This is a genomic window from Streptosporangium becharense (assembly GCF_014204985.1).
Classification (GTDB): domain Bacteria; phylum Actinomycetota; class Actinomycetes; order Streptosporangiales; family Streptosporangiaceae; genus Streptosporangium; species Streptosporangium becharense.
This window is the reverse complement of record NZ_JACHMP010000001.1, coordinates 1,605,081-1,662,751: the sequence shown is the minus strand read 5'-3', so window position 1 is coordinate 1,662,751 and position 57,671 is coordinate 1,605,081. Positions and strand designations below refer to the sequence as shown.

49 protein-coding genes, 1 pseudogene and 1 riboswitch (1 of these 51 only partly in view) are annotated in these 57,671 nt (G+C 72.6%); of the genes and pseudogenes, 40 read left to right on the top strand and 10 right to left on the bottom strand.

Annotated features, from left to right (window positions below):
* The 13 genes from F4562_RS07085 to F4562_RS07025 form a co-directional block, all read left to right on the top strand.
* Positions 1-1,232, top strand: the 3' portion of a protein-coding gene (locus F4562_RS07085; protein WP_184543636.1) for a dihydroorotase. It extends 106 nt beyond the left edge of the window; the window shows 1,232 of its 1,338 coding nt (coding positions 107-1,338); the start codon falls outside the window, past its left edge; the stop codon is at positions 1,230-1,232.
* Between the two features lie 160 nt (positions 1,233-1,392).
* Positions 1,393-2,589, top strand: a complete 1,197-nt coding sequence (gene carA, locus F4562_RS07080; RefSeq protein ID WP_184543645.1) for a glutamine-hydrolyzing carbamoyl-phosphate synthase small subunit — start codon at positions 1,393-1,395, stop codon at positions 2,587-2,589.
* Positions 2,582-5,878 (top strand): carbamoyl-phosphate synthase large subunit, encoded by a 3,297-nt coding sequence (gene carB / locus F4562_RS07075; protein WP_184543652.1) that lies wholly within the window; start codon positions 2,582-2,584, stop codon positions 5,876-5,878. Before carA ends, carB begins: the two co-directional genes overlap by 8 nt.
* Positions 5,879-5,913: 35 nt before the next feature.
* A complete protein-coding gene (locus tag F4562_RS07070; protein WP_311734091.1) occupies positions 5,914-6,759 on the top strand; it encodes a dihydroorotate dehydrogenase electron transfer subunit in 846 nt (281 codons plus the stop codon).
* Positions 6,749-7,723 carry a dihydroorotate dehydrogenase gene (locus F4562_RS07065; RefSeq protein WP_184543656.1) on the top strand — a complete coding sequence of 325 codons (975 nt, stop codon included), beginning with the start codon at positions 6,749-6,751 and terminating at the stop codon, positions 7,721-7,723. Before F4562_RS07070 ends, F4562_RS07065 begins: the two co-directional genes overlap by 11 nt.
* Entirely contained in the window at positions 7,720-8,433 is a 714-nt protein-coding gene (pyrF, locus tag F4562_RS07060) for an orotidine-5'-phosphate decarboxylase (protein WP_184543658.1), read from the top strand. Before F4562_RS07065 ends, pyrF begins: the two co-directional genes overlap by 4 nt.
* 185 nt (positions 8,434-8,618) lie before the next feature.
* Complete coding sequence (gene mihF / locus F4562_RS07055; protein ID WP_184543660.1) at positions 8,619-8,942, top strand: integration host factor, actinobacterial type; 324 nt, start codon at positions 8,619-8,621, stop codon at positions 8,940-8,942.
* A gap of 213 nt (positions 8,943-9,155) precedes the next feature.
* Positions 9,156-9,728, top strand: a complete 573-nt coding sequence (gene gmk, locus F4562_RS07050; protein WP_221207393.1) for a guanylate kinase — start codon at positions 9,156-9,158, stop codon at positions 9,726-9,728.
* Between the two features lie 12 nt (positions 9,729-9,740).
* On the top strand, positions 9,741-10,004 hold the full coding sequence (rpoZ, locus tag F4562_RS07045) for a DNA-directed RNA polymerase subunit omega (RefSeq protein ID WP_184543662.1): 264 nt from the start codon (positions 9,741-9,743) through the stop codon (positions 10,002-10,004).
* Positions 10,005-10,112: 108 nt separating this feature from the next.
* A complete protein-coding gene (gene coaBC, locus F4562_RS07040) occupies positions 10,113-11,303 on the top strand; it encodes a bifunctional phosphopantothenoylcysteine decarboxylase/phosphopantothenate--cysteine ligase CoaBC (RefSeq protein WP_184544093.1) in 1,191 nt (396 codons plus the stop codon).
* 78 nt (positions 11,304-11,381) lie between these two features.
* The gene (locus F4562_RS07035; RefSeq protein ID WP_184543664.1) at positions 11,382-11,750 is read left to right on the top strand and encodes a hypothetical protein; all 369 of its coding nucleotides are present in this window, start codon (positions 11,382-11,384) and stop codon (positions 11,748-11,750) included.
* A 161-nt stretch (positions 11,751-11,911) separates the two neighbouring features.
* Entirely contained in the window at positions 11,912-13,099 is a 1,188-nt protein-coding gene (gene metK, locus F4562_RS07030; protein ID WP_184543666.1) for a methionine adenosyltransferase, read from the top strand.
* Between the two features lie 201 nt (positions 13,100-13,300).
* The gene (locus F4562_RS07025) at positions 13,301-13,912 is read left to right on the top strand and encodes an FMN-binding negative transcriptional regulator (protein ID WP_184543668.1); all 612 of its coding nucleotides are present in this window, start codon (positions 13,301-13,303) and stop codon (positions 13,910-13,912) included.
* A gap of 114 nt (positions 13,913-14,026) precedes the next feature.
* Here F4562_RS07025 and F4562_RS07020 read toward each other — a convergent pair whose 3' ends face one another.
* Positions 14,027-15,376: a M14 family zinc carboxypeptidase gene (locus tag F4562_RS07020; RefSeq protein WP_184543670.1), complete on the bottom strand. Its 1,350-nt coding sequence runs from the start codon at positions 15,374-15,376 to the stop codon at positions 14,027-14,029.
* A gap of 229 nt (positions 15,377-15,605) precedes the next feature.
* On the opposite strand from F4562_RS07020, the gene F4562_RS07015 reads away from it, so the two are divergent.
* The 14 genes from F4562_RS07015 (at position 15,606) to rpe (ending at position 34,236) form a co-directional block, all read left to right on the top strand.
* On the top strand, positions 15,606-17,240 hold the full coding sequence (locus F4562_RS07015; RefSeq protein ID WP_184543672.1) for a helix-turn-helix domain-containing protein: 1,635 nt from the start codon (positions 15,606-15,608) through the stop codon (positions 17,238-17,240).
* A 114-nt stretch (positions 17,241-17,354) separates the two neighbouring features.
* Complete coding sequence (locus F4562_RS07010; protein ID WP_184543674.1) at positions 17,355-18,812, top strand: amidohydrolase; 1,458 nt, start codon at positions 17,355-17,357, stop codon at positions 18,810-18,812.
* 342 nt (positions 18,813-19,154) lie between these two features.
* A complete protein-coding gene (locus tag F4562_RS07005; protein ID WP_184543676.1) occupies positions 19,155-20,777 on the top strand; it encodes a peptide ABC transporter substrate-binding protein in 1,623 nt (540 codons plus the stop codon).
* A 13-nt stretch (positions 20,778-20,790) separates the two neighbouring features.
* Positions 20,791-21,720 (top strand): ABC transporter permease, encoded by a 930-nt coding sequence (locus F4562_RS36225; protein WP_184543679.1) that lies wholly within the window; start codon positions 20,791-20,793, stop codon positions 21,718-21,720.
* Entirely contained in the window at positions 21,686-22,612 is a 927-nt protein-coding gene (locus tag F4562_RS06995; RefSeq protein WP_184543681.1) for an ABC transporter permease, read from the top strand. The genes F4562_RS36225 and F4562_RS06995 overlap by 35 nt, the downstream gene beginning before the upstream one ends.
* A gap of 45 nt (positions 22,613-22,657) precedes the next feature.
* Positions 22,658-23,668, top strand: coding sequence for an ABC transporter ATP-binding protein (locus tag F4562_RS06990; RefSeq protein WP_184543683.1), 1,011 nt, complete (start codon positions 22,658-22,660; stop codon positions 23,666-23,668).
* Complete coding sequence (locus F4562_RS06985; protein WP_184543685.1) at positions 23,665-24,651, top strand: ABC transporter ATP-binding protein; 987 nt, start codon at positions 23,665-23,667, stop codon at positions 24,649-24,651. Before F4562_RS06990 ends, F4562_RS06985 begins: the two co-directional genes overlap by 4 nt.
* Before the next feature lie 74 nt (positions 24,652-24,725).
* Complete coding sequence (locus F4562_RS06980) at positions 24,726-27,038, top strand: primosomal protein N' (protein ID WP_311734092.1); 2,313 nt, start codon at positions 24,726-24,728, stop codon at positions 27,036-27,038.
* A 49-nt stretch (positions 27,039-27,087) separates the two neighbouring features.
* The gene (locus F4562_RS06975; RefSeq protein WP_311734093.1) at positions 27,088-28,752 is read left to right on the top strand and encodes a hypothetical protein; all 1,665 of its coding nucleotides are present in this window, start codon (positions 27,088-27,090) and stop codon (positions 28,750-28,752) included.
* A gap of 40 nt (positions 28,753-28,792) precedes the next feature.
* Positions 28,793-30,175, top strand: a complete 1,383-nt coding sequence (locus F4562_RS06970; protein WP_184543687.1) for a hypothetical protein — start codon at positions 28,793-28,795, stop codon at positions 30,173-30,175.
* A gap of 85 nt (positions 30,176-30,260) precedes the next feature.
* Complete coding sequence (gene def / locus F4562_RS06965) at positions 30,261-30,809, top strand: peptide deformylase (RefSeq protein ID WP_184543689.1); 549 nt, start codon at positions 30,261-30,263, stop codon at positions 30,807-30,809.
* 5 nt (positions 30,810-30,814) lie between these two features.
* On the top strand, positions 30,815-31,744 hold the full coding sequence (gene fmt, locus F4562_RS06960; protein ID WP_184543691.1) for a methionyl-tRNA formyltransferase: 930 nt from the start codon (positions 30,815-30,817) through the stop codon (positions 31,742-31,744).
* Positions 31,745-31,749: 5 nt separating this feature from the next.
* Positions 31,750-33,447, top strand: a complete 1,698-nt coding sequence (locus tag F4562_RS06955; RefSeq protein ID WP_246473376.1) for an RsmB/NOP family class I SAM-dependent RNA methyltransferase — start codon at positions 31,750-31,752, stop codon at positions 33,445-33,447.
* Between the two features lie 135 nt (positions 33,448-33,582).
* The gene (gene rpe / locus F4562_RS06950; RefSeq protein WP_184543693.1) at positions 33,583-34,236 is read left to right on the top strand and encodes a ribulose-phosphate 3-epimerase; all 654 of its coding nucleotides are present in this window, start codon (positions 33,583-33,585) and stop codon (positions 34,234-34,236) included.
* 208 nt (positions 34,237-34,444) lie between these two features.
* On the opposite strand, the gene F4562_RS06945 is transcribed toward rpe, so the two are convergent.
* The 5 genes from F4562_RS06945 to F4562_RS06925 all read right to left on the bottom strand — a co-directional run bounded on the left by F4562_RS06945 (position 34,445) and on the right by F4562_RS06925 (position 40,511).
* Positions 34,445-35,503 carry an ABC transporter ATP-binding protein gene (locus tag F4562_RS06945; protein ID WP_246473818.1) on the bottom strand — a complete coding sequence of 353 codons (1,059 nt, stop codon included), beginning with the start codon at positions 35,501-35,503 and terminating at the stop codon, positions 34,445-34,447.
* 71 nt (positions 35,504-35,574) lie between these two features.
* Positions 35,575-36,576, bottom strand: a complete 1,002-nt coding sequence (locus F4562_RS06940) for an ABC transporter ATP-binding protein (RefSeq protein ID WP_311734094.1) — start codon at positions 36,574-36,576, stop codon at positions 35,575-35,577.
* Between the two features lie 13 nt (positions 36,577-36,589).
* On the bottom strand, positions 36,590-37,570 hold the full coding sequence (locus tag F4562_RS06935; RefSeq protein ID WP_184543699.1) for an ABC transporter permease: 981 nt from the start codon (positions 37,568-37,570) through the stop codon (positions 36,590-36,592).
* Positions 37,571-37,698: 128 nt separating this feature from the next.
* On the bottom strand, positions 37,699-39,492 hold the full coding sequence (locus F4562_RS06930) for an ABC transporter substrate-binding protein (RefSeq protein WP_184543701.1): 1,794 nt from the start codon (positions 39,490-39,492) through the stop codon (positions 37,699-37,701).
* A gap of 17 nt (positions 39,493-39,509) precedes the next feature.
* Positions 39,510-40,511 carry an ABC transporter permease gene (locus F4562_RS06925; protein WP_184543703.1) on the bottom strand — a complete coding sequence of 334 codons (1,002 nt, stop codon included), beginning with the start codon at positions 40,509-40,511 and terminating at the stop codon, positions 39,510-39,512.
* Positions 40,512-40,837: 326 nt separating this feature from the next.
* On the opposite strand from F4562_RS06925, the gene F4562_RS06920 reads away from it, so the two are divergent.
* From F4562_RS06920 to F4562_RS06895, 6 genes and pseudogenes are all read left to right on the top strand, one after another.
* Positions 40,838-41,653 carry an oxygenase MpaB family protein gene (locus F4562_RS06920; protein ID WP_184543705.1) on the top strand — a complete coding sequence of 272 codons (816 nt, stop codon included), beginning with the start codon at positions 40,838-40,840 and terminating at the stop codon, positions 41,651-41,653.
* A 118-nt stretch (positions 41,654-41,771) separates the two neighbouring features.
* Positions 41,772-41,902, top strand: a riboswitch (FMN riboswitch).
* 277 nt (positions 41,903-42,179) lie between these two features.
* Positions 42,180-42,785 (top strand): annotated as a pseudogene (locus tag F4562_RS06915) (riboflavin synthase); the annotation flags it as partial.
* Positions 42,786-42,937: 152 nt separating this feature from the next.
* The gene (locus F4562_RS06910; protein WP_184543709.1) at positions 42,938-43,600 is read left to right on the top strand and encodes a nicotinamide mononucleotide transporter family protein; all 663 of its coding nucleotides are present in this window, start codon (positions 42,938-42,940) and stop codon (positions 43,598-43,600) included.
* Positions 43,597-44,826: a bifunctional 3,4-dihydroxy-2-butanone-4-phosphate synthase/GTP cyclohydrolase II gene (locus F4562_RS06905; protein ID WP_311734095.1), complete on the top strand. Its 1,230-nt coding sequence runs from the start codon at positions 43,597-43,599 to the stop codon at positions 44,824-44,826. The genes F4562_RS06910 and F4562_RS06905 overlap by 4 nt, the downstream gene beginning before the upstream one ends.
* 31 nt (positions 44,827-44,857) lie before the next feature.
* Positions 44,858-45,328, top strand: coding sequence for a 6,7-dimethyl-8-ribityllumazine synthase (gene ribH, locus F4562_RS06900; RefSeq protein WP_184543711.1), 471 nt, complete (start codon positions 44,858-44,860; stop codon positions 45,326-45,328).
* 195 nt (positions 45,329-45,523) lie between these two features.
* A complete protein-coding gene (locus F4562_RS06895) occupies positions 45,524-45,982 on the top strand; it encodes a PH domain-containing protein (RefSeq protein ID WP_184543713.1) in 459 nt (152 codons plus the stop codon).
* 63 nt (positions 45,983-46,045) lie between these two features.
* On the opposite strand, the gene F4562_RS06890 is transcribed toward F4562_RS06895, so the two are convergent.
* Positions 46,046-46,714: a potassium channel family protein gene (locus tag F4562_RS06890; RefSeq protein ID WP_184543715.1), complete on the bottom strand. Its 669-nt coding sequence runs from the start codon at positions 46,712-46,714 to the stop codon at positions 46,046-46,048.
* A complete protein-coding gene (locus F4562_RS06885) occupies positions 46,707-48,044 on the bottom strand; it encodes a TrkH family potassium uptake protein (protein ID WP_184543717.1) in 1,338 nt (445 codons plus the stop codon). Before F4562_RS06885 ends, F4562_RS06890 begins: the two co-directional genes overlap by 8 nt.
* A 209-nt stretch (positions 48,045-48,253) precedes the next feature.
* On the opposite strand from F4562_RS06885, the gene F4562_RS06880 reads away from it, so the two are divergent.
* The 4 genes from F4562_RS06880 to F4562_RS06865 are packed head-to-tail and all read left to right on the top strand — an operon-like array spanning position 48,254 to position 52,124.
* Positions 48,254-49,150 (top strand): AAA family ATPase, encoded by an 897-nt coding sequence (locus tag F4562_RS06880; protein ID WP_312872083.1) that lies wholly within the window; start codon positions 48,254-48,256, stop codon positions 49,148-49,150.
* Positions 49,134-50,372: a vWA domain-containing protein gene (locus F4562_RS06875; protein ID WP_311734096.1), complete on the top strand. Its 1,239-nt coding sequence runs from the start codon at positions 49,134-49,136 to the stop codon at positions 50,370-50,372. The genes F4562_RS06880 and F4562_RS06875 overlap by 17 nt, the downstream gene beginning before the upstream one ends.
* Complete coding sequence (locus F4562_RS06870; protein WP_184543721.1) at positions 50,365-51,471, top strand: XdhC family protein; 1,107 nt, start codon at positions 50,365-50,367, stop codon at positions 51,469-51,471. Before F4562_RS06875 ends, F4562_RS06870 begins: the two co-directional genes overlap by 8 nt.
* Entirely contained in the window at positions 51,468-52,124 is a 657-nt protein-coding gene (locus tag F4562_RS06865; RefSeq protein ID WP_184543722.1) for a nucleotidyltransferase family protein, read from the top strand. The genes F4562_RS06870 and F4562_RS06865 overlap by 4 nt, the downstream gene beginning before the upstream one ends.
* 107 nt (positions 52,125-52,231) lie before the next feature.
* Here the strand turns inward: F4562_RS06865 and F4562_RS06860 are convergent, their stop codons facing one another.
* Entirely contained in the window at positions 52,232-53,086 is an 855-nt protein-coding gene (locus F4562_RS06860) for an endonuclease/exonuclease/phosphatase family protein (protein ID WP_184544105.1), read from the bottom strand.
* Positions 53,087-53,287: 201 nt separating this feature from the next.
* On the opposite strand from F4562_RS06860, the gene F4562_RS06855 reads away from it, so the two are divergent.
* Complete coding sequence (locus F4562_RS06855; protein ID WP_184543723.1) at positions 53,288-54,328, top strand: LLM class F420-dependent oxidoreductase; 1,041 nt, start codon at positions 53,288-53,290, stop codon at positions 54,326-54,328.
* Between the two features lie 55 nt (positions 54,329-54,383).
* On the opposite strand, the gene F4562_RS06850 is transcribed toward F4562_RS06855, so the two are convergent.
* A complete protein-coding gene (locus tag F4562_RS06850) occupies positions 54,384-56,222 on the bottom strand; it encodes a glycoside hydrolase family 9 protein (protein ID WP_246473375.1) in 1,839 nt (612 codons plus the stop codon).
* A gap of 461 nt (positions 56,223-56,683) precedes the next feature.
* Between F4562_RS06850 and efp the strand changes: the two genes are divergently transcribed.
* Entirely contained in the window at positions 56,684-57,244 is a 561-nt protein-coding gene (efp, locus tag F4562_RS06845; RefSeq protein ID WP_184543725.1) for an elongation factor P, read from the top strand.
* Entirely contained in the window at positions 57,244-57,654 is a 411-nt protein-coding gene (gene nusB, locus F4562_RS06840) for a transcription antitermination factor NusB (RefSeq protein WP_184543726.1), read from the top strand. The genes efp and nusB overlap by 1 nt, the downstream gene beginning before the upstream one ends.
* Positions 57,655-57,671: the final 17 nt, after the last annotated feature.

Below are 57,671 nucleotides of genomic sequence, written 5' to 3'. Positions count from 1 at the left end.
TCGTCGCCGCGATCGGGCGGGGGCTCCAGGCCCCCGGGGACGCCGAGGTCGTCGAGGCGGCGGGCCTGGTGGCCCTGCCCGGCCTGGTCGACCTCCACACCCACCTGCGCGAGCCCGGCCGGGAGGACGCCGAGACCGTCGCCACCGGCACCCGCGCCGCCGCCCTCGGCGGCTACACCGCCGTGCACGCCATGGCCAACACCGAGCCGGTCGCCGACACCGCCGGCGTCGTCGAGCAGGTCTGGCGCCTGGGCCAGGAGGCCGGTCACTGCGACGTGCAGCCCGTCGGCGCCGTCACCGTGGGCCTCGCGGGCGAGAGCCTGGCCGAGCTCGGCGCGATGGCCGACTCCGCCGCCCGGGTCCGGGTCTTCTCCGACGACGGCAAGTGCGTCTCCGACGCGGTGCTCATGCGCCGGGCGCTGGAGTACGTCAAGGCGTTCGACGGTGTCATCGCCCAGCACGCCCAGGAGCCCCGCCTGACCGTGGGTGCGCAGATGAACGAGGGGGCGGTCTCCGGCAGGCTGGGCCTGACCGGCTGGCCCGCGGTCGCCGAGGAGGCGGTCATCGCCCGCGACTGCCTGCTCGCCGCGCACGTCGGCTCGCGCCTGCACGTCTGCCACGTCTCCACGGCGGGCTCGGTCGAGATCATCCGCTGGGCCAAGTCCAAGGGCTGGGACGTCACCGCCGAGGTGACCCCGCACCACCTGCTCCTGACCGATGACCTGGTGGAGGACTCCCCGGTCGGCTCCTACAACCCGATCTACAAGGTCAACCCGCCGCTGCGCACCCACGCCGACGTTCAGGCGTTGCGCGAGGCCCTGGCCGACGGCACGATCGACTGCGTGGCCACCGACCACGCCCCGCACCCGGTCGAGGACAAGGAGACCGAGTGGGCCGCCGCGGCCATGGGCATGATCGGCCTGGAGACCGCGCTGCCGGTCGTGCAGGAGGCGATGGTCGACACCGGACTGCTCGACTGGGCGGGTGTCGCCGAGCGCATGTCGTACGCCCCGGCCAGGATCGGCAGGCTCACCGGGCACGGGCGGCCGATCGAGGTGGGCGAACCGGCCAACATCACCCTGTACGACCCGGCCGTGCGGGCCGCGGTCGACCCGGCGGGCTACGCCTCCAAGAGCCGCAACACGCCGTACGAGGGCCGGACCCTGCCGGGCCGCGTGGTGGCGACCTTCCTGCGCGGCAGGCCGACCGTCCTCGACGGGAAGCTCGCGTGACGGCGTCCGCCCGCCGCGCGTCCGCGACCGGCCGCGCGCGGCGTTCCCGCCGCCTCCCTTCCGTCCGCGGGTGCGCGGGCGCCTCGCGGGAGAGGACCGGGCACTATGTCGGATATTTCATACTTTGCGGAGCGATGACCGGGATGATCGGGGTGTGCGAGTGACCGCAGTGCTAGTGCTGGAAGACGGCCGCGTCTTCCACGGGACCCCTTACGGCGCCGAGGGCGAGACCTTCGGCGAGATGGTCTTCAACACGGGGATGACCGGCTACCAGGAGACGCTGACCGACCCCTCCTACCACCGGCAGATCGTCGCGATGACCGCGCCGCACATCGGCAACACCGGGGTCAACGACGAGGACCCCGAGTCCTCGCGCGTCTGGGTCGCCGGCTACGTGGTGCGCGAGCCCGCCCGGGTCGCCTCCAGCTGGCGGGCCAGGCGCTCCCTGGACGAATACCTCAGGGACCAGGGCGTGGTCGGCATCGCCATCCCCGGCACCCGGGCCCTCACCCGCCACCTGCGCGAGCGCGGCGCCATGCGGGCCGGCGTCTTCTCCGGCGGGGCGCTCGCCCCCGTCGAGGAACTGCTGGAGCGCGTCCGGCGCAGCCCCGCGATGGAGGGCGCCGACCTGGCCGGCGAGGTCTCCACCCCGCAGCCGTACGTCGTGCCCGCCATCGGGGAGAAGAAGTACACCGTGGCGGCCGTCGACCTCGGCATCAAGGCCATGACCCCGCACCGGATGGCCGAGCGCGGTTGCGAGGTGCACGTCCTGCCGGCGTCGAGCACCGCCGCCGACATCCTGGCGCTCGACCCGGACGGCGTCTTCTTCTCCAACGGCCCCGGCGACCCCGCCGCCTCCTCCGGACCGGTCGAGGCGCTGCGCGGGGTCCTCGACGCCGGTGTGCCGTTCTTCGGCATCTGCTTCGGCAACCAGATCTTCGGCCGGGCCCTCGGCCTGGGCACCTACAAGCTCCGTTACGGCCACCGCGGCGTCAACCAGCCCGTCCAGGACCGCGGCACCGGCCGGGTCGAGATCTCCGCGCACAACCACGGCTTCGCCGTCCAGGCGCCGCTGGAGGGGGCGTTCGACACCCCGTACGGGCCGGCCGAGGTCAGCCACGTCAACCTCAACGACGGCTGCGTCGAGGGTCTGCGGCTGCTCGACCGCCCTGCCTTCAGCGTCCAGTACCACCCCGAGGCCGCAGCCGGCCCGCACGACTCCGCCGGGCTGTTCGACCACTTCTGCGCGCTGATGGAGCGGACGCGGGCGACGGCCGGCGCAGTGAGCACGACCGACAGCGGAGCCGGCGACGAGCCGGGCACGACCGCGAGCACGGAGGGAAGCAAGGGTGCCTAAGCGCACGGACATACAGTCGATCATGGTGATCGGCTCCGGGCCGATCGTGATCGGCCAGGCCTGTGAGTTCGACTACTCCGGCACCCAGGCCTGCCGCGTGCTGCGCGCCGAGGGCTTCCGCGTGATCCTCGTCAACAGCAACCCGGCGACCATCATGACCGACCCGGAGTTCGCCGACGCCACCTACGTCGAGCCGATCACCCCGGAGATCGTCGAGAAGATCATCGCCAAGGAGCGGCCCGACGCGCTGCTGCCCACCCTCGGCGGGCAGACCGCGCTCAACACCGCGATCGCCCTGTACGAGGCCGGCGTCCTGGCCAGGTACGACGTCGAGCTGATCGGCGCCGACGTCGAGGCCATCCAGGCCGGCGAGAACCGCGAGCTGTTCAAGGGCATCGTGGCCAAGGTCGCCGCCGAGCGCGGCCTCAACGCCGAGTCGGCCCGCTCGTTCGTCTGCCACACCATGGACGAGTGCCTGGCCGCCGCGGCCGAGCTGGGCTACCCGCTGGTGGTGCGTCCCTCCTTCACCATGGGCGGCGTCGGCTCCGGCTTCGCCCACGACGAGGAGGGCCTGCGCCGCATCGCCGGGGCGGGCCTGGACGCCTCCCCGACCACCGAGGTCCTCCTGGAGGAGTCGATCACCGGCTGGAAGGAGTACGAGCTGGAGGTGATGCGCGACCGGGCCGACAACGTCGTCATCGTCTGCTCCATCGAGAACATCGACCCGATGGGCGTGCACACCGGCGACAGCGTCACCGTGGCCCCGGCGCTGACCCTCACCGACCGCGAGTACCAGAACATGCGCGACGTCGCCATCGCGGTCATCCGCGAGGTCGGCGTCGACACCGGCGGCTGCAACATCCAGTTCGCGGTCGACCCGCGCACCGGCCGCATGGTCGTCATCGAGATGAACCCGCGCGTGTCGCGCTCGTCGGCGCTGGCGTCGAAGGCCACCGGCTTCCCGATCGCCAAGATCGCCGCCAAGCTCGCCGTCGGCTACACCCTCGACGAGATCCCCAACGACATCACCAAGGAGACCCCGGCGTCGTTCGAGCCCACGCTCGACTACATCGTGGTCAAGGTGCCCCGCTTCGCCTTCGAGAAGTTCGCCGGCGCCGATGCGACCCTCACCACCCACATGAAGTCGGTCGGCGAGGCCATGGCCATCGGCCGGTCCTTCCCCGAGGCGCTGCAGAAGGCACTGCGCTCCCTGGAGAAGAAGGGGGCCGCCTTCACCTGGGCCGGCGAGCCCGGCGACAAGGACGAGCTGCTGGCCGCCTGCCGCACCCCGCACGACGGGCGCCTGGTCACCATGCAGCAGGCCATCCGCGCCGGGGCCACCGTCGAGGAGCTCGCCGCGGCCACCTGTGTCGACCCGTGGTTCCTCGACCAGCTCCAGGGCATCGACGAGGTCGCCGGCCGGTTGCGCGAGGCGTCCCAGCTCACCGCCGAGGTGCTGACGGAGGCCAAGCGGAACGGCTTCAGCGACGCGCAGATCGCCGAGCTGCGCGACATGACCGAGGAGCGGGTGCGCGACCTGCGCCACGCCCTGGGCGTGCGGCCCGTCTACAACACCGTCGACACCTGCGCCGCCGAGTTCGCCGCGCGCACGCCCTACCTCTACTCCACCTACGACGAGGAGACCGAGGTCCCCCACGGGGACCGCCCCAAGGTCCTCATCCTCGGCTCCGGGCCCAACCGGATCGGTCAGGGCATCGAGTTCGACTACGCGTGCGTGCACGCCTCGTTCGAGCTGTCGGCCGCGGGTTACGAGACCGTCATGGTCAACTGCAACCCCGAGACGGTCTCCACCGACTACGACACCTCCGACCGGCTCTACTTCGAGCCGCTCACCCTGGAGGACGTCCTGGAGGTCGTCCACGCCGAGCAGCAGACCGGCCCGGTCGCGGGCGTCATCGTCCAGCTCGGTGGCCAGACGCCACTGGGCCTGGCCCAGGCGCTCAAGGACGCCGGGGTCCCGATCGTCGGCACCTCGCCGGAGTCGATCCACCTCGCCGAGGAACGCGGCGCCTTCGGCCGGGTCCTCGCCGAGGCCGGCCTGCCCGCACCCAAGCACGGCACCGCGGTGACCGAGGCCGAGGCGCTGGCCATCGCCGCGGAGATCGGCTACCCGGTCCTGGTCCGCCCCTCCTACGTGCTGGGCGGCGCCGGCATGGCCATCGTCTACGACGACGAGACCCTGTCGGCCTACATGGCCAAGGCCGGTGCGGCCAGCGACCACCCGGTGCTGGTGGACAAGTTCCTCGACGAGGCCGTCGAGATCGACGTCGACGCCCTGTTCGACGGCGAGGAGCTCTACCTCGGCGGCGTGATGGAGCACATCGAGGAGGCCGGCATCCACTCCGGCGACTCGGCGTGCTCACTGCCGCCGATGACGCTGGGCGGCTTCGACATCAAGCGGATCCGCGTCGCCACCGAGGCCATCGCCCGGGGCGTCGGCGTGCGGGGCCTGCTGAACGTCCAGTACGCCATGTCGGCCAACATCCTGTACGTGCTGGAGGCCAACCCGCGGGCCAGCCGTACCGTCCCGTTCGTCTCCAAGGCCACGGCGGTGCCGCTGGCCAAGGCGGCGGCCCGGGTGATGATGGGCGCCACCGTGGCCGAGCTGCGCGCCGAGGGCATGCTCCCCGCCGAGGGCGACGGCGGCACCCTGCCGCTGGACGCGCCGATCGCGGTCAAGGAGGCCGTGCTGCCGTTCAACCGGTTCCGGGGCGTCGACATCGTGCTGAGCCCGGAGATGCGCTCCACGGGCGAGGTCATGGGCATCGACGAGTTCTTCGGCACGGCCTACGCCAAGTCGCAGGCCGCCGCCTACGGCTCGCTGCCGACCAAGGGACGGGCCTTCGTCTCGGTCGCGAACCGCGACAAACGGGCCATGATCTTCCCGGTCAAGGCGCTCGCCGACCTCGGGTTCGAGATCCTGGCCACCGAGGGAACCGCCGAGGTGCTGCGCCGCAACGGCGTCCGTGCCAAGATCGTGCGAAAGCAGAGCGAGGGAACCGGTCCCGACGGGGAGCCGACGATCGTGCGGCGAATCCTGGAGGGGGAGGTGGATCTCATCGTGAACACGCCCTTCGGCAGCCCCGGCCAGTCCGGGCCGCGGCTGGACGGCTACGAGATCCGCACCGCCGCCGTGCTCCGGGGCATCCCCTGCATCACGACCGTCCAGGGCCTGGCAGCGGCGGTGCAAGGCATCCAGGCGATCGTCCGCGGCGACATCGGCGTACGGTCGCTCCAGGAGCACGCGAAGCGGTTGCGGATGCCCTAGCGGAGGTGAGGGAGACGCCTGTTACTCCGGTACAGGTGACGGGCACGGTGCTGACGACGCGCCGCGTCGACGCCTACCATGCGTTGACCGTGGTGGCACCCGGCATCGCCGAGCGGTTCCGCCCCGGCCACTTCGTCGGGGTGGCCGTCGGCGGGCCGAACACGTCGATGCTCACCCGCCGTGCCTTCTCCGTCCACGACGTCAAGCCCGACTACGGCGGCACGGTCGAGTTCGTCCTGTCGCCCCGCGGGCCGGGGACGGCCTGGCTGGCCGAGCGCCGTGCCCGTGACACCCTCGACCTGGTCGGCCCGCTGGGCCGCCCGTTCCCGCTGCCCCGTGATCCGGTGACGTGCGTCCTGGTGGGCGCCGAGTACGGCTCGGCGACGCTGTTCACGGTCGCCGACGCGCTCCAGCGGCGTGGCTGCCGCGTCGACTTCGTGCTCGGCGCGGCCTCCGCCGACCGGGTGTTCGGCGCCCTGCGCGCCAGGAGGATGGGGGAGACCACCACGCTCACCACCGAGGACGGCTCCCTGGGCCTGCGCGGCCGGGTGACCGACGTGCTGCCCGCGGTGATCGCCGACGTCCGCGCCGACGCGGTCTACGCCTGCGGCCCGATGCCCGTGCTGCGCGGTGTGACCGCGGTGGCCGTCGAGCTCGGCATCCCGGTCCAGGTGGCCGTGGAGGAGCGGATGGCGTGCGGGATCGGCGTGTGCATGACGTGTGTGCTGCCGGTCATCGGGGAGGACGGGGTCACCCGCATGGTGCGCTCGTGCGTCGAAGGACCGGTCTTCCGCGGCGAGCGCGTCCGTTTCGACGACGTGGGGACGATCCCGTTCGACGCGCTGGGGGCACCCGGCGGAGGAACACGGCATGTCGGTTGACATGCGGACGTACCTCGGGCACGTGGAGCTGGCCAACCCCGTCACCACGGCCGCGGGGTGCGCGGCGTCCGGCTCCGAGCTCGCCCAGTTCTTCGACCTGGGCAGGATCGGCGCGCTGACCACCCGGTCGATCACGATGGCCCCCAGGGCGGGCCGTCCGACCCCCAGGATGGCGGAGACCCCCTCGGGCCTGCTCAACGCCGTCGGCCTCCAGGGGCCGGGCGTGGACGCCTTCCTGGAGCGCGAGCTGCCCTGGCTGGCGCAGCGGGGCGTCAAGACCGTGGTGTCCATCGGCGGCGGCACCGTCGCCGAGTACACCGCGCTGGCCCGCAGGCTCACCGACGCCCCCGGCGTCACCGCCGTCGAGGTGAACCTGTCGTGTCCCAACATCGAGGACCGCGGCCGGGTGTTCGCCCGCGACGGCGCCGCCTCGGCCGAGGTGATCGCCTCGGTGCGCTCGGTGATGCGCTACGAGGTGCCCGTGGTGGCCAAGCTCTCGCCGGACGTGCTGGACATCGTGAGCGTCGCCCGGGCGTGCGTCGACGGCGGCGCCGACGCGCTCTCAATGATCAACAACCCGCTCGGCATGAGCATCGACACCGAGGCCATGCGTCCCACACTCGCGGCCGTCACCGGCGGCCTGTCCGGTCCGGCCATCCGCCCGCTGGCCGTACGCTGCGTGTGGCAGGTGCACGCGGCCCTGCCCAGCGTGCCCATCATCGGCATGGGCGGCGTGCTGACCGGCAGGGACGCCTTCGAGTTCATCCTCGCCGGGGCCTGCGTCGTCGCGGTGGGGACCGCGTTGTTCCACGACCCCTACGCCTGCCTGCGCGTCCTGCGCGAGCTGGAGGAGCTCCTGGCGGCCCGGGGGTTCCACCGGCTGGCCGACGCGGTCGGGCTGGCCCACCGCCCGCCGGGGGCGTCCACCCGGCACCGCATCGATCTGGAGGAGAGTTCCCTATGACGCCCGCACCCATCGCCGTCGCCCTGGACGCGCCCGACCTAGAGACCGCGGCGCACTGGGCGAGCCTGGTCACCCCCCACGTGAGCACGGTCAAGGTCGGCCTCGAACTCTACCTCCGTTACGGCCCCGACGTGATCGCCTCGGTCCGCGGCGCGAGCGGCGTCCAGGTCTTTTTGGACCTGAAGCTCCACGACATCCCCAACACCGTCGCGGGCGCCGCCAGGGCCGTCGCGCGGCTCAAGCCCGCGATCCTGACCGTACACGCCGCCGGGGGGCCCTCGATGATCAGGGCGGCCGTGGACGCCCTGCCGGGCACCCGGATCGCGGCCGTGACGCTCCTCACCTCGCTCTCCGAGGCGGATCTGGAGCGGGTCGGGGTCAACGGCCCCTCCGAGGACGCCGTGCGCCGCCTGGCGGCCGTGGCCGTCGGAGCGGGAGCCCAGGCCCTCGTCTGCTCGCCGCGCGAGCTCGCCGCCGTGCGCGCGGAGGTCGGGCCCGGCATCGTCCTGATCACTCCCGGTGTCCGCCCCGCCGGCTCCGCGGTCCAGGACCAGGCGAGGGTGGCGACCCCCGAGCAGGCGTTCGCCGACGGAGCCGACCTCCTCGTGATCGGCCGGCCGATCACCGGTTCCCCCGACCCCGGCGCGACCGCCGCGGGCATCGCCGCCGCGCTGCGGCGCGCCTCCGCCGCCGCCGGAAGGCCCCTGTGATCCAACCCCGGAAAACTCGGCCATGAGCGTAGTTTCATCGACGCAGCGCGTTTTGCCGCGCACGTAAAGTCACGAAGTAGATTTTCTAAGGGGATAAAGTGGTCTTGACGTTGCTTGAAACGCCATGACCAGCTAGTTTCCCTTCCCGTCCGAGTACATCGACAGGAAATTCGAGGTGACCCGGCGTGGCTCTTCCTCCCCTTACCCCTGAGCAGCGCGCCGCAGCCCTAGAGAAGGCTGCCAAGGCCCGCCGAGAGCGTGCCGAGGTGAAGAACCGTCTCAAGCACGGTGCCGTATCTCTGGCTGAGGTGCTCAAAGACGGGCAGACCGACGACGTCATCGGCAAGATGAAGGTCTCGGCTCTTCTCGAGTCGCTGCCCGGAGTGGGCAAGGTCCGCGCCAAGCAGCTCATGGAGCGGCTTGGCATCGCAGAGTCCCGCCGCGTGCGGGGTCTCGGCACCAACCAGCGGGCTTCGCTCGAGCGTGAGTTCGGCGGGGCCGAGAGCTAGTCTCGGTTCAGGCACGGGCTCGGCTCAGTAAGGAAACACGCTCCCCGCACGGGGAAACTGCATCACGGGGGGTTTGGAGTGACCGGAACGTCGTGGTCCGACGGCAGTCGGACCTCGCAGGTGGCCGCCGATGGCGGATCCGGTCGCTCCTCATCCTCGGCCGGAGGTCCGCAGGAGGCGTCAGCCTCGGCGGGGCTCACGGCCGGCAAGCGCCTGACGGTCCTGTCCGGGCCGTCCGGCGTCGGCAAGTCCACGGTCGTCGCCGAGCTTCGGCGGGCACACCCCGAGGTGTGGCTGTCGGTCTCGGTGACCACCAGGAAACCCCGCCCGGGCGAGACCCACGGGGTGGAGTACTTCTTCGCCGACGACGACGAGTTCGACCGCCTCGCCGCCTCCGGCGAGCTGCTGGAATGGGCCGAGTTCGCCGGCAACCGGTACGGCACGCCGCGCGGCCCGGTGCTCGCCAAGCTCGCGGCCGGGGTTCCCACCGTGCTGGAGATCGACCTCCAGGGGGCCCGGCAGGTGCGCGCGACCATGCCCGAGGCACTGCTCGTCTTCCTGGCGCCCCCGACCTGGCAGGAGCTGGAGAAGCGCCTGCGCGGGCGCGGCACCGAGCCCGAGGACGTCATCGCCCGGCGCCTGGCGGCCGGCCGGATCGAGATGGCGGCCGAGCAGGAATTCGACGTGACCCTGGTCAACACGTCCGTCCAGGACGTATGTCATCGGCTGATAGCCTTGATGGCTGATGCTCCCGAGGCTCCACGCCCCGGACGTTCACCTAGCTAGGGGAAAACACACGTGGCAACCAGCGCCGCCTACTCCGAAGGCATCACCAACCCGTCGATCGACGCTCTGCTGGAGGTCGTCGACAGCAAGTACAGTCTCGTGATCTTCGGCTCCAAGCGGGCGCGTCAGATCAACGCCTACTACTCCCAGCTCGGCGAGGGCCTGCTGGAGTACGTCGGCCCGCTCGTCGAGACGCACGCCCAGGAGAAGCCGCTGTCCATCGCGCTGCGCGAGGTCAGCGAGGGCCTGCTCACCGCCGAGCCGATCGAGGGCTGACCTCCTTCGATGCGGACCCCTGACGAGGGCGCGGCCACCGCCGGGCCCGCGGAGCCGGGCGCCGGGGAAGGCCGCCCCGGATCTGCCGGGGCCCGCCGCAGGCCCCGGGTGGTGCTCGGCGTGAGTGCCGGCATCGCCGCCTACAAGGCCTGCGAGCTGCTGCGCCTGTTCACCGAGTCCGGCCACGACGTGCGCGTCGTGCCCACCCGGGAGGCGCTCCGCTTCGTCGGCGAGCCGACCTGGGCCGCGCTGTCCGGCAACCCGGTCACCGCCGACGTGTGGGAGTCGGTGCACGAGGTGCCGCACGTCCGCATCGGGCAGAACGCCGACCTGGTGGTCGTCGCCCCCGCCACCGCCGACGTGCTGGCCAAGGCCGCCCACGGGCTGGCCGGCGACCTGCTCACCAACACCCTGCTCACCGCGCGCTGCCCGGTGGTGTTCGCCCCCGCGATGCACACCGAGATGTGGGAGCACCCCGCGACCCGCGCCAACGTGGCCACGCTCCGCGAGCGCGGCTCGATCGTCGTCGACCCCGCGGTGGGCCGCCTGACCGGCGCCGACACGGGCCCCGGCCGGCTGCCCGACCCGAAGGAGATCTTCGAGGTCTGCCGCCGGGTCCTCGCCGGGCGCCCGGCCGACCTGGCGGGACGCCGGGTGGTCGTCTCGGCCGGCGGTACCCGCGAGGCGATCGACCCGGTCCGTTTCATCGGCAACCGCTCCTCCGGCCTGCAGGGGTACGCGCTGGCCCGCACCGCGGTCGCCCGGGGCGCGGAGGTGACCCTGGTGGCCGCCAACGTCGCGCTGCCCGACCCCGCGGGGGTCCGGGTGGTCCGGGTCGAGTCGGCCCTGCAGATGCGCGCCGCCGTGCTCGACGCCCTGGAAGGCGCCGACGCCGTGGTCATGGCCGCCGCGGTCGCCGACTTCAGGCCCGCGGCGCGCAACGAGTCGAAGATCAAGAAAACCGGGGCCGAGCCCGATCCGGTGCACCTGACGAAGAACCCCGACATCCTGGCCGAGCTGGGGGAGCGGCGTCGCGACGGCCTCAAGCCGTACCCGCGGGTGATCGCCGGGTTCGCGGCCGAGACCGACGACGTCCTCGCCAACGGCCGGGCGAAACTCGCCCGCAAGGGCTGCGACCTCCTCGTGGTCAACCAGGTGGGCGACGGCCTCGCCTTCGGCACCCCCGACAACGCGGCGACGATCCTGGTGGCCGGCGGCGAGCCGGTCGAGGTGCCCCGGGGGCCCAAGGAGGAGCTCGCCGACGTGGTCTGGGACCTCGTCGCCGCGCGTCTCGCCTGACCACTTGCCCGGCTCACTCCCGCGGCGGATACTGCGTCCGAGGTGACCCAGGCCGTTGGGACAGGGAGGGGTCCGATCATGCCGGTTGCCGCCGTCGTCCGAGCCCGCTGCCGCGCGCTGCTTCCCCCGGGCGAGGAGATCTGCTATGTCCTTCCCGCGCTGTCGGTGGGTTCCCCGGGGATGGCGACCTTCCTCATCGTCGTCACCGACCTGTCCGTCCTGGTGCTGTCCACCAAGTTCTTCGACCGCGACGCGCCCACCTCGGTGTACGCCGCCCATCCCCGCCGCACCCGCCTCGGTCCCGTCGAGTTCTCCGAAGGTGCGTGCATCGAGCTGGGCGGGATGGCGTTCGAGATCGAGGAGGAGTACGTCGCGGTGGTCTGCGCCGCCGACGCCGAGGTCTTCGCCCCGGAGACCCTTCCCTGCGACCCGCTCCCGGACCTGTGACCGGGCCTCCGCCTCGTCCTGTCCCCGGTCTTTCCGACACGATGCGAGGCGGTTTCGCGGCGCCGCCGTCCGTGCGGCTAGACTTCGGCGGAGCGCTACTGGTGTCCCGCCGACGCCAGAGCCCCCAGACGCCAGCAGCCGCTGCATGAGGAGCCACTGACTTGTCCCGTCGCCTGTTCACCTCCGAGTCGGTCACCGAGGGCCACCCGGACAAGATCGCCGACCAGATCAGTGACGCGATTCTCGACGCCATGCTCAAGGGTGACCCCAAGAGCCGTGTCGCGGTCGAGACGCTGATCACCACCGGTCAGGTCCACGTCGCCGGAGAGGTGACGACGGAGACCTACGTCGACATCCCCGGCCTGATCCGGGAGAAGATCCTGGAGATCGGCTACGACGCCTCGCACAAGGGCTTCGACGGCGCCTCCTGCGGCGTGTCGGTGTCCATCGGCGCGCAGTCGCCCGACATCGCCCAGGGCGTCGACGACGCCTATGAGGCCCGCGAGGGCGAGGCCGGCGACGAGCTCGACCGCCAGGGCGCCGGCGACCAGGGCCTCATGTTCGGCTACGCCTGCCGCGAGACCCCCGAGCTGATGCCGCTGCCGATCCAGCTCGCGCACCGCCTCGCCGAGCGCCTGTCGCAGGTCCGCAAGGACGGCACCGTGCCCTACCTGCGTCCCGACGGCAAGACCCAGGTCACCATCGAGTACGACGGCGACCGCCCGGTCAGGCTCGACACCGTGGTCGTCTCCACCCAGCACGCCGCCGAGATCGACCTCAAGGAGATGCTCGCTCCCGACATCAAGGAGCACGTGGTCGACCCGGTCCTCGCCGGTGTGGAGCTCGAGACCGAGGGCTACCGCCTCCTGGTCAACCCGACCGGCCGTTTCGAGATCGGCGGCCCGATGGGCGACGCCGGCCTGACCGGCCGTAAGATCATCGTCGACACCTACGGCGGCATGGCCCGTCACGGCGGCGGCGCCTTCTCCGGCAAGGACCCGTCCAAGGTCGACCGCTCGGCCGCCTACGCCATGCGCTGGGTCGCCAAGAACATCGTCGCCGCCGGTCTCGCCGACCGCGCCGAGGTCCAGGTCGCCTACGCCATCGGCAAGGCCCACCCGGTCGGCGTGTTCGTCGAGACCTTCGGCACCGAGAAGGTGGAGATCGACAAGATCCAGGAGGCCGTGCTCAAGGTCTTCGACCTGCGTCCGGCCGCGATCATCCGCGACCTCGACCTGCTCCGCCCGATCTACTCGGCGACCTCGGCCTACGGTCACTTCGGCCGGCCCGAGTTCTCCTGGGAGGCCACCGACCGCGCCGACGCCCTGCGCGCCGCCGCCGGTCTCTGACCCGACCTCCGAACGGCCTCCGTGAGACTCCTCACGGGGGCCGTTTCCTGTCACGGGGCCGCACCGGGCGGAGCGCGGGAGGCATCGGAGCCGGACGGCACGGGCGCGGCGCCGGGTTTGTCGGGGGCGTCAAGGCGGCCGGGAAACGCTTGTCCCGCTCCACGCTGACAGCGGGCCCGCGGTGGCTGTTTCATCGGGCACATGCTGGAACAACCGATGTACGCGATCGACGATCCGCGGGTGTTGCGGGAACTGGTCGCGGCCCACGGGTGGGCGATCCTGGTGAGCGTGTCCGACGGCGGGAAGCCCGTGGTCTCGCACCTGCCGGTCATCCCCGACCCGGCCAGTCCCGGGCCCGCCGTGCTGGGGCACCTGGCCCGTGAGGACGCGGAGGAGCACGGGCTCGGGCGGCGCCCCGTGGTGATCGTCGTCGAGGGGCCGGAGGGGTATGTCTCGCCGACCCTCTACCGGGCGGGCCCGTACGTGCCGACGTGGAACTTCGTCGTCCTCCACCTGCACGGCACGCCGCAGGTGCTGAGCCCCGAGGAGACCTACCGGGTGCTCTCGGACACCGTGGACCACTTCGAGGCGGGGCGTCCCGAGCCGTTCCGGCTGGGGTCGGTCGAGGAGTACGCCCACCGGATCGCCCCGGCGGTGACGGGGTTCCGCCTGGTGCCCGACCGGGCCGTGGGCAAGGCCAAACTGAGCCAGGAGAAGCCCGCTGAGATCGTCGAGCGGGTGATCGAAGCCCTCGACGGCGGCGGCGCGTACGGCAATCCCGCTCTCGCCGGAGCCATGCGCGCCGCGCGATGAGGCCGGTCCGCTCCCGGGAGGGGAGCGGGTCGCGGGGGACCGGTTCGACGGAGGAAGGCGGGCCGCGCCGGGGACGCGGGCGGGCCGTGCCGGTGAGAGCACGGCCCGTCAGATTCAGGCGTGGGCCGCGCCGGCCAGGATGCCGCCGTACTGGATGGCGACCAGGTGGCCGATCGGGATCGTCTCGTCCGGTGTGCCCGCCTCGGCCTCGGCGCACCACGCGGCGTAGGTCTCCGACAGGACGCGGGCCCGCGTGCGGATGGCCGGGGTGCCGTTGCCGATGGCCAGTTCGCCCTCCAGAGCGCGCAACAGCATGCCGCCGAACCGGAGCCGGACGCTGTGCACGGTGTCGTGGCAGGACCGCCGCTCGGCGACGGTGGCGGGCCGGTCGCTCTCCGGGGCCTCGGCGCGGTGCCGCGCCGTGGCGGCCATGCCCTCGACGAACGGCACGAAGAACCTGCTCGCCCGGATGAACGGGGAGCGGGTCGCCAGGTCGGCCGAGACGGCGGACAGGGTCTCGTCGAGCACGGCGAACGACTCACGCAGGTCCGCCGCGTGGGCCCCGAGCAGGTCGGCGTAGGAGATCCCCGCGGGGGAGCGGTCCCCGGCCGCCGGTTCGCGCCAGTAGGGCAGCTCGGCGGCCAGGCAGAGCGTGCCGTACCTGGCCGCGTAGGAGTCGCTGGCCCCGCCCGCGATCTGCGCCACGGGGTCCTCACCGAGCGCCTCGATGTAGTCGTAGGCGTCCTCCATGCGGGGGGTGAGGAAGACGGCCTCCTCCAGCGTCCGCACCGAGGGGTGCTCCGGCTCGCCGGCGTGCAGCGGCACCCCGTAACGGCCGGGCAGGGCCTTGAGCACGGACTGCAGGGCCGGCACCGGGCGGTTGAGGTAGAAGAACGCCCCGCCCATCTCGGCGTTGTGCAGGGTGGTCATGAACGCCGGACGGGTGTCGTCGATCAGCCGCATCAGGGCCAGGGTCTCGGGTGTCACCCGGTCGAAGTAGGCGCGCTTGTAGGCGAAGGGGAAGGTCCACTCGACCTGCTCGTCACCCGCGGGCCGGTAGAAGTGCCTGCCGTAGTGGGCCTTGGTGAAGGGGCCGGCGAACCATCCCTCGTTGAGCCTGGTGCCGTCCGGGTCGAGGCAGCCCACGATGTGCCAGGTGCAGCCGGTGGAGGCGCGCAGCCCGGCGTCCTCGCACAGCCGGGTGGCGAGGTGGATCACGGTGAGGCCGCCGATGGGCTCGTTGGGGTGGGGCATCGCGCCGACCAGCGCGTGCCGCGGCCCGTCCCCCACGGTGAGGCAGAGGATCGGCTCGCCCAGGGCCGAGCTGCCCACCCGGCGCAGCGAGGCGACGCCGGGATGGTCGCCGGCCAGCCGGGTGAGGGCGGCCGTGATCTCGTCCACGGTGGCGAAACGGTCGTAGTGGGGAACGGAGTCGAGCTCGTCGCTCAGCGCAGGATCGATCACCCCCACAGTGTGCCGACCGGGGTTCGGACGCGGCACCGTGCCAGGTCCCAAGGTCGTACGGTGGTATTTGTGGTAATCGTCAAGCGGTCGTCACGGAGGAAACGGGCTGCTTCAATTGATATTTCCGGTCCGTGCCGAACCCGGACGGGTGCCGGTTCGCGCCGTGCCCGGAACGGCGGTCGCATCCGGAAGGCCCGCAAGGACCCCGGAAGGACGGAGAGGGAGGCGGATGTCGCCGGCTGACCTGCTGCCCGACGCCTCGATGGTGCGGCCCTACCGGCCCCCGCTGAGTCAGGTCCTCCGGACGCTGGGACGCGATGTGGTCTCCACGGCGTACCTTCCCGGCGACCCGCACCTGACCGTCGGCGAACCCGTCGTCCACGATCCCGACGACCCGCTGGAGGAACGCCCCGGGTGCGTGCTGCTCGCCGTCGGGGCCCGCGCCGCCAGCCCGGCCACCCGGGAGCTCCTGCTGCGGGCGGGCCGGCACGGTTACCACGCCGTGGTGGTCAAGGACCGGGGCGCCGACCTGGCCCCGCTCATCGAGGCCGCGCGGCAGGCGGGGGTGGCGCTGCTCGTCGCGCCGGAGCAGGTCCCGTGGCGCCAGCTCGACGCGCTGCTGACCGCGGCGACCGCCGGCCCCGGCGAGATCACCACCACCTACTCCGCGGTCGGCATGGGAGACCTGTTCGCCCTGGCCAACGCGATCGCCTCCACGATCGGCGGCGCCACCTGCATCGAGGACCCGCAGGGCAACGTGCTGGCCTACTCCAACATCCCCGGCCAGGAGATCGACGAGATCCGCAAGCTCGGCATCCTGGGACGCAAGACGCCCAAGCGGCCGACCAACCGCAGCGAGTACAGCCGCGTGTTCCGGGCCGACGGCCCCGTCGGGTTCGCCAGCCTGGAGCCCGGTCACACCCCGCGTCTGGCGACGGCGGTACGGGCCGGTTCCCAGCTGCTCGGGTTCATCTGGGTGCTCGACGGCACCCCGCCGGTCGTCCCGGACGCCGCGCAGCTGCTGGAGGACGCCGGGCGGATCGCCGCCCTGCACATGCTGCGCGCCCGCAACCCCAGCGACCCGCAGCGCTGGCAGCGCGCCGAGACGCTGCGCGCGCTGCTCGACGGCGCCGTCTCCGGGTCCGCGGCGGTCGCCCGGCTCGGCCTGTCGGCCGACACGCCGGTGGTGATCGTCGCGTTCGCGCCCGCCATGCCTGCGGCCGAGCCGGGTACGGTCGTGGCGAGTGTCGCCGACCTGATCAGCCTGGGGTGCGAGGCGTGGCACAACGAGGCGGTCTGCACCACGGGCTGGGGCAAGGTCTACGCGCTGCTGCCGGTCGCCCCCGGCATCCCGGTGAAGGATCTGGTGCGGGCCGTGACGGATGTCGCGGCCTCGGTCCGCAAGTCCACCGGGATCGGCCTGCACGCCGGGATCGGTCCGGTGGTCGAGAGGCTGGCCGACGCCCCCGTCTCCAGCGGGCTGGCGGACCGGGTCGTCCGGGTGCTGGCGGAGACGGCGGCGGGGACGGCGCGGGTCGCCACCGACGAGCAGGTGCGCAGCCGCATCGCCCTGCTGGACCTGGCCGAGCGGGGCGGGGTCGCCACGCAGATGCTGGCACCGGTACGGCGGATGCTGGAGCACGACGCGGCGCACTCCACCACGCACGCGGCCACACTGCTGTCGTACCTGGACGCCTTCGGCGAGGCCGCCAGGGCCGCAGCGGAGCTGTCGGTGCACGAGAACACGCTCCGCTACCGCATCCGCAGGCTCCAGGAGCTGTTCGACGTGGACCTGGCCGACCCGGCGGAGCGGCTCGTGATCTGGCTTCAGCTCCGCCTGCTGCACATGCGCGAGGAGATCTGACGCCCGCCGTGCGGGGACGGCGGCGGGACGCTGTGGCGGGGCACAACGACACCCGGGGGAAACGTCCGCCCTCGACGATGAGCGGTCGCGGTGTGCCCGCCTAGCGTCAGCCCCATGTCTTCTCACCTGCTGTTGCGCAACGCGCGGATGGGTCTCGGCGGCCCGGTCCGCCATGTTCTGATCGTCGACGGCCGGGTCGCGGAGGTGAGCGCCGATCCGCCTCCCCGCGGCGGGGCGGTGGAGAGCGTGGACGTCGCGGGCGGCACGCTCCTGCCCGGTTTGTGGGACGCGCACGTGCACTCGCTGCAGTGGGCACAGGCACGCCGCCGGATCGACCTGACCTCCGCGCGGTCGGCGCGGGAGGCCGCCGAGCTCATCGCCCCGCACGCGGGCCCGGCCGGTCTCACGATCGGGTACGGGTTCCGCGACGGCCTGTGGCCGGACGCCCCGCACAAGTCCCTGTTGCAGGCGGTGGCGCCCGGCAGGGCGATCGCCCTGGTCAGCAACGACCTGCACACCGTCTGGCTCAGCCCCGCGGCGCTGGCGGCCGTCGGCAGGGGCGAGCACCCGACCGGCGTGCTGCGTGAGCGCGACTGCTACGACACGATGGCGGAGCTGCCCCCGCCGCCGGCGGCGGAGCTCGACCGCTGGGTGGCCGAGGCCACCACCGCCGCGGCGGCCCGGGGCGTCGTCGGCATGCTGGACTTCGAATTCGCCGACAACGTCGCCGACTGGTCCCGCCGGGTCGCCGAGCACCGGATCGACGTCCGGGTCACCTGTTCGATCCCGAAGGACCGGCTGGAGGAGGCGATCGGCCGCGGGCTGCGCACCGGGGATCCGGTGGCCTCCTCCGCCGGGCTGCTGGAGGTGGGCCCGGTCAAGATATTCGTGGACGGTTCCCTGAACACCAGGACCGCCTACTGCGAGGACCCCTACCCCGGCACCGACACGCGCGGGCTGTTGGAGACCGGGCCGGACGAGCTGCACGGGGTCATGTCCCTGGCCGCCCGGAACGGGATCGCCTCGGCGGTGCACGCCATCGGCGACCTGGCGGCGGGCATCGCGCTGGACGCCTTCGAACGGGTCGGCTGTCCGGGAAGGATCGAGCACGCCCAGCTCGTCCGCGCCGAGGACTTCCCCCGGTTCGCCCGCCCCGGCCTCGTCGCCGGGGTGCAGCCCGCCCACGCCCCCGACGACCGGGAGGTGGCCGACCTGCACTGGCACAGCCGGACCGGCCGGGCCTTCGCCTACGCCGACCTGCTCGCCGCCGGGGCCACCCTGGAGCTGGGCTCGGACGCCCCGGTGGCGCCGCTGGACCCCTGGGACGGCATCGCCTCCGCCGTGACCAGGACCGACGACGACCGGCCGCCGTGGCACCCGGAGCAGGCGCTCCCGCTTGCGGTGGCGCTGGCCGCGGCGAGCAGGGGGCGGACCGGGATACGGCCGGGCGACCCCGCCGACCTGATGATCACCGAGTCCGACCCGGCCGCCCTGGAGGGGGAGGATCTGCGCCGGATGCCCGTCCTCGGCACCCTGCTCGGCGGACGCTGGACCCACCGCCGCTCCATCTGACCCCCGGGACCGGCGGTCACCCGCTCCATCTGACCCTGTGCCCGCCGGTCCCGGACCCTCGTCCCGGGCCCGCGCGTCCGCCGCCACCCGGCAGAGCCGGAGGGATCTGCGGTAACCCGGCGGAAACGCGGGAGTCACCGGACGGTGGCCCACTGTTGCGGGAGACAAAGGGACACCGCGCGGTTGAACCTCTCCGACAATGAACCGCCCGGCTCCGCTGTGGCACGCTCGACCCCAGGCGATCGCCCCCTCACCCGGTGGAGCGTAGGAACACCCCCCCACGTCACCCGGCAGCTGCCGCATCTGGACCTTCCCCGCACGCACCAATGGAGGTGCCAGCAGATGTCTGACCGATCACCACGAGCCCGAGGGATCCGCCGGGCGGCGGCCGCGGCCGCCGCCGGAGCCCTGGCCGTCACCCTCGCGGCCTGCTCCGGCGCCTCCGGCGGGGCGGGCGGCGGTGCCGCGCCGGCCGGCGAGAAGACCTACTCGGTGGGCGTGACCACCTACTTCCTGTCGCACTTCCTGCCGGGCAAGGCGGTCGGCTCGAACGTCGACTACGCCATCTACACCCCGCTGACGAAGGTCGACACGGCGACCGGCAAGGCCGTCAACGCGGTGGCCGAGTCGATCGAGTCCGAGGACAACAAGGTCTGGACCATCAAGATCAAGAAGGGGTGGACGTTCCACAACGGTGAGCCTGTCACCGCCCAGTCCTTCGCCGACTCGTGGAACGCCACGGCCTACGGCCCCAACGCCTACACCAACAACTACATGTTCGCGAACTTCAAGGGGTACGTGGACCTGAACCCCGCCGAGGGGAAACCCAAGGCCGAGACCCTCTCCGGGGTCGAGGTCACCGGCACCGACACCCTGAAGGTCACCCTCGACAAGCCGCTGGCACTGCTGCCGTACGTGCTGGCCCAGTCGGCCTTCGCACCGGTCCCCAAGGCCGCGCTCACCGGCGCCGACGCCTTCGACCGCAAGCCCATCGGGAACGGTCCGTACCAGATGGAGGGCGAGGGGATCGTCACCGGCGCGACGAAGGTGAGCCTGAAGAGGTTCGCCGGGTACGCGGGCACGCCCGGCAACGCCGAGCGGATCGAGGTGAAGTCCTACCAGGACGAGGGCGCCGCCTACCGCGACCTGCAGGCGGGCAACATCGACGTCACCCTGGTCAGCGGCAACAACCTCACCAGCGCGTCCACCCAGTTCAAGGACCGCCTCGTCCAGGCGCCGTTCCCCGCGCTGATGTATCTCGGCTTCCCGCTCTGGGACGAGCGCTTCTCCGACGTCCGGGTCCGCCAGGCGTTCTCGCACGCCGTGGACCGGCAGGCGATCGTGAAGTCGCTGCTGCGGGGCTTCGGCCGGCCCGCCACCGGCCTGGCCGGGACGACCGTCCCCGGCGGGGGCGCGGACGAGTGCTCCGCGTGCACGTACGACCCGGCGAAGGCCAGGACGCTGCTCGCCGAGGCGGGGGGCTGGAAGGGCCCGCTGAAGCTGTGGACCTACCAGGACCCGCTGAACACCGTGATCCTGGAGGCCATCGGCAACCAGCTCCGTGCCAACCTCGGCATCGAGGCCGTCACGACGCAGGCCCAGCCCGTCGACCAGCTCTACCCCAACATGACGGCCAAGAAGATCGACGGCCCGGTGCTGCTCTACATGGGCGCGGGGTACCCGCACCTGTACGCGCTGGCCGACCAGCTCTTCACCAAGGGCTCGGCCGCCAACGTCACCGGGTACGCCGACGAGGAGTTCGCCTCCCTGATGGCCGAGGCGGCGGGCGCCGGGCCCGACGAGGCCGTCGGGCTGACCCGCCGGGCCACCGGGCACGCCCTCGGCGGCCTGCCACTCGCGCCGCTCTTCTGGCCGGTCGGCGGCCTGCCGCACTCGGCGGAGGTCGGCGGGGTGAAGCCCGAGTTCCTCGGCGGGGTCGCCCTCTCCGCGGTCACGGTCGGCTGAGGGAGGTCGTCCCGTGGGTGGGTACATCGTCCGCCGGCTGCTCATGGCGGTTCCGGTCCTCTTCGGGACCACCTTCATCATCTACGTCGCGGTCTATGCCCTGCCCGGGGACCCGGTCCAGGCCCTGGCCGGCCCGAACCAGGTGGTCTCGCCCTCGCTCGCGCAGGCGATGCGCGAGCGGTACCACCTGGACGAGCCGCTCCTGATCCGCTACGGCCTCTACCTGCGAGGGCTGCTCGGCGGCGACCTGGGCGTCAGCTTCAGCGGGCGTCCGGTCTCGGAGATCATCGCGGCGAGCTGGCCGGTCACCCTTCAGCTCGGCCTGACCGCGTGGCTGTTCACCGCGGTGATCGGGGTGCCGCTGGGCACCCTGGCCGGCGTCCGCCGCGGCCGGGCGGCGGACATGCTGGTCCTGGCCGGGACCACCTTCCTGATGGGCGTGCCGTTCTTCGTGGTCGCCTACGTCGCGCAGATCGTGCTGGGCGTCAACCTCGGCTGGCTCCCGGTGTCGGGCACGGAGGCGGGCTGGCCGCTCGCCTACGTGCTGCCCGGCCTGGTCCTCGCCCTGTACGGGCTGCCGCAGGTGGCCCGGCTGACCCGCACGAGCGTGCTGGACAACCTGGGCGCCGACCACGTCGACACCGCGATCGCCAAGGGCCTGCCCCGCCGGACCGTGGTCCTGTGGCACGTGGTGCGCAACTCGCTGGTCCCGGTGGTGTCGCTGCTCGGGGTGAGCCTCGGCTACCTGCTCAGCGGCACCGTCCTGATCGAGGGGATCTTCAACCTGCCCGGCCTGGGCTACCAGATCTTCGTCGCCGTCCCGCAGCACGACGGCCCCGTCGTCGTCGGTGTCGGGACCCTCCTCGTCATCGTCTTCCTGCTGGTGAACCTGATGGTGGACCTGCTCTATGGCATCCTCGACCCCCGCATCCGCCTCGACTGAGCCCCCGGCCGAGCCCCTGGCCGGGTCCCCGGTGAAGCGGCCGGGCCCCGGCTCCGGCCCCTGGCGCCGGCTGCGGCGGCGGCCCTCGTTCCTCGTCCCGGCCGTCTTCGTGCTGCTGGTCTGCGCGATGGCCGCCTTCCCGCCGGCGTTCGCCGGCTGGTTCGGCCACGGCGACCCGCGCCGGTGCGACCTGGCCGACAGCGGGCTCCCGCCCACCCCCGGCCACCCGTTCGGCTTCGACATCCAGGGCTGCGACCTGTACAGCAACGTCGTGTACGGCGCGCGCTCCTCGGTGCTCATCGCGCTCCTGGCCACGGCCGGGATGCTGGCGATCGCCGTGGTCCTGGGCCTGCTGGCGGGCTACTTCCGCGGCTGGGTGGACGCCCTCGTCAGCCGCGTCATGGACGTGTTCTTCGGCTTCCCCTCACTCGTCGGGATGATCGTCATCCTGCAGACGCTCAGCGTGCACAACGAGGTCGCGGTCGCCGGGGTGCTGGTCCTGTTCGGCTGGCCGGTCCTGGCCCGCGTCATGCGGGGCTCGGTGCTCGCCGCGGCGAGCACCGAGTACGTCGCCGCGGCGCGCGGCATCGGCGCGAGCGCCCCGCGGATCCTGCTCCGCCACGTGCTGCCCAACTCCTTCGGCCCGGTCGCGGTCCTGGCCGGCCTCAACGTGGGCCTCGTCATCGCCTCGGAGTCGGCGCTCACCTTCCTCGGCGTCGGGCTGCAGACCCCGGCGATCTCCTGGGGGGTGCAGCTCAACACCGCCCAGCAGTACTTCACCTCGGCCCCGCACCTGCTGCTGTTCCCCTCGGTCTTCCTGACCGTGACGGTGCTCAGCTTCGTGCTCCTCGGCGACGCCCTCCGCGACGCCTTCGACCCCCGGCTCCGGTAGGCGCCGGTGCGACCGACAGGAAGTCCGACAGGAAGGGCGTGCGCCATGGGCCCGCTGGAATCGTCACCGGGTTTCGACGGCTCGGCGCCCCTGCTCGCCGTCGAGGACCTGCATGTGGAGTTCGCGGCCCCGCACGGGGCGGTCCGCGTGCTCAACGGCGTCGGCTACACCGTGGAGGCCGGCGAGACGCTCGCCGTGCTGGGCGAGTCGGGCAGCGGCAAGAGCGTGACCGCCCGCGCGATCATGGGGCTGGTCCGGCCGCCCCGGGGAAGGGTGGTCGCGGGTGCCGTGCGGCTGCGCGGCGTCGACCTGCTCGCGCTGCCCGAGGAGGGCAGGCGCCGGCTGCGCGGCACCGTCGTCGCCATGGTCTTCCAGGACGCGTTGTCCGCGCTGAACCCGGTGCTCACGGTCGGCCACCAGATCGCCGAGCTGTTCCGCGCACACCGCGGCATGTCCAGGAAGGACGCCCACCGCGAGGCCGTCGCGGCGCTCGACGCGGTGCGCATCCCCTCGGCGGCCCGGCGGGCGGGCGACTACCCGCACCAGTTCTCCGGCGGCATGCGCCAGCGCGTCGGCATCGCGCTCGCCATCGCGCTCAGGCCGCGGCTGATCATCGCCGACGAGCCGACCACCGCCCTCGACGTGACCGTGCAGGCGCAGATCATCCGCCTGCTGGCGGAGATCCAGCGCGAGCACGGCACGGGGCTCGTGCTCATCACCCACGACATGGGCGTCGTCGCCGACATCGCCGACCGGGTCGCCGTCATGTACGCCGGGCGGGTGGTGGAGCGCGGCACCGCCCTGGAGGTGTACGCCCGCCCCGCCCACCCGTACACCGAGGCGCTGCTGGAGGCCGTTCCCCGGCCGGACCTGCGAGGCCGCCGGCTGAAGGTGATCCCCGGTGTCCCGCCCGACCCGGCCAGGCCGCTTCCCGGGTGCGCGTTCCGGCCCCGCTGCGGGTACGCCACGGCGGCCTGTGCCCACGTCCCCGTGGCGCACGAGATCGGACCGGGCAGGCTCACCGCCTGCCACGAATGGGAGAGGGTGACGCCGTGACCGAGACGGTGCTGGAGGCGCGCGACGTGGTCAGGCACTTCCCGGTCACCCGGGGCGCGGTGCTGCGGCGCGTGGTCGGCCGGGTCCGGGCCCTGGACGGGGTGAGCCTCACCCTGGCCAGGGGGGAGACACTGGGCATCGTGGGCGAGTCGGGGTGCGGCAAGTCGACCCTAGCCAGGGTGCTCACCGCGCTGGACCGGCCCGGCTCCGGCGAGGTGACGGTGCTCGGCATGCCGCTGCACCGGATGCGCGGGTCCGAGCTGCGCCGGGCCCGGCGCCATGTCCAGCTCGTCTTCCAGGATCCCTACGGCTCGCTCGACCCGCGCATGACCGTCGCCGAGATCGTCCGTGAGCCGTACGAGGTCCACCCCGACCTCGTGCCGCGCGGGCGGCGGGAGGAGCGGGTGCGCGAACTGCTGGAGGTGGTGGGGCTCAACCCCGACCACTCCGGCCGTTTCCCCCACCAGTTCTCCGGCGGCCAGCGGCAGCGGGTCGGCATCGCGCGCGCTCTGGCCCTGCGGCCGGACGTGCTGGTCTGCGACGAGCCCGTCTCGGCGCTGGACGTCTCGGTGCAGGCGCAGATCGTCAACCTGCTGGAGCGGCTGCGCGAGGAGTTCCGGCTCGCGTACGTCTTCATCGCGCACGACCTGGGCGTGGTGCGGCACCTCGCCGACCGGGTCGCGGTGATGTACCTCGGCAGGGTCGTCGAGACCGGTTCCGCGTCCGACGTGTACGAGCACGCCGCCCACCCCTACACGCGGGCGCTGCTGTCGGCCGCGCCCGTGCCCGATCCGGCCTCGCGCGGCACCCGGCGGGAGATCGTCCTGACGGGTGAGCCGCCGAGCCCGGTGGACGTGCCCCCGGGCTGCTCCTTCCATCCCCGCTGCCCCGTCGCGGTGGCGGACTGCCGCCGGCTGCCGCCGGTCCTCGCCCCTGTCGCCCGCCCCGGCCACCTGGCGGCCTGCCACCTCGCCGGCCGGTAGCCGCCGGGCCGTGCCCTCCCGCGGGCGGGCCGCGGGTCGCGTCCGCGGTCTCCGGCATCTGGTAGGACAAGTGGGTGACCCACACCAGCCTCTCCCCGGACGACGGTGCCCTGCTGCCGCTCGACGCCGTGCGCGAGCGTCCCGCACCCGGCGACGGGGCGGCGCCGGAGGGGGCCGCGGGAGCCCCCCAGCGGGCCGAGGAGACGCGGGGAGCGGCCCGGGTGGCGAGGGGGACGCCGGGTGCGGCCGGAGCGGCAGGGGCCGCCAAGGGCGTTCCGGAGCCCGCCGCCCGGCTCCCGGTCGCCCGGGTCGCCGTCGACAACCCCCTGCCGCACCTCGACCGGCCGTTCGACTACCTCGTCCCGGCGACCCTGGACGCCGAGGCGGTGCCGGGCTGCCGGGTCCGGGTCCGGTTCGCGGGCAAGCTCGTCGACGGGTTCCTGCTGGAGCGGGCCGAGACCACCGAACACCAGGGCACGCTGACCCGCCTGGAGCGGGTCGTCTCCGCCGAGCCCGTGCTCACCCCCGAGATCGCCCGGCTGGCCCGCGCCGTGGCCGACCGCTACGCCGGCACCCTCGCCGACATCCTGCGGCTGGCGGTCCCGCCCCGGCACGCCCGGGTCGAGGCCGAGACCGTCGCCCCGCCCGCCTCTTCGCCGTCCGTCACCCCGCCCGCCGCTTCGCCGTCCGGCCCGGTCCCCGCCCGTGCCGGGGCGGTCGCGTCCTGCGGCCCGGTTCCGCGGGACGCCCGGGACGCCCGGGACGCGACGCCGGAGACGGCCCCCGGCCCGGCGAGCGCAGGGCCCGGCCCGGTCGCTCCGCCGGGGCCGTGGGCGGAGTATCCGGACGGCCCCGCGTTCCTCGCGGCGCTGGCCGCCGGCGACTGCCCGCGGGCCGTGTGGACCGCGCTGCCCGGCACCGGCCCCGACGGCCCCGGATGGCCCGCGGCGGTCGCGGCGGCCGTACGGGAGACCCTGCGCGCGGGCAGGGGAGCCCTCGTGGTCGTGCCCGACGGCAAGGACCTGGCGCTGGTCGACGCGGCGCTCGGCGCCGTGCTGGGCCCCGGCGGGCACGTGGCCCTCTCCGCCGACCTGGGGCCCGCCGAGCGCTACCGCAGATGGCTGCGGGCGGCCCGGGGGCAGGTGCGCGCCGTCGCGGGCACCCGGGGCGCCGCGTTCGCCCCGGTGCGGGATCTCGGCCTGGCCGTCGTCTGGGACGACGGCGACGACCTGCACGCCGAACGGCTCGCCCCGTACCCGCACGCCAGGGAGGTCCTCGCCCTGCGTGCCCACCAGGCGCGGGCGGCCCTGCTCATCGGCGGGTACGCCCGCACGGCGGAGGCCACCCAGCTCATCGCCGCAGGCTGGGCCGGGCCGATCACCCCCGCCCGCGAGACGGTCAGGGCCAGGGCCCCGCGGGTCCGCCCCGCCGGGCAGGACTCGGAACTGGCCAGGGACGAGGCGGCCAGGGCCGCCAGGCTGCCCAGTCTCGCCTGGCGCACCCTGCGGGCGGGTCTCGACACCGGCCCGGTGCTGGTGCAGGTCCCCCGGCGGGGCTACCTGCCCGCCCTCGCCTGCCAGAGCTGCCGGGCCCCCGCGCGCTGCGGGCACTGCGGCGGGCCGTTCGCGCTGCGCGGCGGCCACGCCGTCCCCTACTGCCGCTGGTGCGGCCGGATCGCCGGCGAGTGGCGCTGCCCGGCGTGCGGCGGGGCCCGGGTCCGGGCCCTGGTGGTCGGCGCCCGGCGCACGGCGGAGGAACTGGGGCGAGCCTTCCCCTCCGTCCCGGTCAGGACCTCCGGCAAGGACGGGGTGCTCGCCACGGTCGACGCCGGCCGTGCCCTGGTGGTGGCCACGCCGGGCGCCGAGCCGGTACCGGAGGGCGGGTACGCCGCGGCGGTGCTGCTGGACGGCTGGGCGTTGCTCGGCCGCCCCGACCTGCGCGCGGCCGAGGAGACGCTGCGCCGGTGGATGAACGCCGCGGCGCTGCTGCGGCCCCGGGCCGAGCTGGTCGTGCTGGCCGACTCCTCGGTGCCCGCGGTGCAGGCGTTGCTGCGCTGGGATCCCGTCACCCACGCCGAACGGGAACTGGCCGACAGGACAGAACTCGGTTTCCCCCCGGCGGTAAGAATGGCGACGCTTACCGGATCTTCCGCCGCAGTCAGGGAAATGCTCGCCGAGATGACGCTTCCGGGCCACGCCCAGGTGCTCGGCCCGGTCCCCGTGGACCCGCCGCACGCCGACGACGTGCGGGAACGTGCCATGGTGCGCATCCCGCGCGGCTCCGGAGCGGCGCTGGCCACGGCGCTCAAGGGGGCCGCCGGGGTGCGCTCGGCGCGCAAGGCCCCGGACGTGGTCAAGGTATGCATTGACCCGCTCGATGTGATTTGAGTTGTTTCCCCGATTCGCGGTGCTGGCAGTAAGCCGTTAATTTTCCCCTGTGTCGATCGAATGGGTGAATCGGGCCGTAGACGACCTGCGTGCGTGGGGGCGTGCGCAAGGCCTGGACGTTGACGTGGACGAGGTCCGGTTGCTCTGCGACTACGCGAGCGACTACCTGGACGTGCACGAGCTGGGTGACTTCACCCCGGTCGCCTTCGAGGAACTGCTGCTCAACATCTATCCGCGCAAGGTCATCGCGCCGCCGGAGAGCGCCCCCGAGACCGTCGCCGCGGCCCGTACCCTCGTCGACTTCCTCCTGGACACCGAGGAGATCGGCGGCAAGATGGCCAACCGGATGCGGAGCGTCCTGGACCGCATCGAGCCCGAGATGCCGATCGCCCTGGCCGACACCTCCCGGTTCGGCATGGCCAAGAGCCTGTTCAGCGCCATGGGCGCCGACGCGCTGGAGAAGGGCGTCGTCCTGCCGGTCTCCGGCCTGTCGGTCTCCGGCGCGGACGAGCGGCCCGTCGCCGAGGAGTGCGACTGTCCCGGCTGCTCGCCGCTGCCCGCGGTCCGGCTCGCCCCGCCCGAGACGCTCGCCCGCGACGCCGCCCGGGTGCCCCTGCTGACCGACGCCCGCCGGTTGGTCCAGTGGATGCTCGCCGGGGGCCGCACCCCGACCGTCAAGGGCCGGCTCAGGGTCCGCGACGCCGCCGAGGCGACCGCCCAGCTCGGCGTGGCCGACCCCGGGCTGCTGTGGAGGCTGGCGGTCCACACCGGCCTGGTCGAGGTCCAGGGCACCGCGGTCTTCGACGGCGACGGGTTCGACCCGCTCGAGGTCTGGGCCGCCGCGGTCGAGTTCGTCGTCGAGAAGGACACCGGCGGCGCCGTGACCGGCGACGTCTCCCTCGACGAGGAGCTCTACGGCCTGTGCGACATGCTCTACCGGCTCCAGGCGCCGGTGCCGGTCTCCCTCGTGGGCGACTACCTGGAGGAGATCGGTCTGGTCGACGACGGCGGGATCGACGTCCCCGAGGCGGTACGGCGGCTGGCCTACTGCGGCCTCGTCGAGCCGGGCGAGGAGGTCCTGGAGCTCACCCCGCTGGCCGTGTGGGGCCTGCGGAGCCTGTACACGGGCCTGGGCATGGAGGCGCCGGAGGCGCCCGACCTGGCCGCGGCGGACGCCTCCGAGCTGATCGAGGGCCTGCTCTCCGGGATGCCCGCCGAGGCCGCCGAGACCGACATCCGGGCGTGGCTGGCCAACCGGACGCCGCTCCAGGCCGCGGCCGAGCTGCTGGGTGCGGTCTCCGGGGCGCCGTCGGTCGCCCGGGGGGTCGCGGTGACGATCGTCGACCGTCTCGGCCCCGAGGCCGAGACGGCGGTGCGAGCCTTCCTGGGCGACGCCGAGCTGCGTCCGCACGCCGTCCACTGGCTGACCTCCCGCGGCCTGTCCGCCCCGGCGCTCACCCAGGAGGAGGTGCTCTGGATGAGCGTCGACATGCTCGCCCTGGCCATCCCCGCCGCCGAGGACGACCCCGAGACGTTCGCCGAGAACATGTCGGCCTCCGGCCCCCCGGCCCACCTCATCGAGGAGATGTGGCGGGTCGACCACCCCGAGGTCGTCGACGTGCTCGAACTGCTCGGCCGCTCCCTGCGGGACCACAACGTGGCCAAGGCCGCCCGCAAGGCGGCTTTCAAGGCACGTTCCCGCGCCATCGGCTGAGCCGTGTATGCGTGGGGCGTGAGTGCAGTAAGTTTCACGGGTGGCAAAGAGCGGGAACAGCGGCAACGTCTTCGACCTCGACGAGCTCCGCAGGCTGGTCGACGAGCTGGGAGCGGCACCCCGTGAGCTGCGGGCGGCCGTTCTCGACCACACCGTCCCCGCCGGCGGCGGCCACGCCCGCCCCCCGCGCCGCGGCGACGCGCTGAGCTTCCCGCCGGTCGAGCCGGCCCCCGAGGCCGAGCTCGCGCGGGCCGTGCTCCGGGTCCCGCTGGTGCTCGACGCGCGACGGCTGGCCGACTGGACCGGCACCCGCCGGGTCACCCCGGAGGGGCTGCTGCCCGACCCGTTCCTGCCGTGCTCCGAGCTCGCTCTGCCCGGCCCGGCCCGGCTCCACCTGCTCTGGGTGGTCGCGGTCAACACCGGGATGCTGCGCATCTCCCGGGGCACGGTCACCCGCGGCCCGTTCGAGCCCTCGCCGGACCTGCCGCACCCGGTGCTGCTGGAGTTCTGGGACGGCGTGGTCATGGACGTCCTCGACCGCGCCGACGAGGACCTGACCGGGTCGCGGGTGATCGACGACCATCTGGCCGAGATGCTCGCCACACTGTACGCCGTGCGTGACGGCCTGTCCGCCGCCACCCTCGTCAAGGGCGTCCTGCAGTCGCACGAGGTGGCCTGCCAGGCCCGCCCGGCCGAGATGCGGGCGCTGGCCGCCGCGCTGCCCGGGCAGCTGGAGGCGGCGCTGTCGCTCCTGGGCTACTGCGGGCTCGTCGAGCGGTCGCCCGCGGGATGGCCCCGGCTCACCCCGCTCGGCGTGTGGGCCGTCCGGCAGGACCTGCTGCGCGAGGGCCACGACGCGCCGACCGGCGCCGAGGTCGCGGTGTTCGCCGGCATGTGCGCGGACGAGCTGGTCGAGGCGATCCTGGCGGGCTCCGCCGCCCCCAGCGCCGTCACGGTGTGGCTGGAGTCCCGCCACCCCGAGGCCGCCGCCCGCGAACTGGTCAAGATCGCCGCCTCCGGCACCGCGGGCCGGCGCGGCACCGCGGGCTCCATCCTGGAGGAACTCGGCCCCGAGGCCGAGGCCCCGCTGCGGGAGGCCCTCGCCGAGCCGGCCATGTGGCGTTACGCCGCCTCCTGGCTGCACATCCGCGACCTGCCCGCGCCGGCCCTCACGCCCGCCGACAACACCTGGCTCGCGGTCGACGCGCTCGCCGCCATGCTGGAGCGCGGCGACGTCTCCGAGGCGATATGCGAGTTCGACGCGCTCGAACCCGGCGAGGACCTGGTCCGCGTCGTCGAGGAGATGGCCCTGGCCGACCACCCCGACACGATCACCGTCCTCGACATGCTGGGTGCGCACCACGCCAACGCCGCGGTGGCCAAGTCGGCCCGCAAGGCCGCGATGAAGGCCCGTTCCCGCTAGGCCGCTTTCGTCCCGGCACGCCCGAGGGAGGCGGGCAGGGCCCTTAGACTTGGTGAATCCCCCCGTGAGCGTGAGGAGATCCTCGTTGGCCGTCAAGCCCATCCGCCTCTTCGGCGACCCGGTGCTGCGCACCCCCGCCGATCCGGTGAAAGACTTCGACAAGGAGCTGCGCAGGCTCGTCAAGGACCTCACCGACACGATGATGGACGCCCCCGGAGCCGGGCTGGCCGCGCCGCAGATCGGGGTCGGGCTGCGGGTCTTCACCTACTACGTCGACGACCAGCTCGGGCATCTGATCAACCCCAACCTCGACCTGTCCGACGAGGCGGACGAGGAGGGCGAGGAGGGCTGCCTGTCCTTCCCCGGCCTGTCGTTCCCCACGCCGCGGGCGGTGCGCGCCGTGGCCACCGGCTTCAACATGCACGGCGAGCCGGTGACCCTGGAGGGCACCGACCTGATGGCCCGCTGCTTCCAGCACGAGACCGACCACCTCGACGGTGTGCTGTTCATCGACCGGATGGACCCCCGGCAGCGCAAGATCGCGATGAAGGCGATCCGCGAGGCCGAGTGGAGCGGGCTGTCGGCCCCCACGTTCAAGTTCTCCCCGCACGCCACCCAAGGGAAGGCTCTGTAGGAAACGTGCGCCTGGTCTTCGCCGGAACCCCGGACACCGCCCTGCCGTCGCTGCGGGCCCTGCTCGACTCGCCCCGTCATGACGTCGTCGCCGTCGTCACCCGGCCGGACGCCCAGTCGGGCAGGGGCCGGAGGGTTCACCCGAGCCCCGTCGCCGAGCTCGCCGAGGAGGCGGGCGTCGAGGTGCTCCGGCCGCAGAAGGCCGGTGACCCCGCCTTCCTGGAGCGGCTGCGGGAGATCGGCCCCGACTGCTGCCCGGTGGTCGCCTACGGCGCGCTCCTGCCGCAGGCCGCCCTCGACGTCCCCCGGCACGGCTGGGTCAACCTCCACTTCTCGCTGCTGCCCGCCTGGCGCGGCGCGGCTCCCGTGCAGCACGCCGTGCTGCACGGCGACGAGATCACCGGCGCGTCCACCTTCCGGATCGTCAGGGAGCTGGACGCGGGCCCGGTCTACGGTGTGGTCACCGAGGAGGTCCGGCCCGCCGACACCAGCGGCGAGCTGCTGGCCCGCCTCGCCGAGTCCGGCGCGGAGCTGCTGCTGGCGACCCTCGACGGGATCGAGGACGGCAAGCTGGAGGCCGTGCCGCAGCCCGCGGACGGCGTGAGCCTCGCCCCCAAGATCGGTGTCGACGACGCCCGGGTCGACTGGGCGGCGCCCGCCATGCGGGTCGACCGTCTCATCCGGGCCTGCACCCCGGCCCCGGGTGCGTGGACCGGGTTCCGCGGCACGCGGGTCAAGCTCGGCCCGGTGCGTCCCGTCCCGGACGCCCCCGCCCTGGCCCCCGGCCGGATCGCGGCGTCCAAGCACTCCGTCCTGGTCGGCACCGCCACCCACCCGGTCGAGCTGGGCGAGGTGCAGCCGCAGGGCAAGCGCCTGATGCAGGCGGTGGAGTGGGCCCGCGGTGTGCGGCCCGGCGACGAGGATCGGCTGGCGTAGAGATCATGAACAGCGGGGGTAAGGGCGGCGGCGCTGCGCGCGGCGGCGATCACGGCTCAGGCGGCCGCGCACGCGGCCGGGGCGGTCAGGGCTCCGGCGGGCGTGGCGGCCAGGGGGCCGGCGGTAAGGGGTCCGCAGGCGCGGCTTCCGGGGGGCAGGGCTTCGGAGGGCAGGGTTCCGGTGGTCGCGGGGGTCAGGGCTCCGGGCGACGCGGCGGCGCTCCACGTCCGCAGGGCGGAGGCGCCGGGCGGCCGGGCGGCCGGGGTACGCGTCCGGCCAGGCCGGTCCGTGACGAGGCGCGCAACGCCGCCTACGACCTGCTGCGCGCCGTCGACGAGCGTGACGCCTACGCCAACCTGCTGATGCCCACGCTGCTGCGTGAACGCCGCCTGTCCGGGCGCGACGCGGGCCTGGCCACCGAGCTGGCCTACGGCACCCTGCGCGGTCTCGGCACCTACGACGAGGTCGTCGCCGCATGCAGCGACCGGGCACCGGAGGACATCGATCCGCCGCTGCTCGACGCCATCCGCCTGGGTGTGCACCAGCTCCTCAAGACCCGGATCCCCCCGCACGCCGCCGTCGGCACGACGGTCGACCTGGTGCGGCTGCGGGTGGGCGCCGGGGCGTCGAAGTACGCCAACGCCGTGCTGCGCAAGGTCTCCACCCGGTCCCTGGAGCAGTGGCTGGCGATCGTCGCCCCCGACCCGGCCGCCGACCCGGTCGGCCATCTGGCCGTGGCCCACAGCCACCCCCGGTGGATCGTCGACGCGCTGCGCGACGCCGTGGGCGGCGACGCGGACGAGACCGCCGCGCTGCTCGCGGCCGACAACGAGCGTCCCCGGGTGGCCCTGGTCGCCCGTCCCGGCCGGTCGACGGTCGAGGAGCTCGTGGCCTCCGGTGCCGAACCGGCCGCGTACTCCCCCTACGGGGCCTATCTCGCCGAGGGCGACCCCGCGGCGGTCCTCGCCGTGGCCGAGTCGCGGGCCGCCGTCCAGGACGAGGCCAGCCAGCTCGTGGCCCTGGCTCTGACGCGCGTCCCGGTCCCGGGCCGCGACTCCCGCTGGCTCGACATGTGCGCCGGTCCGGGCGGCAAGGCCGGCCTGCTCGACGCCATCGCGATCCACGGGGACCCCGCGGGCGTCCCGGCGGCCTCCGGCGCGTCCGCGCGGCCGGGCTCCGCTCCCGGGGCGGCCGGTCCGGCCGCCTTCGGCGGCGGCGCGCACCTGGTCGCCGCCGAGGTGCAGTATCACCGGGCCCGGCTGGTGTGGCGGACCACCCGCCAGGCGGCGGTGATCACCGCCGACGGCACCGTGCCCGCCTGGCGGCCCGGGGCGTTCGACCGCGTCATGCTGGATGCCCCCTGCACCGGGCTGGGAGCGCTGCGCCGCCGTCCCGAGGCGCGCTGGCGCCGCGACCCGAGGAGCCTGGCGGAGCTGGGCCGGCTCCAGCGCGACCTGCTGGGCTCCGCCGTCGACTCCGTCCGGCCCGGCGGCGTCGTGGCGTACGTGACCTGCTCGCCGCACCTGGCCGAGACCGTCACCGTGGTCGGAGACCTGCTGCGCCGCCGGGACGACGTCGAGACGCTGGACGCCCGCGCCTATCTCCCCGAGGTCGAGGGCCTGGGCGACGGGCCGTACGCGCAGTTCTGGCCGCACCGCCACGGCACCGACGCCATGTTCCTGGCGCTGCTGCGCCGCCGCTGAGCGCTCACCGGGACGCCCCGGCCATCCGGTCCGGGGCGTCCCGGTGAGCGCACCGCCCCCGGTGAACGCGGCGGCGCCCCCGGCGGACCCACCGGTGACCGGAGGTGCCGGCGCGCCTCGTAGAATCTGCCAATCATGGCCGTACAGATCTCGCCCAGCATCCTGTCCGCCGACTTCGCCCGTCTCGCGGAGGCGGCGGCGGCGGTGCCCAACGCCGACTGGCTGCACGTGGACGTCATGGACAACCACTTCGTGCCCAACCTGACCCTCGGCCTGCCGGTCGTCGAGTCCCTGCTCAAAGCGACCTCGACGCCGCTCGACTGCCACCTCATGATCGAGGATCCCGACCGGTGGGCCCCGGCCTACGCCGAGGCGGGGGCGGGCAGCGTGACCATCCACGCCGAGGCGGCCAAGGCCGCGGTGCGCACGCTGCGGCAGATCCGCGGCGCCGGCGCCAGGGCGGGGCTCGCGCTGAACCCGGCCACCCCCGTCGAGCCGTACGAGGACCTGCTCGGCGAGGTCGACATGCTCCTGCTGATGACCGTCGACCCCGGTTTCGGCGGGCAGAAGTTCCTCGACCTCGTGCTGCCCAAGATCCGCCGGGCTCGTGAGCTCATCGGCAGGCACGGCGGCCAGGTGTGGCTCCAGGTGGACGGCGGCATCGCCGTCGGGACGATCGAGCGGTGCGCCGAGGCCGGCGCGGACGTCTTCGTGGCCGGCAACGCCGTCTACGGCACGGACGACCCGGCCGGTGCGGTCGACGCCCTGCGCGCGCTGGCCGGCGGCTGACGGCCCGGGCGGGCGTCCCAGGGCGGGCGTCACGGTGAGTCCCACGGCGGGTGTCCCCTGAGTTCCAGGGCGGGCGTCACGGTGAAACGCGAAGACCTCCGTGCGGTGTGGAGCCTCGGGCACCTTCACCGCGTCGGAGGTCTTCGCCGTCGATCACGCCCCGCCGCCGGCGACGTCCGGGGACGGCACGCCCGGCGGGCCGGAGCGCCTATCCGAGAGGCTTCTTGACGGACCCCTTGAGAGGCCCCGTCTCGGACACCGCATCCGTCTGCGGGTGCGACGGATCGGCTCGCAGAGCCGGGTCCAGCACCACGTCATGGCCGTGCACGGTGGGCTCCTCGGGGAAGTGGCAGGCGGTCAGGTGCCCCTCGGCGTTGCCCTCCAGCCACACCAGGGGCGGCTCCTCCTGCGCGCACTTCTCCTGCGCCTTCCAGCAGCGGGTACGGAAGCGGCAGCCGGACGGCGGGTTGACGGGGGAGGGGACGTCCCCGGCCAGGCGGATGCGCTCGCGCGGCCGCTCGTCCTCCAGCACCTCCGGCACCGCCGACAGCAGCGCGTGCGTGTACGGGTGGCGGGGACGCTCGTACAGGGAGGTCCGGTCGGCGATCTCGACGATCTTGCCGAGGTACATGACCGCGACCCGCTGCGAGAAGTGCCTGACCACCGCCAGGTCGTGCGCGATGAACAGGAACGCGATGCCCAGGTCCCGCTGGAGGTCCTGCAGCAGGTTGATGACCTGCGCCTGGATGGAGACGTCCAGGGCGGAGACCGGCTCGTCGGCGATGATCAGCTTCGGGTTGAGGGAGAGCGCGCGCGCCACCCCGATGCGTTGCCGCTGGCCGCCGGAGAACTCGTGCGGGAACCGGTTGTAGTGCTCGGGGTTGAGGCCGACGATCTCCAGGAGTTCCCGGACCCGCTTGTCCCGGCCGCCCGGCGGGTTGATGCCGTTGATCTCCATGGGGCCACTGATGATGCTGCCCACGGTGTGGCGGGGGTTGAGCGAGGAGTACGGGTCCTGGAAGATCATCTGGATCTCGGCCCGGATGGGCTTGAGCTCCCTGCGGCCGGCGTGGCCGATCTCCTGCCCCCGGTAGCGGATGCTGCCGCCGCTGGGCTCCAGCAGCCGGGCGGCCAGCCGGCCGGTGGTGGACTTGCCGCAGCCCGACTCGCCGACCAGGCCCAGCGTCTCACCGGCGTGCACCGTCAGGTCGACGCCGTCGACCGCGTGAACCCGGCCGACCTGCCGCTTGATGACGAAGCCGCCCATGACGGGGAAGTGCTTCTCCAGCCCGGACAGCTCCAGCAGCGCCTCGCCGCGGGCCTCGCCGGTTGTCTCGCTCACTTGTGGATCTCCCTCTTCTGGGCGAGGGTCAGGTAGCACGCGTCGCCGTGGCCGCGGTGCGGGGACAGTTCGGGCCGCTCGGTCCGGCAGATCTCCGGACCGGCCAGCTGCATGTAGTCGCAGCGGGGGTGGAACGGGCAGCCGGCCGGGATGTTGATCAGGCTCGGCGGGGTGCCGCGGACCGGCTGGAGCGGCACGTCCACCGAGGAGCCCAGGCTGGGCATCGAGGCCAGCAGTCCCCAGGTGTAGGGGTGGCGGGGCTCATGCAGCACCTCCCTGACCGTGCCGCGCTCCACCGCCCGCCCGGCGTACATCACCAGTACGTTGTGCGCGGTGTTGGCGACCACGCCGAGGTCGTGGGTGATCAGGATGATCGAGGTGCCGGTCTGGTCCTGGAGATCCTTGAGCAGGTCCAGGATCTGGGCCTGCACGGTCACGTCCAGGGCGGTGGTCGGCTCGTCGGCGATCAGCAGGTCGGGGTCGCACACCAGGGCCATCGCGATCATCGCGCGCTGCCGCATGCCGCCGGAGAACTGGTGCGGGTAGTCGTCCACCCGCAGCTTCGGCTGGGGGATGCCGACCCGCGTCAGCATCTCGATCGCGCGCTGCCTGGCCTTCTCCCGGCTGGCGCCGGTGTGCTTGCGGTAGACCTCGCCGATCTGCCGGCCGATGGTGTGGTACGGCGAGAGCGCCGTCAGCGGGTCCTGGAAGATCATCGCGACCTTGTTGCCGCGCAGTTTCTCCATGGTGGAGCGGGGGGCACCGATCAGCTGCTGGCCGTCCAGCAGGATCTCACCGCTGATCTTGGTGGTCTCCGGGTTGTGCAGGCCCAGCACGGTCAGGTTGGTCACCGACTTGCCCGACCCGGACTCGCCCACGATCCCCAGCGTGGTGCCCTTCTCCACGTCGAAGGAGAGCCCGTTCACCGCGTGGACGACGCCGTCCTCGGTGTGGAAGTCGACGGTCAGGTCACGGACCGAGAGGAACGGAGTTGACACTTTCTTCAAGCTCCTAGCCCAGCCGCACGCGGGGGTCGATGACGGCGTACAGGATGTCGACGATGATGTTGAAGATGACGATCGCCCCGGCCGCGACGAGCACCGTCGCCATCAGCATGGGCAGGTCGGAGTTGGTGACGGCCCTGATCGAGAGCTGCCCGAGGCCCTGCAGGCCGAAGGTCGTCTCGGTGATGATCGCCCCGCCGATCAGGGTGCCGAGGTCCACGCCCAGGATGGTGATGATCGGTGTCAGGGTGCCGCGCATGGCGAACCTCAGCACGACCGAGCGGCCCGACATGCCCTTGGCCCGCGCGGTGCGGACGTAGTCCTCACCGAGCTGCTCCACCATCGTCGAACGCGTCATACGGGTGTAGTTGGCGGTGAAGATGATCGACAGCACCAGCCAGGGCAGCAGCAGGCCGGTCATCCAGGCGATCGGGTCCTCGGTGAGCGGCACGTACTTGGGCCGGGCGAATATCTGGTTCTGGTAGACGAGGAAGTACAGCGCGAGCGTGCCGATGAAGTAGATCTGCACCGAGGCGCCGATCAGGGACGACACGCTGGCGATCTTGTCCAGCGGCTTGCCCTGCCGCAGCGCCGCGATGATGCCCGTCGCCACGCCGAAGGTGAAGAAGATGACCGCGGCCCCGATGGTGAGCGAGACGGTCAGCGGGAGCCGGTCCAGGATCGTCTCGAACACCGGTGCCCGGTTGACGAAGGAGTAACCGAGGCAGGGAGCCGGGCAGTGGCCCAGGCCCTCGTAGTCGCGGCCGACGAAGATGCCGGCCAGCCAGGTCACGAACTGGACGACCACGGGCTTGTCCAGCCCGAGGTTGTGCCGCGCCTGCTCCAGCAGCTCGGGCGGGCAGACCTTGCCGCAGGAGAGTCTCGCCACGTCGCCGGGCACCATGAAGAAGAGGAAGAACGTGACCGCGGCGATGATCAGAAGGGTGACCGCGGCGCCGAGGAGGCGGCGGATGATGAATGGAAGCATTGCCTGTTTTCCCGAGGTGGCTGGGACCGCTGCGGGGCCTTCTCCGGCCCCGGCCGCGACCCCGTGAGAGGGGTTCTCCCCCGCACGGGATCGCGGCCCTTTCGGTGTCTCCTACGCTTTCGTGGGCGTCACTGCTTCACGAAGATGGTGTTCGGCGAGACGACCCACGACTGCGGGTCGATCTCGGCGCCGCCCACCTTGGAGCCGTGGAGCGTGTTGGCGATCCGGTTCTCCGCCACGACCAGGGGAGTGATCTTCTCCTGGATCTCCTTGTCCAGGGCCATCCACGCCGCATTGGCCGCGTCGAGGTCCTCCATGGCCATGATGTCGTTCATCTTCTTGGTGAGCTCTTCGTCCTTCAGGTGCGAGTAGTTCGGCGCACCGTCGCCGACCGGGCCGAAGATGACCGGCATGACCGTCGAGCCCGACGGCCAGTCGGCGCCCCAGCCGCCCCAGTACAGGTCGAAGTCGTTCTTCACCTTGCCGATGGAGTCGTAGTAGGTCTTGCGGTCCAGCGGCTTGGTCACGACCTTGATGCCGGCCTTCTCCAGAGCGTTCTTGATCACGATGGTGACCTGCTCCTGGACCGGGGTCTGGTTGTAGGCGTAGACGATGGTCGGCGTCGGGTTGCTCGACTCGGCCAGCAGCTGCTTGGCCTTCTCGATGTCACCTTCGGGCTTGGCGTCCTTGCCGAACAGGTCGTAGGCCTGGTAGCCGACCGTGGTGTTCTCGTTCAGGATCGTGGTGGGCAGCGCCGCGGCGGCCGGGCCGCCCATGACCTGCTGGATCTGCTTGGACGGCCAGGCGTGGTTGACGGCCTGGCGGATCTTGATGTCCTTCACCCGGTCGAGGTTGAAGTAGTAGTAGTTGCCGTACGGCGACGGGCTCTTCATCAGGCGCGGGGCCAGCGACGCGTCGCCGAGCACCTGCTGGAGCCGCTCCGGCGGGACGGTGGCGTAGAAGGTGAACGCCGTCTGGTCCGGGCCGGTGTCGGCCATCAGGCGGTCGGTGATCTGCAGGGCCTCCTGACCGAACTCCAGACGCCACTTGTCGGGGTAGGCGCCGCGGATCGGGTCGGTGGCCGGGTCCCAGTGCGGGTTGCGCTCCAGCTCCATCGACTTGTCGGGCACGTGGCTCTTGATGACGTACGGCCCGGCGGAGAAGGGCTTCTTGTCGTACTGTTCCTTGGTGTCCTTGGCCTTGGGCACGATGGCGTAGCCGCCCATGGCGAAGGCGTAGTTGGCGTCGGCGTGCGGCGTCTTGAACTTGAAGACGATCGTCTTGTCGTCGGGCGTCTCGATGGCGTCCAGGCGCTTGCCGTCGTACGGGCCCTTGTATGCCTTCTTGTGGTCGACCTCGGTCAGCCACTGCTGGACGTAGGTGGGGCCCTGGGTGATGTAGGGGGCGAACGTCCGCTCGATCGTCCACTTGACGTCGTCGGAGGTGATCGGCGTGCCGTCCTCCCACTTCACCCCGTCCTTGAGGGTGAAGGTCCAGGTCTTGCCGCCGTCGGAGGGGGTGCCGGCGTCGGTGGCCAGGTCGCCGACCAGCTTGTAGTCGCCCTTGGCGACGCGCTTGTAGCCGGTCAGGGTGCGGTGGACCAGCAGGCCGAAGTTCGTCATGGTGTTGACGTAGCTCTGGCCGGGATCGAGGTGGCCGATGTCGTCGCGGTCGATCATCGTGACCGTGCCGCCCTTGACGACGCCCTCCGGCGCGATGGCCGGGCCCTTGGAGTCGTCGGCGGTGCCGAGCGTGATCTTCGGGGGGGTGTAGGTAGCGGCCGGCGCCGCGGCGCCACCGGAGGCACCGGTGCCACCGCCGGGGGCCGCGGGGGCGCCCTGGTTGCCGGCGGCGCACGCGCTGGTCAGCGCGAGGACGCCTGCGGCGAGAACGGCCACTGCTGACCGCTTGCGCACTTTCATCTCTCTCCTATTCGGATCTATCGCTTGAGCTTGGGGTCGAAGGCGTCGCGGATCGAGTCACCGAGCAGGTTGAACGCGACCACGAAGACCAGGAGGGCGACACCGGGGAAGATCAGGTAGGTGATGTCGTTCATGTAGATCTCGGTCCCGCGCCGGAACATGCGGCCCCAGTCGGGGATCGGCTCGATCATTCCGACGCCCAGGAAGGACAGGGCCGCCTCGGCGGTGACCATCGCGGGCAGCAGCAGCGTCGACTGGATCAGGATCGGCGTCCACAGGTTGGGCAGCAGCTCCTTGAAGATGATGCGGGAGGGCGAGGCGCCGGTCACCTTGGCGGCCTCGACGAACTCCCGCTCGCGCATGGAGAGCACCTGGCCGCGCAGCAGCCGGGCGATGCCGGCCCACCCGAACGCCGTCAGCAGGCCGATGAGGGTCACCACCCGCAGCCAGATCGGGGTGTTCTCGTCCGGCTTGACGAAGAGGTTCTCCACCACCGGGATGAACGCGATGATGAACAGCGTCGAGGGGAACGACAGGACGATGTCGATCAGCCGGCCGATGAAGTAGTCGGTCCTGCCCCCGGCGTATCCGGCGACGATGCCCATGACGATGCCGATGATCGAGATGAGGACCGTCGCGGTCATCGCGATCGCCAGGGAGGTCCTGATCCCGTAGACGAGCTGCGTGAAGACGTCCCGGCCGAGGCCCGGCTCGATACCGAACCAGAACTCCGAACTGATGCCCCCGTTGGGCAGGACCGGGTAGCCGTAGTCGTTCAGCAGGCCCGGGTTCTCCTGCCCGTAGAGGGTGTACGGGTCCTTGCCGTAGAGCATGGAGATGACCGGCGCGAGGATCGCGACGAGGAGGAAGAAAATCACCACCCCGGCGGAGACGAGGCCGGTGCGGTCGCGGCGGAAACGCAGCCACATCAGCTGACTGGGGGAACGGCCGACCGTCACCGGCGCCTTCGGCGAGGGTGTCTCCCCGGTGGTGGTCGCGGCTGGTGCAGGGATGGTCATCGTGCGGGAGCCCCCAACGAGCATGGCTGAGCGTGATCCCTGGAACCATCGCAAAACACGCGGTGGCAAATCAATGGTCTAGAGCCTAGTCGTATTTTTGTTGTGCAACTTCCATCTGTTTGTAGCTTTAATTCCGTTGACTATTGCGGGGGGTTGTATGGAAGAATGGATTAGGTCATGGATGGATTTTCACGGATTTGTGACACTTCCATGACGCGACGGTGACACCCTTGTCAGGGTCTCGTCCTGCTTGTGTCACAAGCTTGCGACGAATGCATCAAACCCGGCTTGTAGGGTAATCGTGTGCTCACGGGAGGGATGAGCGCATGGATCACGGTCTCTTCGGCCCCGGTTCGGTGACGTGGCGGGTCATGGGGGAGCCCATCCTGCTCGTCGGAGGCTTCCGCGCACTGCTGATGCAGGGCCTGCATCCCCGGGCCATGCGCGGGGTCGCGCAGAACTCGGCGCTCATGGACCCGGCCGAGGCGTGGTCCCGCTTCGTGCGCACCACCGAGTTCGTGCGCGTGCGCACCTACGGCACCACCGAGGAGGTCGCCCGCGCGGGCGCCAGGGTCCGGAGGATCCACGCGAGCCTCACCGCCCTCGACCCGGACACCGGTGAGCGTTTCCGGCTCGACGACCCCGACGCGCTGCTGTGGGTGCACGTCGGCGAGGTCGACTCCTACCTGTCGGTCGCCCGGCGGGCGGGCGTGGTCCTGACCGACGCCGACGCCGACAGGTTCGTGGCCGAGTGGCGGCGCGCGGCCGAGGTCGTCGGTCTCCGCTCGCAGGACGTCCCCGGCTCGGTCGGGGAGATGGACGACTACATCCGGGCGTGCCGCCCCCGCCTCTACTTCGCCCCCGAGGTGCCGCACCCCCTGCGCCAGTCGCTCAACGCGCCGCTCCCGGTCCGGCTGACGCCGCTCAAGCCGATGTTCCCCATGGTCACGCTGCTCGCCTTCGCCACCATGCCGCGCTGGGCCCGCAAGCTGTACGGCCTTCCGGCCACGCCGCTGGGCGACCTGTGGGCGACCGTGACGCTCAGGACGCTGCAGACCGGCATCGGCCTGATCCCCGCCCAGGTCCGTTACGCCCCCGAGGCCCGCAGGGCACGGCGGGTGGCCGAAGGGCACGCCGCCTAGCCCGTATCAAGCGACCGCTTGGTCCACATGGCGGAGGGGGGTGTCGTGTGGTTTGCCGGACATGGCACACTGATGTACGGGCGAGGAGCCGGCTTCGGCGACCCGCCCGGAAACAGAGCAGCGTGCTCCGGGGTCGGTGAAAGTCCGAACCGGCGGTGACAGTCCGCGACCCGGCCGAATCCATCGGCCGGTTGACCTGGTGAAATTCCAGGACCGACGGTTAAAGTCCGGATGGGAGGAAGCGCGCGAGCGGAGAGTGCCTTCGGGCACCCTCCGCTTATCGGGTGTACGCACCTGTCCGATCCCCCCGGGGCCCGCGGTGGCACAGAGCTACTCGCGAGAAGGAGACCTCGGGTGACTGATCGGGCGCCGACGCGCCGCGTCGCCGGGCACGCGTCCCACGGACACCGCGCCGCCCCCCGCCTTCCCCGCCGTCCCGCCGGACGTGACGTTCCCCGTCCCGGCGTTTCCGGTGTCTCCCGTCCCTGCGCCGTGCTCCCGTTCAGAACCCCCGAAGGAGCTGTGCATGTTCACCGGAATCGTTGAGGAACTGGGCGAGATCGCCGCGATCGAGCCGCTGCCGGAGGCGGCGCGGCTGTCGATCCGCGGCGGGAAGGTCACCGCCGACGCCGGGCACGGCGACTCCATCGCCGTCAACGGCGTCTGCCTGACGGTGGTCGGCGTGACCGGCGAGGTGTTCACCGCCGACGTGATGAAGGAGACGCTCGACCGCAGCTGCCTCGGCGCGCTGCGTCCGGGCTCCCCGGTCAACCTGGAGCGGGCGGTCCGCGCCGACCAGCGTCTGGGCGGCCACATCGTGCAGGGACACGTCGACGCCACCGGCGTCGTGCTGGCGCGCGACCCCGGGGAGCACTGGGAACTCGTCCGGATCTCACTGCCGTCCGAGCTCGACCGCTACGTGGTCGAGAAGGGCTCGATCGCGGTGGACGGCGTCAGCCTCACCGTGGTCGAGGTCGGCGACGGAGGCTTCACCGTCAGCCTGATCCCGACCACCCTGGGCCTGACCACCCTGGGCGCCAAGCGCCCCGGCGACCCGGTCAACCTGGAGGTCGACGTGATCGCCAAGCACGTGGAGAAGCTCGTCGGCGCGTACGCCCCGGCGGGAGCCTCCACCCGGGTGAGCGTCTCCGTCCACGCCGACCTCTCCGCCGCGTCGGACGCCTCCGGCGAGGTGGGCGGCTCCAGCAAGGTGGACGCCTCCGGCGGGGCGGGTCTGCCGGGCGAGGCGGACGCGCGGGCGCTCACCGGCCGGCAGGACAGGTCGTGAACTGGGCCGAGGCGGGATTCGAGGTCCTCGGGACCCGGGTCCTGTGGACCGACCTGGTCGGCAACCTGGCCGCGCTGTCCACCGTGCTGCTGGCGATCCGCAAGTCGATCTGGACCTGGCCCGTGCAGTTCACCGGGGCGATCCTGCTGTTCGTCGCCTCGATCAGCGCGCAGATCACCGGCAACGCGCTCAAGCAGGCCATGTTCGCCGGGCTGGCCGTCTACGGCTGGTGGCGCTGGTCGCGCGGCACCCGTGACGGGCAGGACCTGGCCGTGCGTCCCGCGACGGGCCCGGAGCGGCTCGCGCTCACCGGCGTCATGGTGGCCGGAACCGCGCTGGTCGGCGTGCTGTTCTACGTCACCGGCCTGTCCTGGGGGGCGAGCGTCCCGGCGCCGGAGGGCTACCTCCTGGTCGCCGCCGACGCCTACATCTTCGTCGGCAGCGCCGTCGCCACCTGGGCTCAGGGCCGCGCGCTGGTCGACTTCTGGCTGATCTGGGTCGCGGTCGACCTGGTGGGCGTCCCACTGGCGTTCAGCTCCGGGCTGGTCGTCTCGGGAGCCGTCTACGGGGTCTTCTTCGTGCTCGTCCTGATCGGATTCTTCAACTGGCTCAAGGAGTACCGGTCGACGACCGTGCTCACCCCCAAGGAGGCCGTGTGACCACGCCTGACCCGATCAAACTGGACCCGATCGAGCGGGCCGTCGCCGACATCCGCGACGGCAGGGCCATCGTGGTCGTCGACGACGAGAACCGGGAGAACGAGGGCGACATCATCTTCGCCGCGGCCAAGGCCACGCCGGAGCTGCTGGCCTTCACCATCCGGCACACCAGCGGCGTGGTCTGCGTGCCCATGCGCGGCGACGACCTCGACCGGCTCGGACTGCCGCTGATGGTCCACGACAACAAGGAGCGTCTGCGCACCGCGTACACGATCAGCGTGGACGCCCGCGACGGGGTGACGACCGGCATCTCGGCGGCGGACCGGTCCAGGACGATCCGTGCCCTGAGCGACCCGGCGACCGAGCCGTCCGACCTCGTGCGGCCCGGCCACGTGTTCCCGCTGCGCTACCGGGAGGGCGGCGTGCTGGTCAGGCGCGGCCACACCGAGGCGTCCGTGGACCTGGCCGTGATGGCCGGGCTGAGCCCGGCCGCCGTGCTCGCCGAGGTCGTCAACGACGACGGGACCATGATGCGCCTGCCCGAGCTGCGCCGGTTCTGCGACGAGCACGACCTGGCGCTCGTCTCGATCGAGCAGCTCGTGGAGTACCGGCGCCGCACCGAGCGCATGGTGACCCGCGTCGCCGAGACCCGCCTGCCGAACCGGCACGGCATGTGGCGGGCGTACGGCTACGCCAGTGCCCTGGACGGCGGTGAGCACCTGGCGCTCGTCCTCGGCGACATCGAGGACGGGGAGAACATCATGGTGCGGGCGCACTCCGAGTGCCTGACCGGGGACGTGCTCGGGTCGCTGCGGTGCGACTGCGGGGTGCAGCTGGAGTACGCGATGGAGCGCATCGCGGCCGAGGGCCGCGGCGTGGTCGTCTACCTGCGCGGCCACGAGGGACGCGGGATCGGGTTGCTGGCCAAGCTGCGGGCCTACAGCCTGCAGGACCGCGGCAGCGACACCGTCGACGCCAACCTGGAGCTGGGGCTGCCGATCGACGCCCGGGAGTTCTCCAACGCCGGCCAGATCCTCGCCGACCTCGGGGTGAAGTCCGTCCGGCTGCTGACCAACAACCCCGCCAAGATGCGCGGCATGGACGGCTACGGCGTCAAGGTGCTCGGCCGTGAGCCCATGCCCGTCTCGGTGAACCCGCACAACGAGAAGTACCTGTCGGCCAAGCGCGAGCGGCTCGGCCACGACATCCCGGAGCAGAGCGCGTGAGCGACACGAGTGAACGGAGTGAGCTGATCATATGAGCGGTACCGGACGACCGGACGCGACGGCTGTCGAGGCGCGGGGTCTGACCGTCGGCATCGTCGCCGCGCGCTGGCACGAGAAGATCACCGACCAGCTCCTGGCACGGGCCCTGCGGGCCGCAGGCGACAGCGGCGCCACCGCGACCGTGGTCCGGGTGGCCGGATCCCTGGAGATCCCGGTCGTGGCGCAGGCCCTCGCCAGGCGCTGCGACGCGGTCGTCGCGCTCGGCGCGGTGATCCGGGGGGAGACCGCGCACTTCGACTACGTGTGCGACTCGGTCACCTCCGGCCTGACCAGGATCTCCCTCGACGAGGAGGTCCCGGTCGGCAACGGGGTGCTCACCTGTGACTCCCTCGACCAGGCCCTCGACCGGTCGGGCCTGCCCGGCAGCGACGAGGACAAGGGGTACGAGGCCACGGTGGCGGCCCTGGAGACGGCGCTCCTGCTGCGGGAACTGCGCGCCTGAGACCGTGCCGACGCGTGCCCGAGGCCGTGCCGGTGTGCGCCGGTGTGCGCCGGTGCGCACCGTGACCGCGGAGGGGTTCCCCGCCGCACCCGGTGCGTACCGGGACCGGCGGGGACGTGCGGTAGGTTGCCATCGGCACCCTGTCCGGTCCGCAGCCGCCGTGACCGTGGCTTCCCGAAGGATCGTGATCACCAAGTGAGCCCAGAGAGCGTCTCTCCGCCCCCGCTGCCCGTCGTCTGGCGGCCGAGGAACGGGCGGGCCGTCGCGTACGGCTTCGCGGGGGTGATCGTGCTCGGCGCGCTGCTGATGGCGGTCTTCCTGCCGCCGCCGTTCAAGCTGTCCGACCGGGTGGCGATGGTCGCGCTCGGCGGTCTGATCGCCTGGGTGCTGCACCTGCTCGGACGCTGCCGGGTGGAGGCGGACGAGCGGGGTGTCACGGTGGTCAACCCGCTGCGTGTGCACCGCTACGAGTGGCCCGAGGTCATCGACGTCACCCTGGTCGAAGGCGAGCCCTGGGCGAAGATCGACTTCTCCGACGGCGCCACGATCGGCGCCGTGGGCCTGCAGGGCTCGGAGAAGGGCCGCACCGTGCGCCAGGTCCACGAGCTGCGCGCGCTCATCCGGGAGCGCGGCGAGGCCGACGAGACCCGCTGACCCGGCCCGGTCCCCGGGCCCCCGGTTTCTCAGCCTCCCTGGCTTCTCAGCCTCCCCGGCTTCTCAGGTCTCCTCGGCGAAGCGCTCGGCCTGGTCGGTCTCACCCGCCACGAGCAGGGTGTCGCCGCTGCGGATCAGCGTCTCGGAGGTGGCGTAGGTGAACCGGCTGCCGGGCTTCTTGATCCCGACCACGGTGACCCCGTACTCCTTGCGGATGCCCAGCGCACCCAGGGTCTTGCCGTCGGCCCAGCCCGGCGCCTTGGTCTTGATCAGGGCGTAGCCCTCGTCGACCTCCAGGTAGTCGAGCATCCGGCCGGTGACCAGGTGCGCCACCCGCTCGCCCATGTCGTGCTCGGGCTGCACCACGTGGTGGGCGCCGACCCGCTGCAGGATGCGGCTGTGCTGCAGGCTGATCGACTTGGCCCAGATGTCGGGCACCTCCAGGTCGGCCAGGACCGAGGTGGTCAGGATGCTCGCCTCGATGTCGTTGCCGATCCCGACCACGGCCCGGCCGAACTCCGCGACACCGAGCTGGGTCAGGGCCTCCGGGTCGGTGGAGTCGGCGCACACCACATGGGTGAGCTGCCCGGAGAACTGCTGCACGATCCGGGAGTCGCTGTCGACGCCGAGCACCTCGATGTCGCGTCCGACCAGCTCGATCGCCAGCGCTCCGCCGAAGCGGCCCAGACCGATCACCGCGACCGCGTCGGCACGGTACTTGTTGTCAGCCAACGAGGGGACGCTCCTCCGGATAGCGGAATCTACGGGTCTGCGCGTGCAGCGCGAGCGCGGCGCCCAGGGTCACCGGGCCGAGCCTACCGACGAACATCAGCGCGGTCAGAACCAGGTGCCCGGCCGTGCCGACGTCCGCGGTGATCCCGGTCGACAGCCCGACCGTGGCGAAGGCCGAGATCACCTCGAACAGCACGCGGTCGAGCTTGAACGGGGTCACCATCATCATGACGAAGGTGCCCAGCGCGATGAAGGCCACACTCAGCAGGGCGATGGTGAGCGCCTGGCGCTGGAGGTGCTCGGGGATGCGGCGGCGGCCCGCCGAGACGTCCGGCTCACCGCGCAGCTCGGCCATGATCACGAAACCGAGGAGCGCGAACGTCGTCACCTTGATGCCGCCCCCGGTGCTCGCGCTGCCCGCGCCGATGAACATCAGCATGTCGCTGACCAGCCAGGAGTTCTCATTCATCTGGGAGATGTCGACCGAGTTCAGGCCGCCGCTGCGGGTCATCGTGGTGTGGAAGAACCCGGCCATGATCCGCAGCCCGGGGGAGAGCGGCCCCAGGGTACCTGGATTGTTCCACTCGATGCCGGTGATGGCCAGGGTCCCGCCGGCCAGCAGGATGGCGGTCATCCCCAACGTGATCTTCGTGTGCAGGCTCCAGCGCTTCGGACGGCGCCAGTTCTCCCGGAGCACGGCGTAGACGGGGAAGCCCAGCCCTCCGGCGACCACCGCCAGCGCGAGAGGCAGGCAGATCCACGGGTCGGTGACGAACCGCATCAGGCCGTCCGGCCAGAGCGCGAACCCGGCGTTGGTGAAAGCCGAGACGGCGTGGAAGACCCCGTAGTAGAGGGCACGGCCGACCGGCTCGCCGTACCCGGTGACGAAGCGGACGGTGAGCACCGCCGCGGTCAGCGTCTCGGCCACCAGCGCGACCTTGGCGACGCCGGTGATCACCTGGCGCACGTCGCCCGGCCCCAGGGTCTTCGTCTCGGCCTGCGTGTTGAGCCGGGCGCGCAGCCCCAGCTTCCCTGAGACGATCAGCGCGAGGATCGAGGACAGCGTCATGATCCCGAACCCGCCGACCTGCATCAGCACCAGGATCACCAGCTCGCCGAAGACCGACCAGTGACTCGCGGTGTCGTGCACCGCGAGTCCCGTCACGCACACCGCCGACGTCGCGGTGAACAGGGCGGACGTCAACGAGGCCCGTTCGCCCTCGATCGCGATCGGGAGCGACAGCAGCCCCGTCCCGATGAGGACCACCGCCATGAACGCGAACACCACCACTCGCGACGGCGTGTTGATCTGCCCCAGGAGGTTCTTCACAGGGGGTGAGAATACGCGTGCCGGCCCCCGTCTCCCGTATCGTCCAGGTGGTTCCCGTACGCGGCGTTCGGCCGGGTGCCCCGGTACGGTCGCCGGGTCGCGTCGGATCCGCCAGATCCACGGCCGGCAGGTCGCATCGGCTCCGGCGGATCCGCGGTCGTCATGCCGCGGTCAGGCGGGCGGGTGCCCGCCGGGCGTAGCCTGAGATGGTGGTGAGGCGGACAATCGACGCATCCGATGTGGAGTCGCCCGCGCGGCTGGCGGAGCTGCTCGGCGAGCATTCGTACCTGGCCGACGAGGGACTGGCCACCGTGGCCTTCCTCGCGCTGCGGATGGGCCGCCCGTTGCTGCTGGAGGGCGAGGCGGGCGTCGGCAAGACCGAGCTGGCCAGGACCCTGGCCGCGGTGCTGGAGGCCCCGCTGATCCGGTTGCAGTGCTACGAGGGTCTTGACGCGTCCCAGGCGCTCTACGACTGGGACTTCGCCCGCCAGCTCCTGCACCTGAAGGCCGCCGAGGCGGCCGGGATCACCGACGCCGCCCGGTTGGAGGGCGAGGTCTACGACCGCAGGTTCCTGATCGCCAGGCCCCTGCTGAAGGCCATCGAGACACAGCCCGCCGTGCTGCTCATCGACGAGGTCGACCGGGCCGACGTGGAGTTCGAGGCGATCCTGCTGGAGGTGCTCTCGGACTTCGCGGTCTCCGTCCCCGAGCTCGGCACGATCCGGGCCGCCCGGCCGCCGGTGGTCGTGCTGACCTCCAACCGCACCCGTGAGGTGCACGACGCGCTGAAGAGGCGGTGCCTCTACCACTGGCTGGAGCATCCCTCCTTCGAGCGGGAGGTGGCGATCCTGCGCCGGCGCCTCCCCGAGTGCTCCCGGATCCTGGCCGAGCAGGTGGCCGGGGCGGCCGGGCGGTTGCGCGAGGCCGACCTGATCAAACCGCCCGGAGTCGCGGAGACCCTCGACTGGACCGAGGCGCTGCTGGCCCTCGGCGCGCGTGAGCTCAACCCCGACGTCGCCGCCGCCACGCTCGGTGCCCTGCTCAAGCACCGCGAGGACCACGAGACGGTCGCCGGGAACGGGTTCTTCGGTGGCCGCCGCGGCTGACGGCCCCCCGGACGGGGGAGTGCCGGACGAGGCGTCCCGCACGGGACGGGCCCCGGGCGGGGAGTCCCGCCGGGAACGGGCCCCCGGCGAGGCGTCCCGGCGCGCGCGGGCCCCGGACCGGGTGCCTTCCGGTGCCGGGCCGGGGGACCTGGTCGCCGTCATGACCGGGTTCGCCAGGACCCTGCGCGCCGCCGGGGTCCCCGCCGACCACGAGCGGACCCAGAGCATGCTGCGCGCTCTCGCCCACCTCGACGCCTCCCGTCCCGGCGACGTCTACTGGGCCGGGAGGTTCACCCTGTGCGCCTCGGCCGACGACCTGCCCCGCTACGACCGGGTCTTCCGCGCCTACTTCGGCGGCCTGCGCGCCGGCCGGACGACGCCCCCGGCGATCACCGTCACCCGGCACACCACCGTCCTGTCCGGTGCCCCGGGCGGCGGCGACGAGGCCCCGGCGCTCGCGGCGACCGCGAGCGCGGTGGAGGTGCTGCGCACCCGGGACGTGGCCGCGATGACCGCGCCGGAGCTGGCCGAGGCGCACCGGCTGCTCGCCCTGATGCGCGTGGGACGGCGGCAGCGCAGGTCGCGGCGGTTCCGGGCCGCGCGCCGGGGGCGGCTGGACGGCCGGGCGACGATCCGCGAGACCCTGCGCAGGGGCGGGGAGACCGCCGGGCTCCGCTACCGCGCGCACCGCACCAGGCCGCGCCGGGTGGTCCTGCTCGTCGACGTCAGCGGCTCCATGAGCCCCTACGCGGACACGCTGCTCCGCCTCGCCCACGCGCTGGTGCGCTCCGAGCCCCGCGCCACCGAGGTGTTCAGCGCCGGCACCCGGCTCACCCGGATCACCGCCGAGCTGCGCCACCGCGACCCGTCCACCGCGATGAGCGCCGTCTTCCGGGCCATCCCCGACTGGAGCGGCGGCACCCGGCTGGGCGAGGAGCTCAGACGGTTCCTGGCGCGCGGCGACGCGGGCGGCGCGATCGTGGTGATCGCCTCCGACGGCTGGGAACGGGGCGACGCCTCGCTGCTGGGTGCGCAGATGGCCCGGCTGTCGCGCACGGCCCACCGGGTGATCTGGGTGAACCCGCACAAGGGGCAGCAGGGCTACCAGCCGCTCACCGCCGGCATGCGCGCGGCCCTGCCGTACGTCGACGACTTCGTGGCCGGGCACAGCCTGGCCGCGTTCGAGGAACTGGCCGGGCTGCTGGGAGGCGGTAATGCGTGACGTGCTGTCGCAGATCATGCGGTGGTGGGAGGCGGGGGAGACCTTCGGCCTGGCCACCGTGGTCGGCACCTTCCGCAGCGCTCCCCGCCCGCCCGGGGCGTCCATGGCGGTGCTCGGCGAGGAGGCCGAGGGAAGCGTCTCGGGCGGCTGCGTCGAGGGCGCCGTCTACGAGCTGGCCCGCGAGGTCGTCGCCTCGGGCACACCCGTCCTGCAACGGTACGGGGTGAGCGACGACGACGCCCTCTCCGTCGGGCTGACCTGCGGAGGCATCCTGGACGTCTTCGTCGAGCCGGTCTCCAGGAAGACCTTCCCGCAGCTGGGGGCGGTCGCCGCCGCGGTGGCGGAGCACGAGCCGGTGGCGGTGGCGACCGTGCTGTCCGGACCGGGCGTGGTGGGCGCCCGCCGGGTGGTCTGGCCGGACCGCTCCGCGGGCTCGCTCGGCGTGGCCCGGCTGGACGAGGCCGTCGACGACGACGTCCGGGGCATGCTCGCCCAGGGGCTCACCGGGATCCGCAGGTACGGAGCGCGGGGTGAGCGGCGCCTCGACGAGCTGGCGGTCTTCGTCCACTCCTTCGCACCGCCGCCCCGGATGCTGGTCTTCGGCGCGATCGACTTCGCCGCCGCGGTGGCCAGGATCGGCAAGTTCCTCGGCTACCACGTGGTCGTCTGCGACGCCCGGCCGGTGTTCGCCACGGCCAAGCGCTTCCCCGAGGCCGACGAGGTGGTCGTCAGGTGGCCGCACGACTACCTCACCTCGGTCGCGGTGGACGAGCGGACCGTGATCTGCGTACTCACCCACGACCCCAAGTTCGACGTCCCCCTGCTCGAGGTGGCCCTGCGCACCCCAGCGGGCTACGTCGGCGCGATGGGCTCACGCCGCACCCACGAGGACCGGCTGGCCCGGCTCGCGCGGGCGGGGCTGGCGGAGGCCGAGCTGAAGAGGCTGCGCTCCCCGATCGGCCTCGATCTGGGAGCGCGGACGCCCGAGGAGACGGCGGTCTCCATCGCCGCCGAGCTGATCCAGCTGCGCTGGGGCGGTTCGGGACGGCCGCTCAGTGACGTCCCCGGCCGGATCCACGGGGAGGGGCGGGCTCCGTGACCGCGGGCGACGACGCCGGGGCGGTCCGGGAGGAGGCCGTCGCACCGGCCACGTCCGGACTGCTGCTGGCCGCCGGATCCGGCTCCCGGCTCGGCACCCCCAAGGCGCTGGTGGACTTCCACGGCGAGCGGCTGGTCGACCGGGGGGTCCGGGTGCTTCGCGCGGGCGGCTGCCGGCCGGTGGTCGTGGTGCTGGGTGCGGCCGTCGCCCCGGTGCCGGGGGCGGTGACCGTGCGCAACCCGGAGTGGGCCTCCGGGATGGGGTCCTCGCTCCGGGCCGGCCTGGAGGCGCTCCCCGCCGCCGCCGAGTACGTGGTGATCGCCCTGGTGGACCAGCCGCTCGTCGGGCCGGAGGCGGTGCGGCGCCTCATCCGGGCGGCGGGGGAGGGCGCCTCGGTCGCCGTCGCCACCTACGGCGGACGACGGCGCAACCCGGTGCTGATCGCCAGGGAGCACTTCGCGGAGGTCGCCCGCCTGGCGGCCGGCGACACGGGCGCCCGGCCGTTCCTGAGGGCGAACCCCGGGCTGGTCGTCCCGGTGCCCTGCGACGACGCCGGCGATCCGGCCGACATCGACACCCCGGCCGACCTGGCCGCGCTGCGGGCGCCGGCCGAGGCGCCTGCGGCGCGGGCGCCTCGGCCTCCGCCCGCCTGAACGACCGGCGCGGCGCTCGCGGACCCGCCCGCCCGAACGGCCGCCGAGGGGCGGGCCAGGTGCGGGCCGCGCGGGGCCGCTGGCGCGGCGAGGCGATCCGCATGGGGTCAGAAGCGCAGCGAGGCGACGGCGGCCCGGTGGTCGCTGCCCGGGGCGTACTCCACACCGGCGCTGGTGGCGGTCAGACCGCGGTAGAGGATGTGGTCGGGCCGGGTGACCGGGAAGGACGACGGCCAGGTGAAGCCGAACCCGCTGCCGGCCTCCTGCTGGGCGTCCGACAACGGCGGCACCAGGTCGGAGCGCTTGCGGTCGGTGGTGGCGGTGTTGAGGTCGCCGAGCAGCAGCAGCCGCTCGCTGTCGTCCCCGTTGACCATGTCGCGCGCGTGCGCGAGGGTCTCGTCCCGCTGCGCGGTCTGGCCGGGCCGGGCGGAGGCGAGGTGCATGACGTAGACGGTGAGGTTCCCCTTGGGGGTCCTGACCACCGCCCGCAGCGCCCGCGCCCAGTCGAGGCCGATGTCGACCTTGCGTGACTCGACGATCGGGAACCGGCTCCACAGCCCGACCGTGGCGATCCGGTAACGGTGCGGGAAGCGCTCGTTGAGGACCACCGCCGCCGGGCCGCCCGGGGTCAGCTCCTGGACCGCGACGAGGTCGCGGCCCGCGGCGACGATCCGCGCGGCCTCCGCCGACTCGGCGTTGGTCGCACCCACGTTCAGCGTGGCCACCGACACGTCGCTCGGCCCGCCGGGCGGGGTGCGCAGCAGCGCCGGGCCGAACATGACGCCCCACACGGTCGCCGGGAGCAACACCGCGAGGATCACCTGCCACGAACGGGTCGCCAGGGCGGCGACCAGCAGGATCGGCACCGCGACGCCCAGCCAGGGCAGCAGGCTCTCCAGCACGGGGGTGAAACCGCCGAGTTCGGGGAGGAGCCGATGCCCTCCGAGCGTCAGGGCCACCATTCCCGCCACGACGACGATCGATCGCCTCAGCTCGTCCTCCTCGTCCGCCCCTGCCGGGGTTTCAGGCCCCGGCCCCGTAGGCTACCGGCCCCGCGGCGGTGGCGCGGGGTTGGTGGTTCAGTGGTGAGTCGATACCCTTTGCCCTCAGAACAGTGGAATAAAATTCGGTTTCGTCGGTGTGCGCGGAAGGACGGTCCCACCATGCGTATCGGTATGGCCCTGAACTACTCGGGGGGCTTCAAGGAGACGGTGGCCGAGCTGGCCGACTACGAGAAGGCCGGTCTCGACATCGTCTTCGTCGCCGAGGCGTACACTTTCGACGCGGTCAGCCAGCTGGGCTACATCGCGGCGAGGACCGAGCGGCTGCAGATCGCCTCCGGCATCCTGCCGATCTACTCCCGCACCCCCGCGCTGCTCGCGATGACGGCCGCGGGCCTCGACTACGTCTCCGACGGCCGTTTCACCCTGGGCCTGGGCGCCTCGGGACCTCAGGTCATCGAGGGCTTCCACGGCGTGCCGTACACCGCGCCGCTCGGCCGCACCCGCGAGGTCGTGGAGATCTGCCGCCGGGTCTGGAGACGCGAGCGCCTGACCTACGAGGGCCGGCACTACACCGTCCCGCTCCCGGCGGACCAGGGCACCGGTCTCGGCAAGCCCCTGAAGCTCGTCAACCACCCGGTCCGCGACCGCATCCCCATCGTGATCGCCGCCATCGGCCCGAAGAACGTCGAGCTCGCCGCCGAGCTGGCCGAGGGCTGGGAGCCGATCTTCTACCTTCCGGAGAAGGCCGCCGACGTGTGGGGGGCGTCCCTCGCGGCGGGCCGGGCCAGGCGCGAGGAGTCCCTGGGCGAGCTGGACGTGATCGCCCAGGCGACGCTGGCCATCGGCGACGACGTGTCCGGCTGGCTGGAGCTGGGCCGCCCGATGGCCGCCCTCTACATCGGCGGGATGGGTGCCCGGGGCAAGAACTTCTACAACGACCTCGCCCGCCGCTACGGCTACGAGAAGGAGGCGGAGCTGATCCAGAACCTCTACCTCGACGGCAAGAAGGACGAGGCCGCCGCGCACGTCCCGCACGAGCTGCTGCAGGGCATGTCGCTGGTCGGCTCCGAGGGGCACGTCCGCGAGCGCCTGCAGGCCATGAGGGAGTCGGGGGTCACCACGATCAACGTCACCCCGCTGGCCCGCACGCACCAGGAGCGGATCCGGCTCATCGAGCGGGTCAGGGAACTCGCCTCCTGACCCGCCGCTAGGCGCCTCCCGCGCCCCGCCCGGGACGCGGGAGGCGGGAAGCGGGTCAGTCCCGCGACATCAGGGTGAGCGCGTAGAGCGCGATCGCTGCGAAGTCGTCGGCCGGCTCGGACGCCTGCCAGGAGCGGACGTCGTCGACGTAACGGGAGCCGCGGCCGGTGAACTGCTCGTAGCGGTCCACGCCGTCGCCGGGGCAGAGCTTCATCTCCGCGAAGTGCCCGCCCAGGCCGTCCTTGAACAGGTCCGCGTTGTTGGGGCCGTTCACGACCGCGCCGGTGGCGGCGGGGCGGCGGCCGTCGGTCCGGCCGTTGAGGTTGGCGATCTGGTGGTGCGGGCAGCGCGCGGAGTTCTCACCCGCGCCGACCATGAACGACACCCCCCAGGCGTTGGCGCCGAAGACCCAGTTGCGCTGCCGGGTGCCGAAGGCGTCGTAGGAGCGGTCGCCGCTCACCGAGCGGTACAGCCGGGAGGTGGCGGCCAGCCCGAAGGCGTGCGGCACCGCGTCGAAGCCGTCGTAGACGGCCCCGGCCCGGAACGGGTCCGCCGCGGCGCGCCGGGCTCCGATCTCCAGCTGCGCCTTCAGGTCGCCGAGCAGGCGCGCCTCGTCCACCGCCAGTCCGGTGGCCCGGCTCGCCCGCAGCGCGCGGACCAGGTCGGCGTGGCCGAGGGCACTGACGTCGTAGAGGTTCAGCGTGTCGGACCCGGTGTCGTGCTCCAGGTACTGGCCGGCCCAGTGCGCGGCCTGCCTGAGCCACTCGCCGGCCCTGGGATCGCCGAGGCGCTGCGCGGCCAGGGCCAGCTCGGCTCCGCCGAGCTCCATGTCGTCGCGCCACACGCTCTCGGGATAGAAGGCCCATGGCAGCGAGGTCGTCAGCCGGTCCACGTTCTCGGTCTTCGCCAGCGCGTAGACCGAGGCGGCCTGCTCCAGCAGCCGCCGGGCCCGGGAGCGGTCGGGCTCGACCTGGGCGGCCAGGGCGAAGGCGGCGGCCGTGCGGCCCGCGAGATTCGGGCTGATCGGCTCTCCCGGCGGGGCCGCGCGGAAGACCGGACGGTTGCGGATGAACCGGTGCCCCTCCTGCGTGTCGTGATCGTCGGCCTCGGGCAGCCGCCAGACGTCGTGGTCACCGGCGAAGGTGCCCTCCACGTTGCCCGCGCCGATGCCCACCTGGATGTAGAGGGTCTTGGACTTCTCGTCCCACATCTTGTCCAGCCACTTCAGGCCGTGCGCGGCCTCGGCGCGCAGGCGGGGGTCGGTCAGGCGGCCCCCGTCCCGCTCGGCGGCCCACAGCAGCGTGTCGACGTAGGCGAGGATGTGGGTGAACTTGAGGTAGTCGCCCGCGTCGAACCAGCCGCCCTCGGCGTCGACGGTTCCGCCCAGTGGGATGAGCTCCCCCTTGATCTGGTCGGTGTCGGGGCCGTTGAAGGCAGGCCACTCGTAGACCGCGGCGGTCCGGTCGTTGAGGTGGCTGGGCTTGCGCCGCAGCTCCCCGGGGACGACGTCGGCGCCGTCGCGCTGGGAGCCGAAGAAGGTGACGACCTTGGCCGCGGGCAGCGCGAACCCCGCGGCGGGTGCGACGCGGAAGGCGGGCGAGATGGAGGAGGCCGTTTTGATCCGGTAGGTGCCCGGGGTGCGCAGCCCGCTGACGTCAAGCGAGTAGACGTGCCCGTACTGGGCGTTCCAGGAGCCGAGGTCCGCGCCGGCCCGGCCGCGCAGCACCCTCCTGCCCCACTGGTCGACCACGGTGAACGGGGTGCCGGCCGCCGGGCCGGTGGTCATCAGGTAGGCCGTCTTCGACTCACCGGGGGAGAAACCGACCTGGTCGACCCGGATCAACGGGGCCGGGGTCTCCGCCAGGGCGGGGCTCGCGGACACAACGAGGGTCAAGAGGGCTAGGGCGGCGGGGACACGTCGCATCGGCGCTCCAGGGGGGATAAGTTAGGAAACCTTCCTAACCTCTCCGGCACGCTAGTCATCCCTCACAGGTCCGGTCAATACCGCGCTCGCGCCTCCGGCACGCCCCTCGCGGCGGCGGTCCGGTCATGGAGGCGGGGACACGGCGACGGGGACACGGCGACGCGGTACGGGGACGGGGGCGAACGGGGTCTCCGGGGGAAGGCGCGGACCCGGGCCCCCGCTCCCGCCGCGGCAGCCGGAGCGTGACCGCGGGCACGCTAGACTTGAGGATCGAGTTCCGGTCACCGTCGCGCCCGGGGGGCACCCGCTGGGCAGGGGCGGCGTCCGCACCGAGGGCACGCCCGTGGGGCGTGATGACGGGCCGGGGCTTCTCACACGGACGACCAAGGAGCTGCTCGTCCTTTAAGAGCGGCCGTACGCAGGAGAGACTAGTGGCGACGACGAACGACCTCAAGAACGGTCTGGTGCTCAAGCTCGACGGCGGTGAGCTCTGGACCGTTGTGGAGTTCCAGCACGTCAAGCCCGGCAAGGGCGGTGCGTTCGTCCGCACCAAGTTGAAGAACGTCACCTCGGGCAAGGTCGTCGACAAGACCTTCAACGCGGGCGTGAAGGTCGAGGTGGCCAACGTCGACAAGCGGGAGATGCAGTTCTCCTACATGGACGGCGACGACTTCGTCTTCATGGACACCGAGACCTACGACATGATCCACGTCTCCCGGGTCGCGGTCGGCGCCGCCGCCAACTACCTCCTAGAGAACATGCTGGCCACGATCGCGATCAACGAGGGCAACGTCCTCTACGTCGACCTGCCCGCGGCCGTCGAGCTGCTCATCGCCGAGACCGAGCCGGGCCTGCAGGGCGACCGCTCCACCGGCGGCACCAAGCCCGCCACGCTGGAGACCGGCGCCGAGATCAAGGTCCCGCTGTTCATCACCACCGGCGAGAAGGTCAAGGTCGACACCCGCACCGGCGATTACCTCGGCCGCGCCTGATGTCGGCACGGGGTAAGGCGCGCAGGCGCGCGCTGGACATCCTCTTCGAGGCCGAGGCGCGCAGCGAAGACCCGCTCAGGATCCTCGCCGAGCGCCTGGAGCGGGCCGAGCCGCCGGTGAACGAGTACACCGCCACGATCGTCGAGGGCGTGTGCCGGCACCGGTCGCGCATCGACGAGCTGATCACCACCTACGCCGAGGGCTGGACCCTCGACCGCATGCCGGCCGTCGACCGCAACCTGTTGCGCGGCGGCACCTACGAGCTGCTGTGGATGCCGGACGTCCCCGAGGGCGTCGTCATCAGCGAGTGGGTCGGCCTGGCGTCGGAGCTGTCGACCGACGAGTCGCCGCAGTTCGTCAACGGCCTGATGGCCCGCTTCAAGCAGCTGAAGCCGTCCCTGACGCTCTGACGCCCTCCCCGCGGGGA

Excerpts from the sequence above, each read along its gene's own strand:
- F4562_RS07065 (WP_184543656.1), top strand. The coding sequence starts at position 6,749 with ATGTCGGTTGACATGCGGACGTACCTCGGGCACGTGGAGCTGGCCAAC.
- pyrF (WP_184543658.1), top strand. The coding sequence starts at position 7,720 with ATGACGCCCGCACCCATCGCCGTCGCCCTGGACGCGCCCGACCTAGAG.
- F4562_RS07035 (WP_184543664.1), top strand. The coding sequence starts at position 11,382 with ATGCCGGTTGCCGCCGTCGTCCGAGCCCGCTGCCGCGCGCTGCTTCCC.
- F4562_RS07025 (WP_184543668.1), top strand. The coding sequence starts at position 13,301 with ATGCTGGAACAACCGATGTACGCGATCGACGATCCGCGGGTGTTGCGG.
- F4562_RS07015 (WP_184543672.1), top strand. The coding sequence starts at position 15,606 with ATGTCGCCGGCTGACCTGCTGCCCGACGCCTCGATGGTGCGGCCCTAC.
- F4562_RS07010 (WP_184543674.1), top strand. The coding sequence starts at position 17,355 with ATGTCTTCTCACCTGCTGTTGCGCAACGCGCGGATGGGTCTCGGCGGC.
- F4562_RS07005 (WP_184543676.1), top strand. The coding sequence starts at position 19,155 with ATGTCTGACCGATCACCACGAGCCCGAGGGATCCGCCGGGCGGCGGCC.
- F4562_RS06995 (WP_184543681.1), top strand. The coding sequence starts at position 21,686 with ATGGCATCCTCGACCCCCGCATCCGCCTCGACTGAGCCCCCGGCCGAG.
- F4562_RS06990 (WP_184543683.1), top strand. The coding sequence starts at position 22,658 with ATGGGCCCGCTGGAATCGTCACCGGGTTTCGACGGCTCGGCGCCCCTG.
- F4562_RS06955 (WP_246473376.1), top strand. The coding sequence starts at position 31,750 with ATGAACAGCGGGGGTAAGGGCGGCGGCGCTGCGCGCGGCGGCGATCAC.
- rpe (WP_184543693.1), top strand. The coding sequence starts at position 33,583 with ATGGCCGTACAGATCTCGCCCAGCATCCTGTCCGCCGACTTCGCCCGT.
- F4562_RS06945 (WP_246473818.1), bottom strand. The coding sequence starts at position 35,503 with ATGGGCGGCTTCGTCATCAAGCGGCAGGTCGGCCGGGTTCACGCGGTC.
- F4562_RS06935 (WP_184543699.1), bottom strand. The coding sequence starts at position 37,570 with ATGCTTCCATTCATCATCCGCCGCCTCCTCGGCGCCGCGGTCACCCTT.
- F4562_RS06930 (WP_184543701.1), bottom strand. The coding sequence starts at position 39,492 with ATGAAAGTGCGCAAGCGGTCAGCAGTGGCCGTTCTCGCCGCAGGCGTC.
- F4562_RS06925 (WP_184543703.1), bottom strand. The coding sequence starts at position 40,511 with ATGACCATCCCTGCACCAGCCGCGACCACCACCGGGGAGACACCCTCG.
- F4562_RS06920 (WP_184543705.1), top strand. The coding sequence starts at position 40,838 with ATGGATCACGGTCTCTTCGGCCCCGGTTCGGTGACGTGGCGGGTCATG.
- ribH (WP_184543711.1), top strand. The coding sequence starts at position 44,858 with ATGAGCGGTACCGGACGACCGGACGCGACGGCTGTCGAGGCGCGGGGT.
- F4562_RS06870 (WP_184543721.1), top strand. The coding sequence starts at position 50,365 with ATGCGTGACGTGCTGTCGCAGATCATGCGGTGGTGGGAGGCGGGGGAG.
- F4562_RS06860 (WP_184544105.1), bottom strand. The coding sequence starts at position 53,086 with ATGGTGGCCCTGACGCTCGGAGGGCATCGGCTCCTCCCCGAACTCGGC.
- F4562_RS06855 (WP_184543723.1), top strand. The coding sequence starts at position 53,288 with ATGCGTATCGGTATGGCCCTGAACTACTCGGGGGGCTTCAAGGAGACG.
- nusB (WP_184543726.1), top strand. The coding sequence starts at position 57,244 with ATGTCGGCACGGGGTAAGGCGCGCAGGCGCGCGCTGGACATCCTCTTC.